Genomic DNA, 57,671 nt, shown 5'->3' with positions numbered 1-57,671 from the left:
CGTTCGTTGGTCACCGGCGGCGCCGGCTTCGTGGGGTCGCACCTGTGCGAGGCGCTGGTCGCGCGCGGCGACGACGTCGTGTGCGTCGACAACTTCTACACGGGACGACGCGCGAACGTCGCCGCTGTGGCCGACGCCCCGAACTTCGAGCTGATCGAGCACGACGTGAACACGCCCCTCGCGCTCGAGGTCGACCGCGTCTTTCACCTCGCGTGCCCGGCGTCGCCGGTGCACTACCAGCGCGATCGGATCTGGACGCTCCGGACCGCGGTGCTCGGGACGATGAACGTCCTCGAGCTGGCGCGGACGGCCAAGGCCCGCGTGCTCATCGCCTCGACCAGCGAGGTCTACGGCGACCCGCTGGTCCACCCGCAGGTCGAGACCTACTGGGGCAACGTCAACCCGATCGGGCCGCGCGCCTGCTACGACGAGGGCAAGCGCTGCGCCGAGACGTTGACCGTCGGGTACGCCGATCAGCACCAGGTCCAGACCAGGATCGCAAGGATCTTCAACACCTACGGTCCACGGATGGACCTCGACGACGGTCGGGTCGTGTCCAACTTCATCGTCCAGGCGCTCCGCGGCGAGGCGCTGACGCTCTACGGCGACGGGCGCCAGACTCGCTCGTTCTGCTTCGTCACCGACCTCGTGGCCGCGCTGATCGCGCTGATCGAGACCCCGTCGGATCCCGGGCCCGTGAACCTCGGCAACCCCGCCGAGATCACGATGGTCGAGCTCGCCGCCGCGGTCCTGGCGCTGACCGGCGCGACCTCGGGGACGCGCCACCAGGCCGCCCCGATCGACGATCCCGCGCGCCGCCGGCCCGACATCACCAAGGCCCAGCGGATCCTCGGGTGGACGCCGCAGGTCGAGCTCGCCGACGGGCTCCGCGCGACGATCGCCGACCTCGGCGCCCGGCTGGACCCCACGTCGAGCGCGTGACCCTGGCCCATCGTGGTGAGCCGCGCGCGGTCCGGCGGCGCCAGCCAGTCCGTCAGTGCTTGTGCGACGGATCGGTGCAGTGCCCCGTCCCGCCGCCCTGGCACATCTTGGCGGCGACCGAGTCGGCGTGTTGCTCGAGGCTCTCGCGCTGGCCGGCGTCGCCGCCGAGGCCCGTCAGGCCTGCCGACAGGCCCTGCTTCTGCTGCGCGACGTGCGTCAGCTCGTGCATCAACGTGAACTGTCCGTCGGGCGTCTCGAGGTTGACGTCGCTGCCCAGGACGACCTTGGGCCGCCCGGCGTCCTCGGTCGTGAACGCGAGCGCGTTGATCGGCCGGGTCGCCGCGTCGCCGTTGGTGATGACCTGCACGTCCCCCATCGGCACACCGAGGTGCGACTCCGCGTGCCGCTGGAGCGGCGCGGGCAGGGGGTCGCCCCCGCTCGGCACGGTGATCGCCTCGCCCTCTTGCTCGAGGGAGCGCGCGTCGTACTTGCCCGCCGCGGCCTTGGCCTCGAGATCCTTCTGGATGAACTCCATCGGGTTCACGGCCTGACCGGACTCGCGCCGCTGCAGCGCGCGGAGCTGCAAGAGGCGGGCGTTGCCCATCGAGCGCTGGAGCTGCATGACCGCGCTCGGCGCCGGCCGGCGCGCCGGCGCGGGGGCCTCGAGCGCCTCGTGCTCTTGCTCGAGATCGCGACGACTCATGGCGCTTTCTCCGACCCGGCCGCGAACGCTTGGGCCTTTGCGAGCGCCTGTCCGAGCGTCCGATGATCGACGAACTGCCGCATCAGCGTGGCGAGCACCGGCTCGAACGTCGCCGGCGCGCCCGGCGCCCAGAGGTGCATGTAGAGGTTCAAGGCCTCGAGGAACTGGACGTGCGTGGTGGTCGCGACGCCGGTGTCGCGCCGCGCCAGGGCGGCCTTGGTGATGACCTCGGTGTTGTCCCGGATCTCATCCTTGCTGGCGCCCCCGACCAGGTAGATGCTGAGGGTCGACGGCGTCCCCTCGACGTCGAGCTGGAAGTGTACGACCGGCCAGTCGGCCAGCGCGTCGGCCGTGCCCACGACGACCGGGTAGCCCAGCGTGATCAGCCGCTGGGTGAACAAGGGCATGAGGAAGCCCAGATCGATCACGTCGTGGGCTCGTCGACTTCGAAGGTCGCGGTGCCGCAGTTGGCCGAGCCCGCGCGCTCAACGCCCGCGCCGGACATCGCCGCGCCCATCGCCCCGCCCCACGAGACCGGGTTCCACCAGCTCGTGTCGACCTCGTACGACATCGAGAAGTTGCAGACGATGTCGGCCATGTACTGCTCGCGCATGACGTTGCCCGAGTGACCGCCAGCCGCCGAGCCTGAGGTCGCCGAGGTGCTCGACACCGAGGTCGTCGTCGACGAGCTGTACCCGGCGCCGACGCTCGCGCCCATCGTCGTGCTCTGCCCGGCACCGACGCCGACGCCCGAGGCGCTCGCCCCCACCGACGCGCCCGCGCTCGAGGTGACGCCGGCGCCGCCGTTGACGCCCCAGCCGCTGGTGTTGGCTGAACCCGAGCCGCCGGTCGTGCCGGTCCCACCGCCGTAGCCGTGGCCGCCGGCGCCTGCCCCGGAGGAGCGGGCCTGCATGTTGTGCACCTCGAGCGTGCCCGCGATGGTCCACGTGCAGTTGATCCCGCGCGTCGACTGGGCGGTGAAGCTGAAGCCCGCGGAGCCATTCTGGCCGAGCGCCTGGACCTGCGTCATGATGTTGCTCGAGACGAGTGACATCATGTTGTCGGGGGCGCCATTGCCCGCTCGGAGCATCCCGTTGGCGTGGCCGGTCATCGCCGACGCGAGCGCGCCGGCCTGGACCGAGATGTTCTTGTTGAGCGCGTTGGTCGGGATCGTGCCGCTACGCCCGTTCCAGATCCCCTTCCGCTGCAGCGCCGCCATGCGCGCCTGGATGATCTTGCGATCATCGTTCTCGAGCTTGCTGCCGCGCTCGATCTTGCGCTGGACGGTCTTCTCATCGGGAGACATCTTGTCGCGAAAAAACATGGTCGTTCCCCCCCCGGGATGGGTGTAGCGGTGCGTGACTCTGGCCGCATCATACTACGTACTGACGCCCGATCAGCTTCCCTCCGCCGCGATCGGAATCGCGCGGCGGATCAGCGATTGGTCCGAGTATTGCCGCGCCGCCGCGCGACGATCTCCATGCACGCGACGTAGCGCTGGCTGATCGCGTAGTGGATCGCCTCGAAGCCGTGCGTGGCGAGCAGATCACAGAGTCGCTGTCGCCCAAACGCATGAAAATGCTCGATCTCACCCCAGTACGGGTGCGCGTCGTTCGCCAGCATCCGGAAGGCGAATGCGTCGACGTTGGGGGTCGACACGAACAGCAGCCCGCCTGGCGTCACCACGCGCGCCGCCTCGGCGAGCAGCGCCCCCGGCCGCGGCACGTGCTCGATCACATCGGCGAGCACGACCACGTCGAACGGCTCCGCGAAGGTCGCGGCCTCGAGCGCCGCGCACCGCGCGTCGTAACCCCAGGCGCGCATGCGCTCGACGACATCGGCGCGCAGGTCGAGGCCGACGACCTCGTTGCCGAACTCATCGGCGGTCGTCATTAGCGCACCATTGCCAAATCCGACGTCTAGCCAGCGCCCGGGGCGCGGCGCGCCGAGATCGTGGAGCCGCTCGACGACGGGCGCCCACACCTGGCGATCGTGCTCGACGTCGCCGTCCCCAGGCATCTGGCCGGGATGGGGACCGGCGAAGATGCGCGCGAGCGCCGTCTCCGGCCAGTGCCCCTCGGTGTAGATGTGCCCACACGCGACGCAGCGCCGCCAGCGCTGCGTCGGCTCCATCCCGGGCAAGAACAGCGGGTGGGTCGTGACCTCCCAGGTCAGCGCCAGGTCGGCGCTGGCCGTGTCGCACAGCGGACACCCGTCAAACGGAATGCGATCGATGCGCGGGACGGCGGGAGTTTCGGGCATGGCAGCGCTCACGCCTGAAACAGCGACACCCACTTCTCGGCGACGACGCTCCAGTCGAGCGGCCGCGGCACCTGCCGCCGCCGCGCCGCCGCCGCCCGGAGCTCGTAGACGGCCTGGCGCGCGAGCCGCTGGGTCGGCGGCCACCGCTCCGGCAAGGCCCCGATCGGTGGGATCACAGGGACGCACCCGTGGGCCATGGCCTCGTCCATCGCCATGCAGTACGTCTCCTGGTAGGTGCACGGATAGAAGAACACGCTGGCGGTGGCGAGCTCGCGCCACAGCTCGGGCTGCGCCAGCCCGCCGCGCATCTGGACCCCGTCGGTGGCCCGCAGCCGCCCGAACAGCTCGGCGAAGTGCGCGTCCTCGGCGGGCGTGCCCCAGGTGGCCATCGAGCTGCACACCGTCAGCGTCGCCGTCGGCTCCTCGCGCCGGATCTGCGCGAACAGGTCCGGGACGAGCTCGAGGCCGCGGTGCGGGACGCTGCAGTAGATCAGCCGCGTCGGATCCTTGTCGGCCGCGACGATCTCGTCGTGCCAGAGCCCGTACCCGATCACGACCGACTCCATGCCCAGGTTGCGCTGGAAGTCGCGCTGGTGGAACAGCGACAGCACCACGACGTCGTCGGCGTGGCGCCGGGCGTGCTTCGCCTGCTCGATGATGAACGGCCGATCGGTGAACTGGTGGCACCACCAGATGCGGCGCGCGCGGGCGTTGAACCGCGCGAACACCTCGGCGTGCTGCGTCAGGACCACGTCGGCCCAGTCGCCGTCGACCTCGGCCAGCTCGGCCCACGTGGTCGCCCAGCGCACCTCGTGACCGAGGCGCGCGAGGGCCTCGCCGAGGAAGATCGTCGACCGCTCCGTGCCGCCGGTGGGGCGGTTCCGCACCGTCTGGGCGTCGTACGGGGCGGCGTGCGGGATGAAGAACTGGACCTTCATGGCGCCTGCTCCTCCTCGGGCACCTCGCCGCCGGGCTCGACGTAGCCGTCGGGGTGGGGCGACACCGCGAGCGTCACGTCGAAGCGCTCGAAGCGCTGCCGGTCGCCGCAGCCGTCCTCCCACGAGTACGCGTACCGACCGACGTGCCAGAGGCGCAGGGTGGTGTCGAGCATCATCTTGTAGCCGCACTCCTTGGCGCGGTGGCAGAACGAGTAGTCCTCGGCGAGGTACCAGTGGCCGTCGCCGTACGGCACGACCTGCGGCAGGAAGTAGGGCGTGAACGCCATCCCGAACGCGGCGTTGCAGACCGGCAGCGCCTCACGCTCGCGCACGGCGTCGTAGACCTCGCGCCGCGTGTACAGGAACCCGGTCGCGGCGTAGTAGACCTCGATCAGGCCGCCGCCGTCGCCGAACCGGATCTTGGGTCGATAGCTGTGGAACGAGTAGGCCGCGGTCGCCTTCTTGGGATAGCCGCCACAGACGATCGGCAGATCGTGATCCCGGAGCCGATCGAGCGCGTCGCCGTCGAACGACACGTCCGAGTCGATCCACATCAGCTCGTCGTAGCCGTCGGCGAGCGCCTGCGTGGCCATGACCGAGCGACCGAGATCGATCGCCGCGCCGGCCTGGACCCGCCGGACGCGGTAGCCGCGGTCCTCGAGCTTGGTCAGCGCGCTCTCGCACTCTGGCTCGACGCGATCATAGATAGGGACCAGGACGATGCAGCGCGAACGGTCAAGCATGGGGTCGGCTCCGGGTCGTGAACAGCTCGAGCCCGCAGCGCCGGTACCGACTGGCGCGCAGGGCATGCACGCGCCAGCCCTGGTCGAGCAGCAGGCCCTCCAGCGCGGCGCGGGTGAACAGGTGCAGGTACTCGAGTTCGGCCCAGTGGCCGTTGACGCCGCGGGCGTCGGCGACGCGCCACGCGAACGACGCGCGGACCACCGCCGTCACCACCAGGACGCCGGCGGCGGCGACCAGCGGCGTGAGGTCGGCGATGACCAGCCGGGGCCACGGCGCGCGCGCCAGCACGTCATCGAGGATCACCACCTCCCAGCGGCCCAGGCTCGCCGGGTCGACGTCGTCCGCGGCGAGCGCCGTGAAGCCGTGGTCCCGCAGCTCGGCGACGACCGCCGGCCGGTCGTCGATCGCCAGGACCTCGTGGCCGTGCTCGGCCGCGACCGCGACCAGGCCGCCGGCGCGCGCGGAGGCGCCGACCACGAGCACCCGCTGTGGCCCCGGGCGGAGCGCGGCCAGCGTCGCGAGCGTCGGCGCCGCCCACGCCCGGGCGTCGGGCCAGCACTCGACCAGCGACGCCCCGGTCCGGGGCAGCGCCCGGAGCGCCTGACGGCCCGCCGCGGTCCACCAGCCGTCGGCGAAGACGTGCGCGCAGCGGTCGCAGGCCAGCCAGGTGCGCGTCTCCGGCTGCCCCGGCCGCCACTGCTCGTGGATCCGGAGATCGGCCTCGCCCAGGTCGGCCGCGCTGGTGCCGTCGCACAACGGGCAGGTGGCGTACGGCATCACCACGGCGACCACGTTCTTGTTGTCGAGTGATCCTCAGGTCCGCGTCAAGGCGTGGCGACCACATGATAGCGTTCGGTGATGCGCGACCAGGCGGACGAAGCCGCGTTCGTGACCGAGCCGCTGCCGACGAACCAGCGCGCCGCCGACCCGCTGTTCGGACGGCTGTTCGGCTTGATGCGCCAGGGCCTCGTCGCGGGCGGCTCCGAGATGGGGCTCGGGCTCACGCTGTTCTCGCTCTGCACGAGCATCCGCGCGGTGACCGTGGTCGAGGTCGGCCGCTTCAAGGGCTTCTCGACGCTCTGCCTCGCGGCCGGCCTCCGCTTCCTCGACGACGGCTGGGACGAGCCGGCGCAGCACAAGCAGCGGCCGGACCTCGACTACGCGACGATCGAGCGCCCGACGCCGCGGACGCTCTTGTCGATCGATCCGTTCCCGACGCCCGAGGCCCGGGCGCTGATCGAGGAGGCCGGCCTCAGCGCCTACGTGGAGTTCCTGGACGCGCGGTCCGACGAGGTCGAGCTCACCGGCCAGGCCGACCTGCTCTTCATCGATGGCGATCACTCGTACGCGGGCTGTCGCGCGGACGTCGAGCGCTTCGTGCCCCGCCACGTCCGCCCCGGCGGCTACTTCGTGCTGCACGACTACTTCGGCTGGTTCGACGCCGCCGGCCGCAACGGCTCGCCGATCAAGCAGGTCGCCGACGAGCTGGTCGCGCAGGCGCGCTACCAGCACCTGCTGATCGACACCTGCTACCAGTCGTTCGTCGTCTTCCGGGTGCCCGACGACGGCGAGTGACCCGCGCGGGCCCCGGCTTGTCACTCGCGTGGCGCGCGTGCGAGAGTCGGGACGGTGAGCACGACACCGTCCGCGATGCCCAGCGTGCTGGTGTCTCCAGACGGGCGCTACATGGTCGTGCGGATCCCCACCGGGGTCGCCATCTCGAGCTTGCCTCCGGCCCACACGGTGACGATCGAGGCGCCCGGGGCCGGCGCGTTCGCGATCGTCCACGACGAGCTGTGGCTCGACGCCGCGGGCACGCTCCGCCGCTACGGGCTGCGCGGGCGCGCGCTGGTCGGCGCCGAGCTGCCGGCGCGGGACGGGCGGCTGATCGTCCCCGAGGGCGGATCGCGGACGGCGCTGTGGCGCGACGACGCGCGGGCGGTCCTGTTGACCGCGCCCGGCGACGTCGTGGTCGCCGAGCCGTTCGAGGTCCGCCTGACGACCGAGGACGTGCTGATCGCGCTCGGCGGCCGCCAGCTCGCGGTCTGCCGCGCCGACGCGATCCGGATCGTCGACGTCCGCCGCGGTGAGATCGGCCAGTTCCGGTTGCGCGGCGACGGGCGACTCCTGTCGGGGCACACCGCGTTCGGCGGGCGCTGGCTCGTGCTCCACCTCCGGAACGAGGCCGGCACCGACCGGCTCGCCGTGGTCAACCGCGGCGCGGTGGTCCACGAGATCGACATCCCGCCGACCCACCACGTCGCGGTGGCCGGCACGCGCGGCCTCGCCCTGACGGTCGGCGAAGGCGGCGAGATCGCCGCCTACGACCTGCGGACCCGGGCGCGGATCGGGACGCGCCAGACGCCGTTCGCGGTCCGCGACATCGCGATCACGCCGTCCGGCACCGACTTCATCGTCGTCGACGAGGACGCCGCCGATCACCCGGCCGTCTGGGTGTCGTTCGTGGACGCGTTCGGCGTCACGCTGGCGGAGGCCGCGACCGCCGCCCGCCTCAGCACCGACGCGGACGAGGACGCGCGCGCGGACGACGAGGTGGTCCCCGCGGACCTGGGCGCCGTCGAGGCCGCCCCGCGCCCGCCACCAGCCGCGCCGCCGCCGGACGCCGTCGAGGCCGCGCCCCCGCGCCCGCGCCCCGCGCCCCGCGCCCCGCGCCCGCGCCCGGATCAGGCGGCGGAGCACGTGGCGGCCCAGCGCGTCCTCGAGATCGCGATGTGCCACGCGGCGCTGCTGTTCGAGCGCCTGTTCTTCCTGTGTCGCAACGTGGGCCTGTTGCCGCGCACCACGTCGGCCGACGATCCGCTCGCGCCGATCGTGATCAGCGACGCGGACGTCAACACGATCTTGTCCGGGCTCGAGCGGATCAAGCAGGCGCCGTCGGGCCAGCGCCAGGCGCCGCCGGATCCGTTCGCCCCGCGGATCGAGGCCTCGCGCGCGGTCCTGGCGGCGGCGTTCGCCGACCCGTCCGTCGAGCGATGCGGGCTGGTCCGGCTGATCCGCGCGTTCGAGCTCGACGACGTGTTGACCGATCTGTTCCTGCTGGCGCTCGCCTCGGACTGGGACCTGCGCCTCACGCGGCTGAGCGGCTTCCTCAACAACGACGCCTCGGCGCTGCGGGTCAAGATGGGCCACCTGGCGATGGCCGCCCAGGTCGGGCCACCGTCGATCGGGACCGACGTGCTCGACCGGATCGAGCGCGGCCTGTTCGCGCCGGGCCTGCTGGTGCGCGAGGCCACGGCCGACGCGCCGCTCGTCGGCCAGGTCGTGCGGTGCCCGGACTTCATCGTCGAGCTCAGCACCTCGCTGCTCGACGAGGATCACGCCGTCGACGCGGTGCCGTGGGCGCAGCTGCGCTGGGCGGCGGACGAGAAGAACCACCTCCGCGGCATCCTCCGGCGCGAGCTGACCCGGACCGGCGCGGGCCGCCTGGTGGTGATCGAAGGCCCGCCCGGCTCGGGACGTCAGGCGAGCGCCCTGGCCGCGGGGCTCGAGGATGGGCGGGAGGTCGAGGTCTGCGACCTGGCCCAGCGCTCCAAGCAAGAGACGCCGCGGATCGAACAGGCGCTGTCGCGCTGCGTCTACCGCGCCCACGCGCGGCGCGGCATCCTGGTGGTGCGCTCCGACGGCATCCTGCGGGCCCACGCCCGCCTGTGGGACCACCTGTGGTCCCTGGTCAGCCGCTTCGGCGTGCGGTGCCTGGTGCTGGTGCGCACCGGCGAGCTCGAGAGCATCCCGACGTCGGTGCGGTTCGTCCGGCACGGCACGCCCCACCTGCGCCCCGAGGATCGGCGAGAGCTGTGGGACCTGGCCCTGGCCGAGCGCGGCATCCCCATCGCCCCGGCGGTCCTGGACGACGTCGCCGCGCGCTACGCGGTCACGCCCGGCCGCCTCCTCGAGGTCGCCGATGAGCTCAACGTCGGGCGCGCCGAGCGCGGCGACGCCCCGCTCGAGGTCAACGACATCCGCGAGACGCTGCGCGCGATCACGGTCCAGCGCCTGAGCAACCTCGCGACCCGCTACGACTCGTCGATCACGCTCGACGATCTGATCTACCCCGAGTCGGTGGTGCAGCGGCTCCAGGAGCTGGTCCACCGCGTGAAGTACCGCCACCGCGTGCTCTCGGGCTGGCAGTTCGCCGACAAGGCCCACGAGAGCTACGGCGTCTCGGCGCTGTTCCTGGGCCCGCCCGGCACCGGCAAGACCGCGGGCGCGGCCGCGCTGGCGAACGCGCTCGAGATCGACCTGTACATCGTGGATTTCTCGTCGGTGATGAGCAAGTGGGTGGGCGAGACCGAGCAGAACCTCGCCAAGGTCTTCGACGAGTCCGAGGCCTCGAGCGTCGGGCTGCTGTTCGACGAGGCCGACGCCTTGTTCGGCAAGCGCAGCTCGAACCAGGACAGCTCGTCCGACCGCTACGCCAACTTGACCGTGAACTACCTCATCCAGCGGATGGAGTCGTTCAGCGGGCTCGCGATCCTCACGACCAACCTCGAGACCGCGATGGACGACGCGTTCCAGCGCCGCATCACGGCGCGGATCCGCTTCCCGCCCTCCGAGGAGCGGCAGCGGCAGAGCCTGTGGAAGCACCTGCTGCCCGGGGGCGTGCGCTACGCGCCCGACGTCGATCTAGGCGCCCTGGCGTCGATGTACAAGATGGAGGGGGCGTACATCAGGCGCGCGCTCACGCGCGCGGCGTTTCGCGCGGCCAGCAGCGGACGCGCCGAGCCGATCCTGACGCAGCGCGACCTCCTGTGGGCGGCGCTCGCCGAGTACGAAGACATGGGCCGCGTGGCCCACCTCAACAGCGGGGCCGAGCGCACCGACGGTGGCCCGGCGTGAGCCGCGGCTAGCTCGACGCCCCGGCCGCGCGCCCCGGCCGCGCGGCCTAGCTCGGCCCGCCGGCCGCGCGGCGCCCGAGCCCGTAGTAGTCGAAGCCCGCCGCGCGCATCGCCGCCGGACTCCAGGCGTTGCGCCCATCGAACACGAGCGGGGTCCGCATGATCGCCCGCAGGCGCTCGAGATCCGGCGCCAGGAACTCGCGCCACTCGGTCACGAGCGCGAGCGCGTCGGCCCCCGTCGCCGCCAGGTAGGGATCCGTGACGAGCTCGAGCGGCGGCGCCAGCTCGGCGCACGGCCGCGCGGACACGACCGGATCGTAGGCGACGACGACCGCCCCGGCCGCCTGGAGCTGCGCGATCGTCGCCAGCGCCGGCGCTTCGCGGATGTCGTCGGTCTCGGGCTTGAACGCGAGCCCCCAGAGCGCGACGCGCGCGCCCGCGACGCGCGGCCCGAGCCGAGCGAGGATCTGGTCGCCCAACCAGCGCTGCTGGCGCTGGTTCGCCCGCTCGGCGGCATCGACGACCCGCAGCTCGACGTCGACCTGCGTCGCCAGGTGGCGCAGCGCGCGCAGATCCTTGGGCAGGCAGCTGCCGCCGAACCCGACGCCGGCCGCGAGGAACGACGCGCCGATGCGCGGATCGGCGCCGACCACGGCGCGCACGTGATCGATGTCAGCGTCGATCGCCTCGCACAACCGCGCCAGCTCGTTCATGAACGACACGCGCGTCGCGAGCATGCTGTTGGCGGCGTACTTGGCGAGCTCGGCCGACCGGAGGTCCATCACCTGGATGCGGTCGGCGGTCCCGAGCACCCCGCGGTACAGCTCGACCAACGTGTCGACGGCGCGCCGATCGTCCGCGCCGATGACGACGCGGGCTGGGCGCAGGAAGTCCTCGATGGCGTCACCCTCGCGCAGGAACTCGGGGTTGGCGGCGATCACGAACGGGTGCGCCGTGGCGTTCGCCACCAGCGCGCGGACGGCTTCGGCCGTGCCCGGCGGCACGGTGCTCTTGGTGACGATCACCGCGAAGCCGGTCAGCGCGGCGCCGATCTGCGTCGCGGCCGCGTGGACGAACTGCAGCTCGGGCCCGCCGTCGCCGGTCGACGGCGTCCCGACGGCGATGAACACGACCTCCGCCCCCGCGACCGCCGTGGCGATCTCGGTCGTGAAGCGCAGGCGCCCGCGCGCGACGTTGCGGCGGATCATGTCCTGGAGGCCGGGCTCGTAGAACGGTGCGTCGCCGCGCTCCAGCGTCGCCACCAGCGCGTGGTCCACGTCGACGCAGGTCACGTCGTGGCCGAACTCGGCGAAGCCGGTCCCGGTGACCAGCCCGACGTAGCGGGCGCCGATGACCGCGATCTGCATCGGTAGATCTAACCTCCTCTGCGCCGCTGGGTGGGTCGATCTCGACCTCGTTCTCCGGCCGGCGCCGAAAAAAGCACGAGGGCGACTCGATGAGAGTCGCCCTCGTAAAAAAGTGGCCCCAGGCACCCACTAGTTCCGCTACCGTTGCTTCCTTCCGGACCTGGCGGGGTTCACAGACGTCGCGTCACCCGGGACCATAAAACGTCAGCTCGATCGTCGTCGTATCGGTGTCGTGGCGGAGAGGGAGGGATTCGAACCCTCGGTACCTTGCGATACACACGATTTCCAATCGTGCACCTTCGGCCGCTCGGTCACCTCTCCAGACAAGATTCGCCCGGCGAAATGCGAGGGCCACCGGACCCGAGCACCAAGCACGGCCTCCAGGGAACGAACTCCGGGCGGCGCGGTTCACGTCACGGGGTCGGTACCCGGGTAGGAACGTCCCGGGCTCGCGCAGCACGCACCGGGTGCAGGGAAAGAAACCGCTCACGTCCCGGGGTCTCGGTACCCCGTCCGGTAGGAACGTCCCGGGCTCGCGCAGCACGCACCGGGTGCAGGGAAAGAAGTCGCTCACGTCCCGGGGTCACGGCACCCCGTCCGGTAGGAACGTCCCGGGCTCGCGCAGCACGTACCGGGTGCAGGGAAACAACACGCGGAGGGGGGGAGATTCGAACTCCCGAGGCTTTCGCCTACCTGATTTCGAATCAGGCACCTTCGACCACTCGGACACCCCTCCAAGAAACTCAAGCGGGCCAAGAAACTCAAGCGGCTCAGCGCTGACCCTGGGCCCGGAGCGCCTCGAAGAAGCGCCGCAGCTCGGCGGCACACTCGGCGGCGCGGACCCCGGCGGTGACCTCGAGCCGATGGTTCAGCCGGGGGTCGCTGCAGATCTGATAGAGGCTCGCGACCGCCCCCGCCTTGGGGTTGTCGCAGCCGTAGACGAGGCGCTTGACGCGGGCGTTGACCAGGGCACCGGCGCACATGGGGCACGGCTCCTGGGTCACCACCAAGGTCGCCTCGACCCGCCAGTGACCGAGGCGAGTCGCGGCGTCGCGCAGCGCCTCGACCTCGGCGTGGGCCGTGGGATCGCCACGGACCTCGCGTCGGTTGCGGCCCTTGCCGATGACGGCGTAGACGCCGTCGCGCAGCGCCGCGATGATCGCGCCGACCGGGACATCACCATCACGACCTGCTGCGCGCGCCTCTTCGAGGGCGAGCAGCATCAGGTCGTCATCGGTGACGGGGTCGATGCTCATCAGCGGATCCGAGAGGGGTCGAACCTCTAACCCCCGGTTCCGTAGACCGGTGCTCTATCCATTGAGCTACGGATCCAGACTACAAAGCTAGTCCTAGATATACGAACAGCGAGTGGGGTACGGAGCCCACCCGGTGGCCAAGTTAGCGGAGAGAGAGGGATTCGAACCCTCGGTACAGGGAATCCCCCATACGTCGGTTTAGCAAACCGGTGCCTTCAGCCACTCGGCCATCTCTCCATCGACCCTCCAGCGTGAGCCGTCGGGTCGAACGAGAAAGAACGACGATCGAGCTATTCGGTTGTCAGCCTGGCGGAGGAGGAGGGATTCGAACCCCCGGAGCTTTCGCTCTGCGGTTTTCAAGACCGCTGCCTTCGACCGCTCGGCCACTCCTCCAGAGAACCCAGAGGCGACGCGCAGTATATGGAGGGACCTTCGCTTGTAAAGGATCTAGTGACGCGATTTTGGGGGGCTGCCGGGCCCCGCTGGACGGGCGCCAGGGACGATCGTGTGGCCCCGACCGACTGGGCAGCGAGCCCGCGCCTACGCCGCCGTGATGCGCTCGACGCCGCCGACGTAGGGCCGCAGCGCCGGCGGGACGATCACCGAGCCGTCGGCCTGCTGGTACTGCTCGAGGATCGCCACCAGCGTGCGGCCGATCGCGACGCCCGAGCCGTTGATCGTGTGGCACGGCCGGGCCTTGTCACCGACGGCGGGCCGGTACCGGATCTTGGCGCGGCGGGCCTGGAACGCCTCGAAGTTCGAGCACGACGAGATCTCGCGGTACGCGCCCTGGCCGGGCAGCCACACCTCGAGGTCGTAGGTCTTGGCGGCGCCGAAGCCGAGGTCGCCGGTGCACAGCGTGACGATCCGGTAGTGCAGGCCGAGGCCCTGGAGCACCGCCTCGGCCTGGGCGCGCAGGCTGTCGAGCTCGGCGTAGCTGTCCTCGGGCGAGGTGAACTTGACCAGCTCGACCTTGTCGAACTGGTGCTGCCGGATGAGGCCCCGGGTGTCCTTGCCGTAGGCGCCGGCCTCGGCCCGGAAGCACGGCGCGTACGCGCAGAAGCGCTTGGGCAGCTCGCCGGCCTCGAAGATGTGGTCGGCGTAGAGGTTGGTGACCTGGACCTCGGCGGTCGGCGACAGGAACAGATCGTGGTCGCGATCGCTGGCGGCGTCGTCCTCGACCAGCGCGCCCTTGATCGCGAACAGGTCGGCCTCGAACTTGGGCAGCTGGCCGGTGCCGCGCAGCGCCGAACGCCGCACCATCGCCGGCGGCCACACCTCGGCGTAGCCGGCCGCGGTGTGCAGGTCGATCATGTAGTTCATCAGCGCGCGGGTCAGGCGCGCGCCCCAGCCGCGCAGCACGGTGAAGCGCGCGCCGCTGATCTTGCCGCCGGCCTCGAAGTCGAAGATGCCGAGCCCGAGGCCGAGGTCGTGGTGCTCCTTGGGGGCGAAGTCGAGCACGGGCTGCTCGCCCCAGGTGCCGTCGACGCGGTTGTCGTGCTCGCCCGCGCCGTCGGGCACCGACGCGTGCGGCGCGTTGGGGATGCCGAGCAGCAGGTCCTCGCACCGGGCCTCGAGCTCGCCGAAGCGGCCCTCGCGGCCCTTGATGTCCTGCGACAGCGCCTTGAGGCGGTCCCGGGCCTCGGTGAACTCGACCGATTTCTTGTCGAGCTTGGCCATGCGATCATTCGCGGCATTCCGCTCGGCCCGCAGCCCATCGAGCTCGGCCTGCACCGCGCGCCGCTCGCGATCGACCTCGCTCCACGAGGCGACCAGGGCGGCGCCGTTCGGGCGGCGGCGGACGTCTTCGATGCGGGCGACTTCGATCATGGCGCGGGCCTTTCTGCTGCCAACTCCCGGACCGCCGGCGAAACGCGAGCGATCGAGGGCACTTGGCGGCCTACCCTACTGCCGCTTAACGTGTGGCGCAAGCCGTGGGTCCAACCCTCATGGAGCTGTCGCTGTCCCTCGCCTGGCCCCACCCCGAGGCGAGCGTGACCGACGCGCCGATCGACCTGGACGCCGCGCTGGTCGCGCGGGCCCAGCGCGGCGACGGCGCCGCGTTCGAGCAGCTGGTGCGCCGGCACCAGCGCGGGCTGTGGCGCCTGGCCCGACGCTACGTCCGGTCCGACGCCGACGCCGCCGACGTGACCCAGCAGGCGTTCGTGCGCGCGTACCAGGCGCTCGGCAACTTCCGCGGCGACGCCAGCGTGCGCAGCTGGCTGTACCGGATCGCGATCAACCTGGCGCTCAACACCGTGCGCGACCGCGGGCGCGAGCAGCCGAGCGAGATCGCCGACGACGCGCTGACCGTGGCCGCGACCGGCGCCGACCGCCTCGAGCGCGGGCAGCGGGCCGCGGCCCTGCGCGCCGCGATCGCGCAGCTCCCGCCCAAGCAGAAGCTGGTGCTCGAGCTGCGCGTGTTCGACGAGCTGGCGTTCCGCGAGGTGGCGGCCTTGGCCGACTGCACCGAGAACGCCGCCAAGGTAAGCTTCCACTTCGCGGTCAAGCGCCTGCGCGCGCTGCTCGGCGACGAGGTCCTGCCATGACGCCCGACGCGCCCGACGCGATCGCCACCGAGCAGCTGCTCGCGGCCTACGCCGACGACCCTCGGGCGCTGTCGCTCGACGAGCGCGCGGCGGTCGAGGCGTGGCTGGCGGCGAGCGGCGACGACGCGCTGGTCGAGCTGCGCGCGACCGTGGCCGAGGTCCGCGGCCTGCCCGAGCCCGGCGCGGCGCCCGACTGGCCGACGCTCGAGCGCCGCATCCTCGCCGCGACCACCCGGGCGCCGCGGGCGCGCTGGCCGTGGTTCGCCGGCGGCGCGGCGCTCGCCCTGGCGGCGGCCGCGGCGCTGTGGCTGCGGCCCGGCGCCCAGGCCCACGCCCCGCTGCCGTTCGTGACGCTGGCGCCGCCGGCGCCCGTCGAGGTCGCGCCGGCGCCGACCCCGGACGACGAGCTGGCGCCGCCCGCCGTCGACGAGCTCCTCGACGGCGATGACCTCCTCGCCGCCGACGACGACGCCAGCGACCTCGACGGCCTCGGCCCGGTCGACGACGCGCTGCTCGACGAGGTGATCGCGCTCGAGGATGACGACGATCGCGGCGACGACGACCTGCCCGCGCTCGGCGCCACCTGGACCGGCTGGATCGGTGAGTTCTCGGAGGCCGAGCTCGATCGAGCGCTGGCCTGGCTCGACGCGCAGGAGGCTGGCTGATGTCCCGCACGCTGACCGACACGCTGTCCCACACGCCGGATCACACGCCGGATCACACGCCGGCTTGCACACAGGCTGCACGATGAACCGCACCCCGCCCCACCCGCTGGCCCGCACGCCGGCGCGCCCGCTGGCGCGCACGCTGGCCCACCCGCTGGCCCGCACGCTGGCCCACCCGCTGGCCCGCACGCTGGCCCACCCGCTGGCCCGCACGCTGGCCCGCCTCGTCGTGGTCGTCGTCGCGCTCGCGCTCGGCACCGGCGTCGCCCAGGCCCGGCCGGATCGACCCCGCCGCGGCCCGATGGTGGCTGACAAGACCGCCGACCGCGCCGCCAAGCGCGAGCGGGTCAAGCAGCGCATCCGGATGATGCGGGCGCTGGTGCTGACCGAGCAGCTCGGGCTCGACGAGGCCACCGCCGGCAAGATGATCCCGGTGCTCGGCAAGTACGACGACGAGCTGGCGCGCCTGCTCGGCGAGCGGGCGACGTTGCGCGCCAAGCTCGACGGCGCGCGCACCAGCGGCAAGGCCGCCGACATCTCGACGTTGCTCGATGGGCTCGTCGCCAACCAGCGCGCGCGCTGGACCGCCGAGGAGCGGCGCTTCGCCGAGCTGCGCGCGCTGCTCACCCCCGCGCAGGCCGCGACGTTGCTCGACCTGTTGCCCGAGGTCGATCGCAAGATCCTGCGGGCGCTGCGCGGCGCGGTCGCGCCCGACCCCGAAGGCGACGGCCGGCGGCGGCCGCGGCGCCGCCAGGGGGACACCCTCGAAAACCCCTTCGATACCCGCAAGTAGGCGCGAGATCGCGCGCGGGCGGCGCGGCCGGAGTACAATTTACGCAGATGAAGGAAGTGGCATGCGCCGTGTGTGGCGCGATGTACCGCTTCCCCGCGGCCGACATTCCGCCAGCGGGCAAGACGGTGACGTGCGCCAAGTGCAAGGCGCGGATCGTTGTGCCCGGCGATGTCGCGGGCGGCCCCGGCGATGTGATCGACCTCGCCGATCTGCCCGCGCCGCGACGGCCGGCCGCGACCAGCGTCCCTGGTCGCTCGGTCGAGTCGGTCGATCTGCCGGCGCCGAAAGGTCCGACGCCGTCGGCGATCATCGATCTGCCCGCGCCCAAGGCCGCGCCGCGACCGCGCGAGCCCGAGCCGTTCACCCTCGATGGCGTCGATCTCGTCGCGCCGGTGGGCCCGTCACCGCGCGGCGCGCCGGCCGAGCCGCCGCGACCGACCACGACCGCGCTGGGGCCGCACACCGACCTGCCCGCGCCCAGGTTCCCGATCGCCGATCTGCCCGCGCCCAAGGGCCCGCCCGCGATCGCTGATCTGCCCGCACCCAAGGGCCCGCCGCCGATCGCCGACCTCCCTGCGCCCAAGCGCCCCGGCGACATCACCGATCTACCGACACCCAAGGCCAAGAGCGGCAACGACCTGTTCGACGATCTGCCCGTGCCCAAGGGCCCATCGCTCGGCGACCTGCCCGCGCCCAAGCGCCCGGCGACGCCGCCGGCGATGCCGACGCCCAAGAGCACGGTCGCCGGGATGCCCCCGACGGTGCCACCGGCCAGGCCGGGCGCCTCGTCGTCGGTGCCGCTGCCCGCGCCCAAGGGCTTCTTCGACGACCTGCCCGGCCCCGCCCAGACCAAGGGAGCGAGCGACCTGCCCGCGCCCAAGGGCTTCTTCGACGACCTGCCCGGCCCCGCGCAGACCAAGGGGGCGAGCGACCTGCCCGCGCCCAAGGGCTTCTTCGACGACCTGCCCGGCCCCGCCCAGACCAAGGGAGCGAGCGACCTGCCCGCGCCCAAGGGCTTCTTCGACGACCTGCCCGGCCCCGCCCAGACCAAGGGAGCGAGCGACCTGCCCGCGCCCAAGGGCTTCTTCGACGGCTTGCCCGGCCCCGCCCAGACCAAGGGCCCCGGGCTGCCCGCCCCCAAGGGCTTCTTCGACGACCTGCCTGGCCCCGCCCACGCCAAGGGCCCTGAGCTGCCCGCGCCCAAGGGCTTCTTCGACGACCTGCCCCAGGCGGGCGCGTCGCAGCCGGCGATCGGCCTGTTCGACGACCTGCCGCCGCCGAGCGTGCCGCGCGTCGACCGCTTCCCGGCGCCGACCGCGCCCGCGCACGTGGGATCAGCCGGCCCGATCGAGGGCATCGATCTGCCGATCTCGCTCGGCAACAGCGGGCTGATCGAGCTCGAGCCCGCCAACGCCAGCGCGCGCACGGTCGCGCCGCGGTCCCACGCGCCGTCGGAGCCGCCGCCCGCGCTCGAGCTCGGCGACGGCGATCCGCTCGGGCTCGATCTGCCGGCGATGCCGACCAACGCCGGGCGCGCTGGCAGCGTCGTGTCGTTCAAGGGCGGCGGGGGCGGCGAGCGCGGTGGCGACGTCCGCCTCGGCGGCTCGGCGCCGGCCGGCGACCTCGACCTGGCGACGGTGCCGCGGCGCGAGGGCGCACCGGTCGCGAAGCAGCGCGCGGCCACCGCCGACAAGATCAGCGACAAGCCCAAGCTGTCGCCGCGGGCGACCAAGATCGTCCTGGCCGCGGCGCTGGGCCTGGCCGCGGTCGGGGCCGGCGGCTTCGTCATGTACCGACGCTGGGACGCGCAGAAGACCCGCGCCGCCGACATCGATCGCGGCCTGGGGAACGCGCGCAAGGCGCTGGTCGGCAACGAGCCCAACCACTGGCGCCGCGCCACGCGCGCCGCTGGGGACGTGCTCGCGCTCAACAAGCAGCACGCCGAGGCGCTCGGCATCGCCGCGCAGGGCGCGCTGGCGGCGTACCTCGACGAGGGCACCGAGGTCGAGGCCCGCACGACCTCCGGCCGTCGGTTCCTCGACACCGCCGCGACCAGCGGCGCGCACCACCCGGCGATCGACAAGGCCGGCGCGCTGCGCGACACGATCGACGGCGATCCCGCGGCCGCGATCAAGGCGCTGACGCCCCTGGCGGCGCGCGGCGACGCCGACGCGCAGCTCTACCTCGGCTGGGCGCAGAGCGCCGCGCAGGACTGGGCCGCCGCGACGACCGCGTTCACCGCCGCCGTCGCCGCCCGCCCCGTGGCCGCGACCTACGGCCTGGCCCAGGCCCAGGCCGCCGCCGGCGACCTCGCCGCCGCGCACGCCAGCTACCTCAAGGTCATCGAGCTCGATCCCGAGCACGTCGGCGCGCTGGTCGGCGAGGTCGTGACCGCGCCCGTGACCGATCTCGGCAAGCGCGAGGCCTCGCTCCTGGCGATCCTGCAGCGCAAGGACATCGAGCAGGCCGATCCGCGCGCGGTCGTGCGCGCGTGGACCGGCGCCGGTGACGAGGCCCGCCGCGGCGGTCGCCTCGACGCCGCGCGCGATCGGTACCGCAAGGCGCTGGCGATCCTGCCCAACGATCGCGGCGCGCTGGCGTCGCTCGCGGCGACCGAGCTGGCCGACGGCAAGCTGGCCGAGGCCGCCGACGCCGCCGCCAAGGCGCTCGCGCTCGCGCCCGACGACGTCGACGCCAACCTGACCGCCGCCGAGATCGATCTCCGGCGCGACAACATCGCCGAGGCCGCGACCCGGCTGGCGGCGCTGCGCGGCCGCACGCCGCCGATCACCGCGCCGGCGCAGCTCGGCCGGCTCGACATGATCGACGGCCTCCGGCTCGAGGCCGAGAAGAACCCCGACGCGGCCCTGGCCGCCTACGAGCGCGCCGCCGCCGCGGTCGGCAACAGCGACGTCGGCCCGACGATCGCCGCCGCGACGATGCTGGGGCGCATGGCGACGGCGGCCGCGACCCCGGAGCGCGCCGCCGAGCTGCGGGCCAAGGCCGAGGCCAAGCTGGCGCAGGTCGCCGCCGCCGCCGAGCAGGATCCGGCGCTGGCGATCACGCTCGGCGTGGCCTACCTGAACGCGGGCGGGCCGGCCCAGGCCGAGCGCTGGCTGCGCAGCGCGATCGAGAAGCGGCCGGCCGAGGTCGAGGCCCACTTCCAGCTGGCCGAGGCGCTGCGCCGCCAGGGCAAGCAGGACGAGGCGGTCGCGACGCTGGTCAAGGCGTTCGAGCTCGATCCGACGCGCATCGACCTGGGCGTCGAGCTGGCCCGCGGCTTCGAGGCCGCGCACCGCGACGCCGACGCCGCCGAGCTCTACAAGAAGCTGCTCGCGCTCAAGGACGTGACGGTCGAGACCCAGGTGCGCGCCGGGCGCTTCTTCGCGCGCACGGGCGACATCACGACCGCGCGCGGCCTCGGCGACGCGCTGCTCGCGGTCACGCCCGATCACCCCACCGGCCAGTTCCTCAAGGCCGAGGGCCTGCTCGTCGATGGCCGCTACAGCGAGGCGCGGCGGCTGATGCAGGAGGCGACGTCCCGGTCCGCGGACGCGCAGTTCCTCGACGGGCTCGGCCGGGTCAGCGAGGCGTTCTCGGGGCAGACCGGCGACACGGCGATCCGCGACGAGGCGCTGCGCGCGTACGACCAGGCGACCAGGCTCGACCCGAGCATCGTCAACGCCTGGGCCGGCGCCGGACGCATCCGCCTGGCCCGCGGCGAGTTCGACAAGGCGCTGACCGCCTACGAGGCCGCGCTCAAGCTCGACCCGACCAACCCCGATCTGCCCTACGGCATCGGCATGGCCTACGTCCAGCTCGAGGAGCGCGGCCGCGCGATCGAGTGGCTGTCGCGCGCGGTCAACGCCCGCCCCCGCGCCGACGCGTACTACCAGCTCGGCACGCTCTACTACGAGGCCAACCGCGCCGGGCCGGCCGCGAGCGCGCTCGACCGCGCGACCGCGCTGGCCACCAAGGACGAGCGCGATCACGGCACGACCGTGCCGTGGCTGACCGACGCGCTGTGGCTGCTCGGCACGGTCCAGCAGGTGCTGCGCAACGACGGCGCGACGATCCGGGCGTGGGAGGCCTACCTGGCGCGCGCGCCCAGCAACCCGGCCCAGGCCGAAGAGGTCCGCCGCTTCCTGGTCGCGCGCGGTCGGTAGTACGCTGCCGCGGTGGCCCCCCTCCTCGAACGCCTCCGCGCGCGCGCGTCCGACGCCCGCTTCGCCCTCGACGTGCTCCGCAAGACCGGGATCGTGCGGGCCCTGCGGCCGGCGGCGCTGCCCGGCTTCGTCGCCGCCGCCCGCCTGACCCGCCCCGGCCCGCACCTCGCGACGATGCTGCACGCGCGCATGCACCCCGACAAGGAGTGCGTCGTCGACGGCGACCGCCGCTACACCTGGCGCACGTTCGACGAGGCCGTCAACCGCCTCGCCCACGCGGTCGTCGCGCGCGGCGGCGCCGCGGCCCCGGTCGCGTGCATGCTCGGCAACGGCGCCGACTACCTGATCGCGCAGCAGGCCCTGGCCCGGGTCGGCGCGGTGGTCGTGCAGATCGGCTACCGCTCGAAGCCGGCCGAGGTCGCGTACATCCTCGGCAACTCCGAGCCGGCCGTGGCGATCGTCGGCGCGCCCTACGTCGAGACCTTCGCCGAGGCGATGCGCCAGGCCGACGCGCGGTGCGAGGTGATCGTCGCCGGCGCCACCGCCGCGCCGGTGATCGGCGCGCGCTGGGACGAGGCCACCGCGGCCCAGCCCGGCGATCGGCCGCCCGTGGCGCGCGGCGGCGACGGCGGCGGCGTGATCGTCTACACGTCGGGCACGACCGGCAAGCCCAAGGGCGCGTCCCGGAGCTGGAAGCAGACCGGCTTCGACGCGGTCGCCGACATGATCGGCCAGGTCGGGATGACCCACGGCGATCGCCACCTGGTCGTGTGTCCGCTCTACCACTCGGCGGCGCCGGCGTTCGTCGCGATCACGATGTCGCTGGGCGCGTCGACGGTGCTGATGAACCACTTCGAGCCCGAGCAGTGCCTGGCGCTGATCGAGCGCGAGCGCATCACCTCGACGTTGATGGTGCCGACCATGCTGGTGCGGCTCAACAGCCTGCCGCCCGAGGTCCACCGACGCTACGACACGTCGTCCCTGCGCTGGGTGATGAGCGGCGCGGCGCCGCTGGCGACCGACACCGCGCGCCGGTTCGAGGCGCGGTTCGGGCCGATCCTGTGGAACTTCTACGGCTCGACCGAGACCGGGCTGGTGACGCTGGCGGGGCCCGGCGAGCACACCGCGCGGCCCGGCACCGTCGGCCGGGCGCTGCGCGGCAACGAGGTGCGCCTGCTCGACGACGGCGGCGCGCCGGTCGGCCCCGGCGCGATCGGCGAGGTCTACGTGCGCAACTCGATGCTGATCGGCGGCTACCACAAGAACCGCGACGCCACCGACCGCTCGATCCGGGACGGGTTCTTCTCGGTCGGCGACCTGGCCCGGATCGACGGCGACGGCTTCTACTACATGGAGTCGCGCAAGCACGACATGGTGATCTCGGGCGGCGTGAACATCTACCCGCGCGAGATCGAGGACCACCTGCACACCCACCCGGCGATCCTCGACGTCGCGGTCGTGGGCGTGCCCGACCCCGAGTGGGGCGAGACCCTGCGCGCGTACGTGGTCGTCCGCGCGGGCCACGCGATCACCGCCGACGAGGTCGCCGACTACTGTCGGCGCGAGCTCGCCGACTTCAAGCGGCCGCGGCAGGTGGTGTTCCTCGACGAGCTGCCGCGCAACCCCACCGGCAAGGTGCTCAAGCGCGAGCTGCGCGATCGTCCGGCCTCGTGACCGCGCGTGACCGCGCGGCCGTTCGTCGGCGGCGCCGCCGGCCGCGTCGTTCGCGGGGAGCCGGCGTCGTGACCGCGCTGCCGTTCGTCGTCGGCACCGCCGGCCACATCGATCACGGCAAGACCGCGCTGGTGCACGCGCTGACCGGCATCGACACCGACCGGCTCGCGGTCGAGAAGGCGCGCGGCATCACCACCGAGCTCGGCTTCGCCCACCTCGACCTGCCCAGCGGCGCCCGGGTCGCGGTGGTCGACGTGCCCGGCCACGAGCGCTTCATCCGCGCGATGGTGGCCGGCGCCACCGGCCTGGATCTGGTCGTGCTGGTGATCGCCGCCGACGAGGGCGTCATGCCCCAGACCCGCGAGCACCTCGACGTGTGCCAGCTGCTGGGCGTGCGCCGCGGCCTGGTGGCGATCACCAAGCGCGATCTGGTCGACGACGACTGGCTGGCGATGCTCGACGACGAGCTGGCCGCCGCGTTCGCCGGGACCTTCCTGGCCGACGCGCCGCGGCTGCCGGTGTCGGCGCGCACGGGCGCGGGGCTGCCGGCGCTGATCGCGGCGATCGAGCACGCGCTGGCGAGCCTGCCGCCGCGGCCGACGACGGGCCTGCTGCGCGTGCCGATCGACCGGGTGTTCACGCTGCGCGGGTTCGGCACGGTCGTGACCGGCACGATCGCCAGCGGCCAGGTCGCGCTGGGCGACGAGGTCGCGGTCTACCCGCGCGGCCTCGCGACGCGCGTGCGCGGCCTGCACGTCCACGGCGTCGCGGTCGAGCGCGCGACCGCGGGCCAGCGCTGCGCGCTCAACCTCCACGGCGTCGCGACCGACGATCTGGCCCGCGGCGACGTCGTCGGGCACGTCGGCGCGCTGGCCCCGAGCCACCTGCTCGACGTGACCGTGCGCCACGTCGCGGCCGCGACCGCGCCGCTGCCGGTGCGCAGCAAGGTGCTGGTCCATCACGGCGCCGCGCAGGTGCAGGCGACGCTGGTGCTGGCCGGCGCGCCGCTGCCGCCCGGCGGCGAGGGCGTGGCGCAGCTGCGGATCGATCGCACGACGCCGCTGGTGGCGCTGCCCGGCGATCACTTCCTCGTGCGCGGCTTCACGCCGCTGGCCAACCACGGCACGACGCTGGCCGGCGGCACGATCGTGCGGGTCCACGCACCCAAGCTGCGCTCGACCGCGGCCCGGGCCGCCGAGCACGCCGCGGTGGTCGCGCGGTTCGCGGACGCCCGCGCCGCCGACCGGGTCGCGCTCGAGCTGCGCGCGCTCGCCGCCGCGGTGCCCGACCGCGCGACCCTGGGCCAGCGCCTCGGCCTGGCCGGGCCCGAGCTGGCGACCACGCTCGCCGAGCTGGTCGCGCGCGGCGACGTGCTCGGCGCCGGCGACGACCTGCTCCACGTCGAGACGGTCGCGGCGCTCGAGCGCGCGATCAGCGCGCGGCTCGCGGCCGCGCCCGACGGCGCGGTGCCGCGCGAGGAGCTGCGCCAGCGCCTGCCCGCGGCGCTGAGCGTGCGCGGCTTCGAGCTGGTGATCGCCGAGCTGGTGCGGCGCGGGGTGATCGAGGTCGACGCCGAGCTGGTCCGCCGCGCCAGCGCGCCGCGCCCGCGGCTGACGCCCGCCGACGACGCCTTGCACGCGCGCTTCCGCGGCTGGGGGCTCGAGGCGCCGCGCCCCAAGGACATCGCCGAGACGCTGCGCCAGACCGAGGCCCAGCTCAAGCCCGCGCTCGATCGCCTCGTCGGCGCGCGCCTGATCGTCAAGGTCAAGCCCGACTACTACGCCGACGCCGAGGCGATCGCGACGCTCAGGGCCCGGCTGCTCGCGTACCTCGCGGCCAACCGCGAGATCGCGCCCCAGGCGTGGAAGGAGGTGTGCGGCACCAGCCGCAAGTACTCCATCCCGCTCGCCGAGCACTTCGACGCCGAGAAGGTCACGCTGCGCATCGGCGATCTGCGCCGGAAGCGCTGAGCCGCGGCTCGGAAGGCGCGCGGCCCTTGGCTCGTACCAAGCCGCGGCGCACAACCGGCGATCTGCGCCGGAGGCGCCAAGCCGCGGGAAGCCGCGCGGCCCTTGGCTCGTACCAAGCCGCGGCGCACAACCGGCGATCTGCGCCGGAGGCGCCAAGCCGCGGCTCGGAAGGCGCGCGGCCCCTGGCGCGTACCAAGCACCGGCGCGCAACCGGCGATCTGCGCCGGAGCGCGAACCTTCGGCTCGTGCGTTACTGTTCCGACATGACCCGCGCACCGTCGCTCGCCGTCGCGGCCGCACTCATCGCCGCCACCACCACCGCCGCGTGCAAGTCCAAGGCGACGTCGCCGCCGCCGCCGCCGACCGGCGGTGACGCCGGCACCGCGCTCGCCCTCGGTCCGGACGCCGACCTGCCCGAGCTCGCCGTCCCCGACGAGGACGCGCTGCGCGCTGGCAAGCGCACCGGCCTCGGCGCCCCTGATGAGCTGCCCGAGGTCGCGACCGAGGACTTCGTGGCCGCGCTCATCGACGGGCGCCAGCCGTGGCGCCGCGTCGTCGACACCGGCGCTGGCGTGGTCGAGCTGCGTACGCTCGACGGCGACAGCAAGGCCGTCGCCGCGACGATGGGGCGTCGGTGCGGCGCCGAGCTGACGACCGCCCTCGACCGCCTGACCAAGGCCGCCACCTCTGCGCTCGGCGACGCCGCGCTCGGCTACCACCTCGCCTGCGACAACAGCGGCCTCACCACCACCGACGGCGTCCCTGTCGCGACGTGCTCGATCGACGCCGACGCCGACGGCGCCTTCGCCTTCGACCTGCTGTTCGCCCCCGATCCCACCCTCGGCCTCCGGCTCATCGGCATCACGCTCCTCGACGCCACGCCCCCCGCCATCGACATCGCCGACGCCTTCGACGTCGAACTCGGCCGCCCGACCCGCTGCTAGGGGACAGGCTCCTGGGTCTCAACTCATTAGAATTGATGGTCTATTTTGACCTACCGCGGCCGAAAAGGGGACAGGATCTACCCCCTTAAGTCGCTGTGATCGCTAGCGTTTTTGGGCTACCGCGTTGAGCCTGATTCGGAATACCGCCTCGGTCGCTTGGAGATTGCCCCGCCAAGAAGGGACAGGCTCTACCCCTTCAAGCCACTGTGATCGCTAGCGTTTTCGGGGCCACCGCGTTGAGCGTGATTCGGAATGCCGCCTCGGTCGCTCCGAGACTGCCCACCGGTCGCTCCGCCCGATCCCATGCTCAAGCCACCAGAATTGATGACGAATCCAGGATCTGAGCCCGGTTCGGAGAAATCTGACGCGGTAGCGCAGAATTCCCTAACGATCACAGGCACCTGGGACCCAGGAGCCTGTCCCCAAGATCGCCGAAATTGAAGGGAGCCTGTCCCCAAGATCGCCCTGCCCGATGCCATGCTCAAGCCACCAGAATTGATGACGAATCCAGGATCTGAGCCCGGTTCGGAGAAATCTGACGCGGTAGCGCAGAATTCCCTAACGATCACAGGCACCTGGGACCCAGGAGCCTGTCCCCAAGATCAGAAGTAGTAGCCGGCGGTGATGCCGAAGAACGGGAGCGTGCGGAGGCCGCCCTCGACGTTGATGAAGATCTCTTCGGTGGGGCGGATCTGGACGCCGACGATGGCGTTGACGACCAGCATCACGGGCGGCAGATCGTAGGGTGCCTTGATGTTGGTCGCGGTGGGGCTCTCGGCGCAGTTGTCGGGGTTGGTGTCGACGCACCGGTAGTCGGTGCGCAGCACGTCGCCGGTCAGCACGCCGATGCCGGCGCCGCCGCCGTAGCGCACCGACAGCTGCGGGATGATCTCGGTGTGATAGAGGAACGACAGCTCGGCGGTCACCCAGCCGAAGTTGTCGAACTGGACGTAGTCGACCTCGTCCATCGGGATCGAGTCGCCGTTCTCCATCCAGATGCCGGTGTCGACGGTGATCTTCTCGTACTCGAGGCCGAGCTGGACCTCGAACTGGCCGCGGCGCCGCGACACCTCGAGCCCGAAGCCGACGTCCGACGAGCCGCCCGGCGCGCGCTGGACGAAGATCTCGAGCAGGCCCTTGGGGATGCGGACGTTCCGCAGGCGGAAGCCGACGCCGATGTTGGTCTTCTCGGCGAGCGGCGTCGCCGTCGTCGCCGTCGTCGGCGATCCGCCGTCATCGTCATCGAGCGCCGCCTGGGCGTGCGCGGCGACGACGCCGGTGCAGAGCGCCAGCGTCGCCGCGGCGGCGGTCACGAAACGTCGGGCTAGATGAACTCGCATGGTGTCCTCCGGCAAGCGCTGGCATTATATAGGTGTCGTGAGCGCCCGCGGTGGCGCCGCCCACCAAACATGGCTCCTGCCCCCACCTTTCGCCGTCCGCCTGCGGGTCCGCCTTGGTGGATCGGGTGGGTCGTCATGTGCGTGGTGGCGTCGCTGGGCTGCGGCGGGGGCGGCGCGGCCGTGGGCGAGAGCTGTGCGACGGTAGCCGATTGCCAGGAACGTCTACAGTGCCTTGATCACATCTGTCGCCCAAGCTGCCTCGCCAACATCGATTGCGGCGACGGGCGCGTCTGCGAGGATCGCGCATGCCGCCTCGTCGAGAGTGAGATCGGCGCCTACTGCGCCAGCGAGGCCGCCTGCGGGCCGGCCCAGACCTGCCGCCTGCCGGTCGACGCCTTCGTCGCCAACGGCGGCACCTGCCAGCCCGAGCCGACCTCGGGCGCGATCATCGGCGAGCGCTGCGTGGCCGACGACGACTGTCGGATCGGCACCTGCGCCCTCGGGCGGTGCACCGAGCTGTGCATCGACGACAACCAGTGCCTGCGCGGGTTCCTGTGCACCGGCATCCCGCGCGTGTCGGCCGACGCCAGCACGTTCCGCGGCAGCTACCTCGGGTGCCTGCCCAGCGGGGCCACCCTCACCTTCGACGTGCCGCTCAAGCCGCTGGCGACCCAGTCGATCGTCATCCCGATCGTCCGCACCGCGACGTCGATGGTGGTCGTCGCCGAGGCCGCGCTGCCGACCGACCGGATCGGCGTCACCAAGGTCATCGATCCCGACAACGCGCTGGTCTTCACCAGCCCGACCACCGAGGAGCAGTACTTCGCCGCCGCGCTGCGCCACAAGCCGCTGCCCGGCGTCGCGGTCCTGCAGATCCCATCGACGACCGCGGTCCCGCTCCAGGCGGGCGTCTACACCATCGACGTGACCAGCTCGGCCGACGTCGGGCCGGTCTCGCTCGACGGTCGCCGGGTCCGGATCGTCGAGAAGCTCGGCCGCGGAGCCACCCTCGACCTGCACTTCCACTTCGCGGATCTGACCGATCACCCGTGCCTGAGCGCCGAGCAAGTGCTCGACGCCGACCACGCGCCGACCGATCCCGACTTCCAGAACGTCTACCTCGCCCAGCTGCGCGAGATCTTCGCCCCCGCCAACATCACGATCGGCGCGATCACCTACGAGCCGACCAACGCCCCGATCGAGCTGGCCGGGCTGGTCGAGCGCCGCGCCGGCGAGCTGTTCGCGACGTCCTCGTACCCCACCGGCGTCTCGGTGTTCTTCGTCCGCACCCTGTCGCCGGCCGGGCTCGAGGCCACCGTCGGCGGCACGCCGGGCGCGCCGCTGCCCGCGACCCGGGCGTCGGGGATCGCGGTCGCCGCGACGGCGCTGTGCAACAACCCCGACTGGGAGCACCTCGCGCGGATCACCGCCCACGCGCTCGCGCGCCACATGGGCCTGTACCGCAACCGCGAGCCCGAGCCCGAGGGCGCCGTCGATCCGCTGGTCGACAGCCCGACCTCCGACGAGAACCTGATGTACTGGGGCGAGGACGGCGGCACCGTGCTGTCGCTCGAGCAGCGCGAGATCCTCCGCCGGAGCCCGGTGCTGCGATGAGCCGCCACCTCGCCCTGGCGGCGCTGGCGCTGCTGGTCACCGCGCCGGCCGCGCGCAGCAACGTGCTGGCGCGGACCCGCGTCGAGCAGATGCTCTCGGGCTTCGACTACCTGCCGAGCCGCGCCACGCTCGACACCGCGCTCGGCGGCGACCTCACCGGCCTGGTCTTGCTGGCCACGAGCCAGACCAACCCCGACGTGTCGCCGGGCATGCGGGTCCGGGCCTACCGCGCGCTCGGGCAGTTCGACTCCGACCTCGCGCGCGCGGCGCTGGCCAACGCCATCGTCGCCTACCGCGACTCCGACGACCCGATGGCGCGCATGTACCTGCTCGCGGCCGTCGAGGGCCTCGGCGACAACGGCGGCGCCGCCGAGGTCGAGGTCCTGGCCAGCGCGCTGGGCAACGAGCTGCTCGACGTCCGCGCCGCCGCGGCCCTGGCCCTGGCCGAGACCAGCTCGGCCGCCGCGTGCCAGTACCTCCGCGGCCAGAACACCCACGAGACCAACGCCCAGGTCAAGGCGGCGCTCCAGACCGCGCTCGGGCTCATCGACCCCCTCTGCATCACCGGTGGCCCGTAAGGGCCTGGGAATGGTCAAGTCGATCGTGCTCGCGGCCGATGCAACCCCGCTGGCGGCGTTGCCGGCTCCGGTCCTCAGGTTACGTCCGACGAGGACGCGCCCTTCCGGTCCTCGCCGGCGCCTTGCCATCGGGGCGCCTCGACCACGATCATCGACCACCTTGACCATTCCCAGGCCGTAACTAGCCGTTGCCCCGGCCGATGGGCACCCGTAGAATACGGGTGAGGCCAGGTGCGCACGTCGCACTCGACCCTGCATGTCGGCATCGCGCGAACCCCCGTCTCGCACTCCGTCGTCCATCGGCGCACGGTCGCGATCCGGCCCGGACCCGACCGAGTCGCTGGCGCCGCCGCCCGACGAAGACGGCTGGGACGCGCCGTCGGAGCTGCCGATCGGCACCCGCGACGAGCGCGCGCGCTCGGTCAACACCCGCATCGACAGCCCGTCGGCGAAGGTGCGCACGCCGGCCACGCGCCCGCCGCCGGTGCCGCGCGCGGGCGATCGCAGCGACGAGCGCGTCGGCCAGGTGCTGGGCGCCTACCGACTGCTCGAGCTGATCGGCAAGGGCGGCATGGGCTTCGTCTACCGCGCCGAGCACGTCCGGCTCGGCCGCGAGGTCGCGCTCAAGCTCCTGCGCACCGACTACGCCAAGCGCCGCGACGCCGTGAGCCGGTTTTTCCAGGAGGCGCGCACGGTCAACCGCGTCCGCCACCGCAACATCGTCGACGTCACCGACTTCATCGAGCTCGAGGACGGCACGACCTTCATCATCATGGAGCTGCTGCGCGGCAAGAGCCTCGGCGGGTGGTCGCGCGGCGGGTTCGAGCTGCCCCGGGCGCTGGCCGCGCTGATCCAGATCTGCGACGGGCTGTCGGCCGCGCACGCGGTCGGCGTGATCCACCGCGACCTCAAGCCCGACAACATCGTGCTGGTGCCGACGCCCGACGGCGCCGAGCTGGTGAAGCTGCTCGACTTCGGCGTCGCCAAGCTGCTCAACCGCGACGATGAGGACGTCGGCCTCGAGACCGCGGCCGGCTCGGTGATCGGCACGCCCGCGTACATGTCGCCCGAGCAGGCCGGCGGCCTCGCCGTCGACCACCGCGCCGACATCTACTCGCTCGGCGCGATCATGTACGAGCTGTTCTGCGGGCAGCCGCTGTTCCGCGGCCGCTCGTTCGGCGAGTACGTGCGCAAGCACCTCAACGAGCAGCCGGTGCCGCCGCGCGACACCCCGGGCGGCGCCACGCTCGATCCGCGGCTCGAGGGCGTGCTGCTGCGGTGCCTCGCGAAGGATCCCGAGGCCCGCTACGCCAGCGCCGAGGCCCTGCGCGACGACCTCTTGCACCTGCTCGCGGCGATCGAGACCCGGCCGCACGAGCTGGTCGGGCTCGGCGACAGCGGCATGCGCTCGGGCCTGCGGTCGACCGGCGAGAGCACGCGCACGCCGCCGCCGGGCGTCACCTACCCGACCATGATGGCGCCGGGCTCGGGCGTGGTCGACCGCGCGACCCCGTACCCGGGCCACGGCTCGTGGGTCGCGCCGCCGCGTCGGTCGAAGTGGCTGTGGGCCGCGGCGGCCGCCGCGGTGGTCGGCGTCGCCGTCGCCGGCGGCCTGGTCGCGGCGTCACGCTCGAGCGATCCCACGACCCCCGCGGCGGCGCCGCCGAGCCCGGTGGCCTCGACGCCGGCGGTCACGCCGATGACCGCCGGGCCGGGCCCCGCGCCGAGGGTGCGCGTCAAGGTCGTGGCGCCGGCCGGCGCCCGGGTCGAGGCGCTCGGCGCGGCCGTGTCGCTGTGCTCGACGCCGTGCCTGCTCGAGATCGATCCCGCCGACGGCGGCTCGACGACGCGCCGCGACTTCGTCGTGCGCAAGGACGGCTTCACCGACGCGCCGTTCTCGGTCGACCTCGGCCACCCGGCGCCGACGGTCGAGGTCGCGCTCAACGCCGCGGTCCTCGCCGAGGACATCGAGCTGCTGCCCTCGCCTACGCCCACGCCCACGAGCGGCCGCCGCGACCGCGACCGGCGCGACCCGGTGGTGAAGGCGCCGCCGCCGCCCGATCCGGTCGTGATCAAGCCCGAGCCCGTCGTCGAGCGGCCCGGCGCCGGCTCGGGCACCGGCAAGAAGCCCCGCGACACCAAGGTCGATCCCACGGTCACCATCGACCCGTTCGCGGGTGGGTGATGCGGGGCCGCGCGCTCGTCCTGGGCCTGATCGCGCTCGTGGCGCTGGTCGCCGGACCAGGCCGCGCCCGCGCCGAGGACGAGGCCACGCGCTCGGCCAAGAAGCACTACGCCAAGGGCGACAAGCTGTTCGCGCTCGGCAAGTTCGACCAGGCGCTGGTCGAGTTCGAGGCCGCGTACGAGGCCAAGCCGCTGCCGAAGCTGCTGTTCAACATCGGCCAGGCCCACCGCAACCTCGACCACTACGACCAGGCCATCTTCTCGTTCCGCAAGTACCTGCGCGAGGTGCCCGACGCCGACAACCGCGAGGCCGTCGAGAAGCTGATCGACGACCTCGAGGCCAAGCAGGCCGACGCCGAGACCCGCGAGCGCGAGCGGCAGGCGGTGCTCGACCGTGAGCGCGAGCGCGAGCTGGCCCGGCAGCGGGCCGAGCACCCGCCCGACAAACCGATCTACACTCGCTGGTGGTTCTGGGGCGGCATCGCCGCCGTCGCCGGCGCCTCCGCCGGCGGCTACTTCCTCCTGCGGGACGACGGCGTCCCGTCGACCGATCTCGGCAACGTCGTGTTCGACTAGCTGGCCTCGTCTATCGTGTCCCTCGCACGCTCGCTCCTGCGCTCCTCGTCGGGCCCGACCGCGGTCGTGGCCGCCGCGCTCCTGTGCGCGTGCGGCGGGGACGAGCAGATCGTGGTCGTGCACCTGCAGGCGCGCCCGGCGGTCACCGGCGTCACCCAGCTCTCGGTCGTGCTCGCCAACGCCAGCTCGACCCAGACCGAGAGCTTCGCGGTGTCGGGCCGCTCGTTCCCGCTGTCGTTCAGCGTCCAGACCCCGGGGCGCACCGGCGACCTGACGATCGACGTGGTCGCCGAGGACGGCGCCGGCCTGGCCCGCGGCGTCGGCGGGGCGGTCATCCCGATCGGCGACGCCCGCGTCGACGCCGACGTCATGCTCGAGGCCAACGACTTCGTCGTCAACACGACCTACGTCGGCAGCCAGGACCTGGCGTTCCGGATCGACGGCGGCGGCCGCCAGCTCAGCGTCGCGCCCGACGGCGTGTTCACGATCGGCTGGTCGGACACCTGCCAGATCGTCGGACGCTGCGACGTCTTCGGGCGGCGGTTCGCGCCGACCGGCGTGCCGGTCGACTCGGTGATCGCCGCCGGCGACGGCCAGTTCAACATCAACCAGACCGACGGCGAGACCGGCTACGAGCCGTCGCTCGCGAGCGACCGCACCGGCAACACGGTCGCGGCGTGGACCACCTTCGGCGAGCTGTACGCGGTCGTGCTCAGCGCCGACGGCGATCACGTCACCGGCACCGAGACCGCGATCACCACGATGACCTCGCCCGGCACCCCGGCGGTCGCGGCGCTCCCCGACGGCCGGTTCGTGGTGGCGTGGACCGACGACGGGATGACCGCGGGCCAGACCGTGGTCAAGGCCCGCGTCCTGGGCGCCAACGGGCTGCCCGTGAACAACCCGGTCACCAACACCACCGACGCGTTCGTCGTGTCGACGACGATCCGGACCACCGACGAGACCCCGGCGGTGGTCGCGCTCGGCACCGGCTCGGCGCTGGCGTTCGCGTGGCGCGACGGCGCCAGCCTCCGCGGGCGCTTCTACGGCGTCGGCGGCACGCCGACCGGCGGCACCGATCTGCTCCTGGCGATGCACACCGGCGACGTCGTCAACGCGCCGCAGCTCGCGACCCTGGCCGGCGACGCGGTGCTGCTGTACCGCCACGCGACCGCCAGCAGCAGCCAGCTGATCCTGCGCCGCTACACCGCCGCCGGGGCCGGGGTCGGGACGCCGGTGATCGTCACCGACGACGTCGAGACCGGGCCGCCGGCGCTGGCGATCGCAGGCGCCGACGTCGGCGTCGGCTGGTCGGCGTGCACGACCGCGTCCGACGGCGACGGCTGCGGCGTGTGGTTCCGCCACTACGACGCCAACCTGGCGCCGCTCACCGACGCGCTGCCGGTCAACACGACCACCGTCGGCGATCAGGAGGAGCCGTCGATCGGCTGGCTGCCCGATCGCTCGGTCGCGGTGACCTGGAGCGACGGCAGCGCGACCGCGCCCGACCGCGACGCCAGCGCCGTGCGCGCGCGGATCATCTACCCCGTCGCGCCGTGAGGTCCCGCGCCCGGCACCGCGGCGCGCGCGGCCGCGCCCGCCGCGCGCGCCGCGACCGGCAGCGCGGCCTCGCCTCGGGCTACGGCCGCGAGGTCTACTGGGCGCTGCGCGCGGCCGAGGCCACGCGCGCGGCCGCGCCCGCCGCGCGCGCCGCGATCCGCGCCGACAGCGACTTCCCCGCCGCGCCGATCTGGGCCCGGCTCGCGGCGCGCGCCACGCCATCCGCGCCTTGACTCCGTCGCCGGTCCGGGCCCTGATCGTCGACATGGCGGCGCGGTCACCGACGGAGCCCGAGGCGCACCCGCCGGCGAGCGACGACCTCGACGACCTCGACACCCTGGCCCAGGCGCCCGGCGCCGATCTCGACCGCCTGAGCCTGCCGACCGTCGACGCGCGCCGGCCGGTCGCGCGCAGGGCCGCGCCCCCGGCGCCCGGGGTGGTGCCCGACGTGGCGCCCGAGGCGGCGCCGCTGCCCGACGCGCCGTCGACGCCGTCGACCGCCGCGCTCCAGGACGACGTCGCGGCCGTCCTGCACGGCGAGGAGGTCGCCCGGGCCCGAGGCTGGGCCGCGATGCTGCTGGTGATGGCCGCGTCGACGCTGGCGTTCACGCCGACCTTGCCGGGCGACGTCGCCGCCAAGGCGCCGTTCGTCGCGACCGTGGCCGGGCTGTCGGCGCTGTCGCTGTGGGTGATCTATCGGTGCCGCCGCCCGCTGCGCTACACGCCGACGGTCTTCCGGGTCTACGCGTTCGCCACCGCGCTCGGGTCGATCGAGATCATCCACTTCCTGGGGCCGTTCTCGCCGACGCCGCTGGTCGTCACGCTCGGCATCAGCTTCTTCGGCCTCGGCCGCGATCGCCTGGGCGCGCTGATCGCGCCGCTGGTCGCGATCACCGGCTACCTCGCGGTCGCCGTCCTGACCTTGACCGGCGTGCTCGTCGATCACGGCGCGCTGACCGCGACCAGCGGCACCGCCGCCGGCCGCGTGATGTTCACCGCGATGGTGCCGGTCGTGCTGCTGGTCGCGCTGTGGATGGCGCGGCTGGCCCGGTCGACCCTCGAGCACGCGCTGACCCGCGCCCACGAGGCGGCGCTGCTCGCCAACCAGCGCGAGGCCCAGCTGGTCGAGGTCAAGCGCGACCTCGACCAGGTCCTCGACGGCGGCGCCGGCGCCAAGGGCCGCCTGACCGGCACCGCGGCCGGGCCCTGGGCCCTGGCCGAGATCATCGGCCGCGGCGCGATGGGCGAGGTCTACGCCGCGCGCCACCGCGACGACGCGCGCGCGGCCGCGGTCAAGGTGCTGCGCGAGCTCGGCCCCGAGGAGGCGCGCCTGCGCGAGCGGTTCGTGCGCGAGGGCGAGGTCGTCGCGACCCTGCGCTCACCCCACATCGTGCGGGTGTTCGACACCGGCGTCGTCGCCGCGATGCCGTACATCGCGATGGAGCGGCTCGACGGCGAGGACCTGGCCCGGCGCCTGCGCCGCACGCCGCGGCTCGAGCGCGCCGCGCTGATCACGCTGGCGCGCGAGGTGGCCCGCGGCCTCGACGTCGCCCACGCCGCCGGGGTCGTGCACCGCGATCTCAAGCCGCACAACCTGTACTGGTCGCGGGCGCACGGCGCCTGGAAGATCCTCGATTTCGGCGTGGCCAGCCTGGTCGGCTCGACCGGCACGCTGACCCAGGCCGCCGTGGTCGGCACGCCTGGGTACATGGCGCCCGAGCAGGCCCGCGGCCACGCCGTCGATGGCCGCGCCGACGTGTTCGCGCTCGGCGCGGTGCTGTACCGCGCGCTGACCGGCCGCCCGGCGTTCACCGGCGTCGACACGCCCCAGCTCCTGTTCGCGGTCGTGTTCCACCACCCCGAGGCGCCGTCGGCGCTGGTGCCGAGCCTGCCGCGCGCGGTCGACGCCGTGCTCGCGGTCGCGCTGGCCAAGGCCGCGACCGATCGCTTCGCCCACGCGACCGAGTTCGCCGAGGCCCTGACCGCCGCGCTCCACGGCGCGGCCCCGGCGCCGATCGCCGCGCGCGGCGCCGCGCTGATCGCCCGCCACCCCTGGGGTCGGGCCGCGTCCGAGGCGTGAGCTCCTCGGCCTCGTCGGCGCGGTGGTCGACGCCGCGCGCGCCCAGCTCCTTGGACAGGTGCGGGCGAGCGCTGCCGACCGGCCGCGGCGCGGAGGGCGCTGCGCGGCCTCGTGCTACGCGGCCTCGTCAGCGCGGTGGTCGACGCCGAGCGCGCAGCTCCTTGGACAGGTGCGAGCGACCTCGGGCCCGACGGCGTCCGAGGCCTGCGCTGCTCGGCCTCGTCGGCGCGGTGATCGATGCCGAGCGCGCGCAGCTCCTTGGACAGGTGCGAGCGACCTCGGGCCCGACGGCGTCCGAAGCCTGCGCTGCTCGGCCTCGTCGGCGCGGTGATCGATGCCGAGCGCGCGCAGCTCCTTGGACAGGTGCGAGCGACCTCGGGCCCGACGGCGTCCGATGCCTGCGCTGCTCGGCGTCGTCGGCGCGGTGGTCGATGCCGAGCGCGCGCAGCTCCTTGGACAGGTGCGAGCGACCTCGGGCCCGACGGCGTCCGATGCCTGAGCTACTCGGCGTCGTCGGCGCGGTGGTCGATGCCGAGCGCGCGCATCTTCTTGTACAGGTGCGAGCGCTCGAGCTGCAGGTCCTTGGCGGTGTTCGAGACGTGGTGCTCGTGGGCCTCGAGCGCGGCCAGGATGATCTCGCGCTCCGACGCCGCGACCAGGTCCTTGAACGGCACGCCCTTCTCGTAGCTGCCCTTGACCGCCTGCACGCTCGGCAGCGCGTCGCGGACGTCGGCCTCGGTGACGTCGTCGGGGTCGCCCGACAGGATCACCATCCGCTCGACGACGTTCTTGAGCTCGCGCACGTTGCCGGGCCAGTCGTGCTGCATCAGCAGCGTCACCGCGCCCGGCCGCATGCGCTTGACCCGGCGGTCGTCGCGGGCGCAGCACAGCTCGAGGAAGTGATCGATCAGCGCCGGCACGTCGTCCTTGCGCGCGCGCAGCGGCGGCATCTCGATCGGCACCACCGCCAGGCGGTAGTACAGGTCCTCGCGGAAGCGCCCGGCCGCGATCTCGGCCTGCAGGTCCTTGTTGGTCGCCGCGACCACGCGGACGTCGACCTTGATCGTCTCGCTGCCGCCGACGCGCTCGAGCTCGTCCTCCTGCAGCACCCGCAGCACCTTGGCCTGCGCGCTCGGGTTCATGTCGCCGATCTCGTCGAGGAACAGCGTGCCGCCGTCGGCCTGCTCGAACTTGCCGCGCCGGTCCTTGGTCGCGCCGGTGAACGCGCCCTTCTCGTGGCCGAACAGCTCGCTCTCGATCAGCTCCGACGGGATCGCCGCGCAGTTGACCTTCACGAACGGGCCCTTGGCGCGCTTCGAGCGGTCGTGGATCGCGCGGGCGACCAGCTCCTTGCCGGTGCCGTTCTCGCCGGTGATCAGCACCCGGCCCGACGACGGCGCGGTCTTGGCCAGCTTGTCGAAGATCGCGCGCATGACCGCGCTCTTGCCGATCATCGAGTGCTCGGCCGCGGCCCGGGCCTTCCAGCGCGCGTTCTCGCGGGTCAGCCGCCCGAACTCGAGCGCGTTCTGGACCGTCAGCAGGAGCTTGTCGCCCGACAGCGGCTTCTCGATGAAGTCGTGGGCGCCGAGCTTGGTGGCCGTGACCGCGGTCTCGACCGTGGCGTTGCCCGACATCATCACGACCATCACGTCGGGGTGGGCCGCCCGGATCTTCGGCAGCACGTCGAGCCCGCTCTCGCCCGGCATCATCACGTCGAGGAGCACCAGATCGACGTCGCGCTCGCCCAGCTTGCCCAGCCCGACCGCGCCGCTGCCCGCCACCTCGACCGCGAACCCCTCGATCTCGAGCGATCGCTTGACCGTGGTCAGGATGTTGGGCTCGTCGTCGATGACCAGGATCGTGGACCGCGCCATGGCCGGGCCAGGCTAGCACCATCGCCGGACCGCCTCCGGATGATCGCGATAGATTTGACTCGGCGCGTCCACGCCCGTAGCTTCCACCCATGCGCCTCGTCGGTGGAGCTCGGTTTACGTTGGCCGTCCTGGCCGTGTCGTTCCTGATCGTCGCTGGCGTCGCCGCGTGCGGCAAGAAGAAGCCCAAGAACCCGACGTGCGACAGCACCGAGGACTGCAAGAACGGCCTGGTGTGCGTCAACAAGCAGTGCGTCGCCTGCGCGGTCGACGACGACTGCGGCGACGGCCAGCGCTGCGACTCGGGCGCGTGCGTCGCCAAGCCCGAGTGCGCCAAGGACACCGACTGCCCCGACGGCAAGGTGTGCCAGGCCGGCACCTGCCGCGCCTGCGCCAAGGACAACGAGTGCGGCCCCGGCGGCAAGTGCATGGCGGGCGCGTGCCAGCGGCCGACCGCGTGCACGACCGACGAGCAGTGCGCCGACGACGAGGACTGCGTCGACGGCTACTGTCAGAAGCCCTGGCTGGGCGGCGGCGGCGACAACGCCTGCACCCTGGCCACCATCTACTTCGGCTACGACGACTCGTCGATCGCCCCGAGCGAGCGCGACCGGCTCGACGCCAACAGCGCGTGCATGAACAAGAGCGCCGCGCGCGCCGTCTACGTGATGGGCCACACCGACGGCTCGGGCACCGACGAGTACAACATCGCCCTGTCCGAGCGCCGGGCCCAGACCGTCGCCGACTACCTGGCGCGCCTGGGCGTCGATCCCGCCAAGATGCAGGTGGTGCCCAAGGGCGAGACCGAGCCCACCGGCCAAGGCGAGGACAAGGATCGCCGCGTCGAGTTCCAGTGGCGCTGACGCCGAGGAGGAGGTTCCCGATCATGAAGTCCATCTCGATCGCCGCCGTGCTGGCCGCCACCCTCGGCGCCTCCGGCTGCTTCTGGGTCACGACCAAGAGCGAGGGCGCGTCGCTGCGCACCGACGTCAAGGACCTCGACGTCCGCCTGACCACCAAGGAGGGCGAGATCGACACCCAGGTCGGCGAGCTCCAGAAGGTGCTCGACGAGGCCACCAAGGTGCTCAAGCGCAACAGCGCCGATCTCGGCGCCGACGTCGACGCGCTGCGCAACGACATCCGCGTGTCGACCGGCCTGGTCTCCGCCGCGAAGAACATGATGGATGACCTCGCGGCCCAGGTGGAGCGCTACAAGACCTCCAACGACGAGCGCCTCGGCGTGCTCGAGGCTCGGCTCGCCGCGCTCGAGGGCGGCCGCGGTGGCGCCGTCGTCGCGGGCGGCACCACCACCGCGGTCGCCGGCATGAACCCCGACGACCTGTGGACCCAGGGCACCGAGGCGTTCAAGGCCAGCAAGTGGGACGACGCCCGCGACGCTTACAAGAAGCTGGCCGTCGGCTTCCCCAGCCACGCCCGCGCCGACGACGCTCAGTACTTCCGCGGCGAGTCGTACTTCCAGCAGCAGGACTGGGACTCGGCCATCCGGGAGTTCCAGAAGGTCTACGACAAGTTCGCCACCAGCGACCTCGCCGACGACGCGCTGTTCCGGGCCGCCGAGGCCGCCACCAAGTTGAAGAACTGCTCCGAGGCGCGCGCGTACCTGTCGCTGATGAAGCAGAAGTACGCGTCGTCGAGCCTGCTCAAGAAGGCCGCCACGATGGACAAGGACCTCAAGGCCTCGGCCAAGACCAAGTCCAAGTGCACGTCGTGACGGCGCGGCGGTAGATCGACCCGGCGAGCCTGCTCGAGGAGGCCGCCGCGACTCCGGCGATCGCGACCGCCCGCGCGGACAGATCGACGCGGCCCGCGCCCCCGGCGGCCGCCCGCGCGGATAGATCGACGTGGGGCGCGATGCGTCGCTAGCACCATGCAGCTCCGCTCGCTCCTGGCCGTGGCCTGCCTCGGGCTCGCCGTCGCCGCCGCGCCGCGCCCCGCGGCCGCCTGCTCCAAGCGCCACGAGTCGATCTTCGAGCTGTTCGACGGCGCCGTCGACGTCGCGGTCGTGAAGGTCGGGGCCGTGCCGGGTCGGCGCTACGCCGGGCGCGTGGCGCTGCGGGTCAAGCAGGGCCTCAAGGGCGCGCGCCGCGGCACCATCACCGCACGCGAGACCAACTCCTCGTGCTCGACCGGGTTCCGCAGCGGCCGCACCGCGCTGGTGTTCATCGCCAAGGATCGCTGGCCGGCTGGCTCGTTCGAGGGCTACATCGAGAAGCCGAGCCCGGCGCTGGTGGCCACCCTGACCGCCTGGGCCCAGCCCCAGAGCGACGTCGATCGGGCCGGCCTGCTGGTGGCCGCGATCGCCAGCCCCGAGCGCGCGCTCCGGCGCGACGCCGCCTGGCACCTGGTCAATCACCCCGAGCTGATCGCCGCGCTCACCGCCGATCAGACCGCGGCGCTGGTGGCCGCACGCGGCACCGACGGCACCGGGCGGATGGTCGCGATGATCCTGGCGCGCCAGCACGGCCAGGCCTGGCGCGACCTCGTCGCCGCCGGCGGCCTGCCGCCGCGGACGCCGGCGCTGACCGTGCTCGCGGCCCAGGACTTCGAGCGGGTCACCGACGTCGGCGTGCTCGCCGACGTGATCGCGCGGACCCCGGGCGAACGGGCGCCCGAGCGCATCGCCGCGCTCGAGCGCTGCGAGCGCGTCCACGGCGCGCAGCTCGAGGCGTTCACCAGCTACAGCGGCGGCCACGCCGAGCCCTGGTGGCTCAAGCTGGCCGAGGCGTGCCGCACCGGCGCGCCCGTGGCCTGGTGAGCGCGGCCGCGACCCGGTGAGCCCAGACGCCGAACGGTCAGCCCGCGACCCGGTGAGCCCAGACGCCGAACGGTCAGCCCGCGACCCGGTGAGCCCAGACGCCGAACGGTCAGCCCGCGACCCGGTGAGCCCAGACGCCGAACGGTCAGCCCGCGACCCGGTGAGCCCAGACGCCGAACGGTCAGCCCGCGACCCGGTGAGCGCGGCGACCTGGTGAGCGCGGCCGCCGAACGGTGAGCCCGCGAACTGGCCGCCGAACGATGCTCCCGCGACCTGGTGAGCGCGGCCGAACGCGGCCTTCGAGCTCAGCCCGCGATCACTTCACGCCGAACTTCTGCAGCTTCTCGAGCGCGTCCTTCTTCTTCGGGTAGTCGCCGCCGACCTTCGAGTGACAGCTCGCGCAGGTGATGCTGGAGTCCTTCTTCTTCCAGTTCTTCATCTCCTTCTTCATCACGTCCTTCGCCGCCTTCTGGCCGCCGGCCTTGCAGGCGTCCTCGAGGAACTTGGTCTCGAACTTCTTGGTCTTGCACGGCGCCGCAGCGTCGGCCGTGCTGGCGCCGGTGACGGCGACGATCGAGAGCGTGGCGACGATGGTGGCGGTGAGAGCGGCGAGCGCGAGCTTGACCATTGGAGATACCTCTGCGGAGTGAGACGGGGGCCCAGGTGCAAAATTCAAGGCCCGCGAGCGGAGTACCGTAGCACGGCGACCGTGAATTCCCGGGTCATTCCAGGGGCGTGCGCCATCGCACGGCGAGCGCTTGGGCGGCGGCCGCGCGATCCGGGGCACCGTTGACCGCGGCGATCGCGCAGGCCGCGGCGGCCCCAGCGGCGTGCAGGGCCGGGCCGGCGTCGGGTGTCACCCCACCGATGGCCACCACCGGCACCCGGCCGGCGCGGGCGCAGGCGGCGGCCAGGCCGTCGACCCCGACCACCGGATCGGGGTTGGCCTTCGTCGAGGTCGCGAACACCGGCCCGAACCCGAGGTAGTCGGCGCCACCCGCGACCGCGAGGCCGACCTGATCGAGATCGTGGGTCGAGATGCCGATCAGCAGGTGATCGCGCGCCGCGCCGAGCGCGCGCACCGCCGCGGCCAGCGGCAGATCGTCCTGGCCCAGGTGCACGCCGTCGGCGCCGACCGCGAGCGCGACGTCGAGGCGATCGTTGACGATCAACAGCGCGCCGGCCGCGGTCGTCACCCGCCGCGCCATCGTCGCCGCCGCCACCAGCGCGCGGGTCGACGCGCCCTTGAGCCGCACCTGCAGCACCGACGCGGCGCACCCGTGCGGATCGACCAGCGCGGTCGCGAGCGCGTGATCGTCGACGTCGAGGATCGCGTAGAACCCGCGGATGGCCGCCGCGCGCTGGGCCCGGGGACCCGGCGGTGGAGCGGCGAGGACGTCGTGGCCGGCGTGGTCGCTCATCGTCGCGGGATGGTAGCGCTAGTGCGCGCCAGTGCGCGCCGCGGTGAGCGTCAGCGGCGGTCGGCGCGCCGCCGGGTCACCAGCGCCGCGAACGCCAGGCCGGCCAGCACCAGCACGCCGGGCGCGCCGCCGCCGGTCGAGCAGCCGCCCGACTCGTCGCCGGGCGCGTCGCAGGTCAGCGAGCACGCGCCCCAGGTGCCCGCAGCGCAGGTCTGCATCCCCGTGTCGCAGCACACGCGCACCAGGCCGTCGTCGCTGGCGCCGTCGCAGTCGCGATCGATCCCGTCGCAGTCCTCGATCGCGCCGGGGTGGGTCGCCGGGTCGTTGTCGTCGCAGTCCTGGCTTGGGCCGACCCCGTCGCCGTCGACGTCGACGCTCGGCTGCGCGACCACGGTCACCTCGACCCAGACGATCTCGCCGAAGCCGGCGCCGTCGTGGGTCATGCGCCAGCGCGAGCGCTGCAGGCCCGCGCCGGTCGCGGTCAGGGTCGCGGTCAGGTCGACCTCGGCGCCGGGCGCCGCCGCCGCCGGGATCGCGGTCGCGTCGAGGGCCGGACCGTCGAGGTGCACGAGCGCGTAGCCGGCGCCCCAGGTCGAGGTGCCGGTGTTGCGCAGCCGCCAGGTCTTGATGAACGGCACGCCCGCGACCACCTCGGTGCCGTCGGGGACGGTCACGTCGGCGACGAAGGCCGCGTCGTCGGTGAGCGTCGAGCCGCTGGCGCAGGTCGCGGTCGGCGCGCCGCCGTTCTGGTTGGTCCAGGCGCTGACCGCGACGCTGCACGCGCCCGCGTACGGGTCCTCGGCCTGGCCCGAGTAGTACGAGCCGGTCTCGCTGACGCCGATCCGGGTCTCGAAGTGCAGGTGCGGCCCGCTCGAGTTGCCGGACGTGCCCGAGCGGCCGAGCGGCCCCGCGCACGCGATCGTCGCGCCCAGCGCCGGGATGCCGGTGCCCGCGGTCATGTGGCCGTAGATCGTCTCCTCGCCGGCGCCGTGGAACAGCGCGACCATGTTGCCGAAGCCGCCGCCGTCGGTCGAGCCGATGAAGCCGTCGCCGAAGCCGTCGGTGCGCTGCTTGACCCAGCCGTCGGCGGCCGCGACCACGGCGGTGTTGCGGCCGACGCCGATGTCGGTGCCGCGGTGGCCGCTGTACGTGTTGTTGCCGCACTGGTAGTCGGTCAGGTTGCCGTGATCGAGGTGGGCGTTGACCCCGGCCGGCACCGTCGGCCAGCGGTACGGCCCGGCCGCGGCGGTGGCCGTGGTCGCGAGCACGGCGACGATCGCCACGCGCGCCACGCGGGTCAGGCGGGTCATACGCGTCACGCACGGCTCAGCCGTCACGCGCGCCATGCGCGCCACGCCCGCCACGCCGGTCGCGCCCGTCATGCGCGCCACGCCCGTCACGCCCGCCACGCCGGTCACGGCGTCACCTCCAGCGCCGCGATCACCTCGGTCGCGGTCAGCGTCCGGACCGCGCCGTCGACGATCACCTCGACGCCGCCCGCGGTCGCGCGCGGCCGCCGCCCCGGCCCCAGATCGATCGCCGCGCCCAGCTCGAGATCGAGCGCCCACAGCCGCGCGACGCCGCCGTAGGTCGCGGTGAAGATCGCGCGGCGCCCGTCGAGCCACGCCAGCTCGCGGCCCGGCACCGGCACGAACCCGGCGTCGACGGTGCGGTGCCCGACGTTGGTGAGCTGCCGCGGCGGCTGCCCCGGCGTCGCGAGGTAGAGCGCCGCGAGCCCGGTGCGCGCCGACACGTACAGCACCTGCTCGCCGCCCGGCACCGGGAACGGCGACGACGCCAGCGGATCGTCGGTGACCAGCCAGCGGGCGCCACGATCCAGATCGAGCGCGACCAGCGTGCCCGGCGCAGCGCCCGGGCCGCCGCCGGGCACGTACTGCGTGAACGCCAGCACCCGGCGATCGCTGGCCACCCGCGGGTCGCGCACATCGCGCGCGATCACCTGCTCGCCGTCGTCCGAGCGCACCCGCAGCTCGCCCGCGCTCGTCAGCAGCACCAGCCGCCGGGCGTCGAGGCGCAGCGCCGCCAGCAGATCGGTGCGGCCGAGCGGCGCGCGCGCGCCGTCGGGCGCGATCACCACCGCGTCGCAGCGCGGGGCCGCCGCGTCGGTGCCGACGTCCACCGGCTCGCAGCGCAGCGCGACATCATCGGCCACCGCCGCGATGGTCGGGTCGGCGGCCAGCGCCGCCCAGGTCGACGCGCTGACGATCGCGCGCGCGCCGCCGCTGGCGCGATCGGCAGGATCGGTGGTCGGCGGGGTCGCGCACGCGACCAGGCCCGCGACCAGGGCCATCGAGATCCCTCGGGACATCCCGCGACTGTACGCGTGTCACCGACGGCTGTCCGGACCTCCCCGCAGCGCGCCCGGCGGCTGGTGAACCGCCACCGCCCGACCGACGCAACGCCACGGATCTCCGCGGTCCGGCCACTGGCACGGGCCTCGCAATGTCACCGGGCGTGTCCCACCTCGCCCGCATCCTCCTCGTCGCCGCACTCCTCGCGCCGTCCCTGGCCCGCGCCGACGAGGCCCTGACGCCGTCGACCCCCGCCGCGGCCGACGTCACCATCGCCGCGACCGCCGGGCTCTCGGCCGACGCCTTTGTCGCGGCCACGGTCGGCCTCGAGGTCGGCCGCCGCATCGACGGCGACTGGTGGGGCCACGGGGCGCTGCGGCTGGGCGCCGGCGGTGACGCCGAAGGCAGCGGTGACCATCTCGAGGTCCGCGCCGGCGTCGATCGCGTGCGGTGCGCGCGCGACCGCGTCGTGTGCGGCGTCGTCGGCCTCGATCTCGGCTACGTGACCAGCTCGTGGGAGGGCGACGACCGCATGACCGAGTCGCACAGCGGCCCGCTGGTGGCGCCGCGGGTCGGCGTCGAGTTCGGCGGCGCGCACCTCCGGGCCCGGTTCATGGCCGAGGCCCGCGGCTACTACCACAGCGCGTCGACCCCGTCGGGCGACACCACGCGCTTCGAGCCGGGCGTGGGCTTCGGCGCCTCGCTGGGGTACCAGCTGTGACCGCCGCGCGACCCGGTCTGCTCCTGCTGCTCGCCACTTGCGCCGCGCCGACCGGCCCGCCGACGGATCTGACGACGACGCCCGCGTCGCTGTACCTGATGGTCGGCCCAGGGCTGACCACCGATCACGCCGCACCGTTCGTGGGGTTCGCGATCGACGGCGGCGTCCACGTCGCCGGCAGCTGGTGGGGCCACGCCGCGGCCCGGTTCGGCTCGCTGTCCGTATCCGACGACCTCGGGCACGTCGAGTTCCGTGCCGGGACCCAGGCGCGGAGCTGCTCGCCCAGCGGCGGGCGGTGCGCGACCGCCGGCATCGATCTGGGGTTCCAGCAGACCACGGTCAAGGACGTCACCTACTCCGATGCGCTGCTGGTCCCGCACTTCGCCGGCGACGTCGGCGACGAGCACCTGCGCCTGCGCGTCCAGGTCGAGCTCCGCGGCTTCACCGGCACCCGGACCGATGCCCAGGGCGACCGCGCCACGCAGGGCATCGGGGTGGGCTTCGGCGCCGCCCTCGGCTACCAGTGGTGATCGCCGGCCGCGCGGATCCCTGACAGGCCGCTGTCAGGTTCGGCGCTAGACTGCGCCCGTGCCCGCTCCGTCGCCTGGTCATCGTCCGTTCGTCCTGCGCGCGCCGTACCAGCCGGCCGGCGATCAGCCCAAGGCCATCGTCGATCTGGTGGCCGGGCTCGAGCGCGGCGACGAGGGCCCAGGTGCTGCTCGGCATCACCGGCTCGGGCAAGACCTTCACGATGGCCAACGTCATCGCCGCCACCCAGCGGCCGACGCTGATCATGGTCCACAACAAGATCCTGGCGGCGCAGCTGTACGGCGAGCTCAAGGAGCTGTTCCCCGACAACGCCGTCCACTACTTCGTCAGCTACTACGACTACTACCAGCCCGAGGCCTACGTCCCGACCACCGACACGTTCATCGAGAAGGACTCGATCGTCAACGAGGAGATCGACCGGATGCGCCACGCGGCCACGTTCGCGCTCCTGTCGCGGCGCGACGTGATCATCGTCGCCTCGGTGTCGTGCATCTACGGCATCGGCGCGCGCGAGTCGTACGCGGCGATGACGCTCGAGCTGACCGTCGGCGGCTCGACCCCGCGCGACGTGCTGCTGCGGCGGCTGGTCGAGCTGCAGTACGACCGCAACGACCTCGACTTCCACCGCGGCACGTTCCGCGTGCGCGGCGACGTGCTCGAGATCTTCCCCGCGTACGAGGCCGACACCGCGATCCGGGTCGAGCTGTGGGGCGACGAGATCGAGGCCATCCACGAGATCGACGCGCTGCGCAGCGTGTCGCGCCAGAAGATCGACACGGTCACGATCTTCCCGGCCTCGCACTACGCGACCCCGGCCGACCAGCTCAAGCGCGCGATCGGCGACATCCGGGTCGAGCTGCGCGGCCGGCTCGAGGAGCTCCAGGCCGAGGGCAAGCTGCTCGAGCGCCAGCGGCTCGAGCAGCGCTGCATGTACGACCTCGAGGCGCTCGAGCAGATGGGCTTCTGCTCGGGCATCGAGAACTACTCGCGCCACCTGGCCGGGCGCGCCGCCGGCGAGCCGCCGACGACGCTGATCGACTACTTCCCCGACGACTTCCTGGTGTTCGTCGACGAGTCCCACCAGAGCATCCCCCAGATCGGCGGCATGTACGCCGGCGATCGCGCGCGCAAGGAGACGCTGGTCAACTTCGGCTTCCGGCTGCCCAGCGCGCTCGACAACCGACCGCTGCGCTTCGACGAGTGGCGCGGCCGGGTCAAGCAGGCGATCTACACCTCGGCCACGCCCGCCGACTGGGAGCTGGCCCAGGCCCAGGGCGTCGTCATCGAGCAGATCATCCGGCCCACCGGCCTGATCGATCCCGAGATCGAGCTGCGCCCGGTCGGCCACCAGGTCGACCACCTGCTCGGCGAGATCCGCGAGCGGGCCAAGGCCGGCGAGCGGGTGCTGGTCACGACCTTGACCAAGCGCATGGCCGAGGACCTGACCGAGTACTACGCCGAGGTCGGCGTGCGCGTGCGGTACCTGCACTCCGACATCGACACGCTCGAGCGCATCCAGATCATCCGCGACCTGCGCCGCGGCGAGTTCGACGTGCTGGTCGGCATCAACCTCCTGCGCGAGGGCCTCGACATCCCCGAGGTGTCGCTGGTCGCGATCCTCGACGCCGACAAGGAGGGCTTCCTGCGCTCGACCCGGTCGCTGATCCAGACCATCGGCCGCGCCGCCCGCAACGTCCGCGGCAAGGTGATCCTCTACGCCGACAAGCGCACCGACTCGATCGAGCACGCGGTCAGCGAGACCGCCCGCCGCCGCGCGCTGCAGCTGGCCCACAACGCCAAGCACGGCATCACGCCGCGCACGACCACGCGCTCGATCCTCGACGTGACCCCCGCCGACCCCATGCCCAAGCGCGGCAAGAGCGCCAAGGCCATGGCCAGCGCCGTTGGCGTCGCCGGGTTGCCGAAGATCGACGACCTCGGCTCGCTGCGCACCGCGATCGACAAGCTGCGCGGCGCGATGAAGTCCGCCGCCGACGATCTCGACTTCGAGCTGGCCGCCGCCCTGCGCGATCAGGCCCGCGAGCTCGAGCGCATGGAGCTGCAGATGCGGTAGCGCGCGGTCGACGGACTCGACCTCGCGCGCCGCGGCCCGCGCGATCGGCCGGCGCGCTCGAGCGTATGGAGCTACAGATGCGGTAGCGCGCGGTCGTCGTGGGCGCCGATGTCGCACACCGCGACGACATCGGCGCGATCTATCTCCGCGAGATCCTGTCCGCGTCGTTCGCCGCGCTGGCACGCGCGCGCGATCGGCGCCGCGACATCGCGTGCGCGCATTCGCCGCGCCGGCACGCGCGGTCGCGGCGTGATACATCTGATGGCGATGGCGGACGCCGATCCACGGATCGGTAGTGTGCTCGAGGGCCGCTACCGGATCATCGAGCGGATCGCACGCGGTGGGATGGGCGTGGTCTACCGGGCCGAGCGGATCCCGGTCGGCCGACCGGTGGCGGTGAAGTTCCTGCACGCGATGTTCGCGGACGATCCCGACTCCCGGGCGCGCTTCGAGCGCGAGACCCGGGCGCTGGCGCGGCTCGCCCACTCGCACTGCGTCTCGATCATCGACTTCGGCGTGGCCGGCAGCCCGTACCTGGTCATGGAGCACGTCGCCGGCGTGACGCTGCGCGATCTGCTCGACGAGGGCGCGCTGCCGCTCGAGGAGGCGCTGACGCTGGGCCGCCAGCTGCTGGCCGGCCTGGCCCACGCGCACGCCCAGGGCATCGTCCACCGCGACGTCAAGCCAGCCAACATCATGGTCACCGACGAGATCGGCACCGGCCGCCACGTCCGCATCCTCGACTTCGGCCTCGCCCGGCTACGCGACACCACGTCGAGCCAGCTGACCCAGGCCCAGATCGCCGTCGGCACGCCCAGCTACATGGCGCCCGAGCAGACCCTCGGCGGCGCGATCGACGCGCGCACCGACGTCTACGCCGCCGGCGTGGTGCTGTTCGAGATGCTGACCGGCGAGCGCCCCTTCTCCGCCGACGACACCGCCACGCTGCTCGAGCTGCACCGCTCGGCGCCCGCGCCGCGCCTCGCGACCGTCGATCCGATCACCGCGTGGCCGCCCGGCCTCGACCTGGCCCTCGCCCGCGCCCTCGCCAAGGCGCCCGGCGATCGCTGGCCCTCCGCCGTCGAGTTCGCCGACGCGCTCGACGTCATCGCCCGCGGCGTCCGCGCCTCCACCGCGCCGCCGCCCGGCCTCGATCCCGCCGCCCGTCGCCCGCGCCGCACCCGCACCGCCCTCCTCGCCCTCGCCCTCGCCGGCGGCGCCGCCGCCTTCGCTGTGGTCGAGCTCCGCCCGCGGTCACACCCAAGCGCCGCGCCCGCCACCACCGCGACCATCGCAACGCGGGCAGGCAGCGCCGCTGATCCCCAGCCATCGGGCTCGCCGCCGCGCCCGGCTCCGCGGCCACCGATCTGACCGCGCCGCCGCTCGCCGACGCCCAGGCGTTCGCGCCCGACGACCTCGACGCCGACGATGAGCTCGCCGCCGTGGACATCGCGGTCACCGACGCCGACGGTGGCGCCGCCCCGACCGCGATCAGCGCCGACCTGACCGGCGACGCTGGCGCGCTCGCCGCTGGGGCCCCCGGCGGTCCCGTCGGCGAGGCCGCGCTTCCCGCTGGCCCGCCGGCGCCCGCGGCCGAGGTGGCGCTCGACCTCGACGACATCGAGCTGACCACCAACGCGCCCGTGCCGTCCGCCGACCCCGAGTCCGAGCCCGCCCAGACCCAGGACGACGACGACCCCACCGACGAGCCCGTCGACGCCGGCGTCGCGCCCAGCGCCGCTCCGCCCGCCGCCCAGGTGACCCCCGCGCGCACCGTCAAGGAAGCCCTCGCCCAGATCAAGCTCGGCCAGCGCGACGCCGCCCTCACCGGCTTGCGCGCGCTCTGGAAGCAGAACCCCAAGAGCGCCACCATCCCGTATCTACTTGGAAATCTGTACCACGACCGCCGCTGGTGGACCGTCTCGATGGAGCACTACCAGGCCGCCATCAAGCGCGACCGCTCCTACCGCAGCAACGCCACCCTCAACCGCAACGTCATCGACGCCCTCACCAGCCCCAAGACCCGCGGCAAGGCCTCCTGGTTCCTCCGCACCATCATCGGCGCCCCCGCCCGCCGCTACCTCAAGCCCGCCGCCCGCAGCCACAAGAGCGCCTCGGTCCGGCGGGCGGCGGCGTACTTGCTCAAGAAGATCTGACCCGGCTGTCGGCGGCGATGACCGACGGCTGACGCCGCTGACACCGCCCGGCGCACGCGATGGCGCACACGTTGGAATCGTTTTCTATCAGCATCGCGATCCACAAGGTCTTGCACGGCGACAGGCCGCTGCTCCGCGCCGAGGTCAGCAAGATCGCGGATAACGCTGGATTTAGCGGCGGCGGCGGAGGTCAACGCATCAAGCTTTGCCGCCGTCGGTTTCGACGATCCGCCGCTACTGTCTCACTCGCGAACGCTCGCGCACCGTCGCGGCCACCCGCTGTGCTACCGCGTGGCACACCGTCCGCCGACGCGCTGGCCGACCTGGTCGTCGCCCTGGTGGCGCGGACCATCGAGGCAACGGCGCGAGCGCGCCGTGGAGCGACCCGTCCGGCTCGCGCCTGGCTTTGCTGAGCACGCGGCCCGATCCGTCGTTGGCAAGATGACCGCGAGGGCGGCCGGAGATCAAGACGAGCAAGCGGCGTGCGAAGGATCTCCGGCCCGCCGGGCTCGGCCGCGTCGCACGATTTCTGGCTGAACGATCTCCCAAGGCCGTCCGCGTCCGCGTCGACATCAGCCCCGGGCGATCGGCACCCGCGGACGGAGGCGTTGGGAGATCTCGCCTGGGGGAGCTCTTCCTGGTGTGCCGTTGGTGGGCTCGCTAGGGTGGAGCCATCCTCCCTCCTCCATCCCCACAAAAGGCCCATCCCCGTGCACACGACCATCGACGTGACGATGCACCGCGCTGGTCTCGGCGTTAGCCCGACCGCCGAGGTGCCGCTGATCCTGCGGCGACTCTCGCAGGCGCCGGATCCGCTCACTGCCGAGGTCCGGCTCCTGTACACCGATGTCACGATCGCGAGCACGGCATGCAACATCGCGGTCGACCTGGACGCCGACCAGGTGGAAACGCTCCTGCGCGCCAAGGCAAGCGAGCTCGTCATCGAGCCGTGGCGTGCCGCCGATCACGCCCTGGACGTTCGCTCCTCGATGTGGCGGTGCCAGGTTCGTCGTGGCCGCAACGCGCTGTCCCTCCGCGTCGACACCGCGCGGGACCTCTGCGAGCGCGGGGCGGGGTGGGGCGGTCTGAATCACCGTGGCTGCGCGCGGCGCTGCTGGTGTAGCCGGTGTAGCCAGGTCCCGGACGCGCGCGGTCGGCGAGGCGCGCGAAAGCCGCCGACGCGCACAGTCGTCATGCACCGACGGTGTGCCTGGCAGCGAACGAAACTGGTCTGTCGGCGTGGATCAAGCCCATCTCGCGGTACGATGACGCGACGTGGGAGATCGTGACGCCCTTCGCGGCGGCAACACGTACGAGGATCATGTGGTTGCGTACCGCGCGGCGCGCATGCTCGCGGACGCACTTGCGGGGGTGGATGGAGTTTGCGAGCTTCGGCGCGAAGACAAGCGGTTTCCGGGCTTCGACGACGTCTCGGAGACCTCGCATCGAGGCGGTAGACCGTGGATCCAGTCCTGGCAGATCAAGAGCGGCGCACTGGATGCGAAGCAGCTCACCGCCTGCCTCAGGCAGGCGTCGACGGCTGCCTGCGATGAACCGACGCTTGGCTTCGGCGAATGGTTTGAGGTTGATGGTCACAATCTCCGTCGCTTCGGCGCGTTGTGCCGAAGAACCCGTGCAGGCATCGTCGACACGGAACAGCTCTGGTCGACTTCATCAAGACTGGATCGAGCCTGGCTTGACTGGGTCGCGACCGAGCTCGCCATGCCTCGCGTTGAAGTCGTTGCGTTGCTCGGCAGGCTCTCCGTCGAGCGCTTGGGCAACCTCGACGAGGTTGACGATCTCGCTCGCGATTCTCTCGCGCGCCAGTTGCCACAGACGGACGTTGTGAACGTCCACAACGCGCTCATCGACGTCGTTGCCCGCCTGCGGAAGCAGGACGTCGTGACGCCAGACGGGCTTGCTCGCCTGCTGGAGAGTCGCTGTTCGTCGTTTGCGCCACTTGGTGGTGACGGCGGAGTGCGAGCGAAGTACCTATCGAGCGTTGCGCGCCGATGGAGAGCGCATCAGCCACTCGATTCGTTAGACGGCGCCGGCACATGGACGTCGAGCGTGCGGTCAGCGAGCGTGTTCGTCCCTGCCCATGTGATCGACGAGGCGCGTCGCCGCTTGGCTCGACCTGAGAAGAACGACGGCGGACGGGCTCCTGACGGCAGCGATGGCGACCTGGAGATCGAGGCGGTTCTCTCAAGACTCTCGCGGGAGCGCTGTGTCGCTCTCGTGGGGGACGTCGGAACGGGCAAGTCGACACTGCTCGCATGGTGCGCTCATCATCTCGGTGAAAGGGCCGTGCGTGACGTTGCCGCGCCGATGCCGTTGCTCGTCCACGCTAGGGAGCTGCGGCGGTACGGTTGGCCTGAGGTTGTCTCTTCCGGAACCCCAAGCTTGCGTCTCTCTGACTATTCTGCATCGTGGGTTCTGCTCGTGGACGGGGTCGACGAGGTCGGTTCGTCGGTGTGGCAACAACTCGACATCATTCGCGGCGACGAGCTTCGCTTGGCACCCGGACGTCGCGGTGCACGTCTTGCGGGATTGTTGCGGCAACAAGGCCATCGACGCTTCCCGGTGGTGCAGATGGTTTTGCAACACTGCAGCTATCGCCGTGGACGGCAACCGACGTCCGCCGGTACCTGGCGTCGTGGCGAGACATGGGCGAGGAGTATCGAGCCGCTGTGACACGCGTGCTGGAGAGCCTCGGTTCCGAAGATCATGACCTGCTCCGCGTTCCCCTCACTGCAACGGCCGCGCTCCTGATCGCGCTGAATCGACAAGTGGTACCTCGTCACCGCGCGGCTCTCTTTGCGCAGACGGTGCATCTGATGTTCGACGCGTGGCGCGCGCGGCGAGGAGCGCCACGCGTCTCGTTTGATTCGGTGCGCCCGATGCTCTGCGAGCTCGCGCGCGAAGCGCTCTTGGGTCCGATCTCACTGCAGCGTTTTGAGCGCGCCTGCATGGCAAACGGCATTGAGGTAGCCGACACCATCCACGACGAAGTCGAGCGGCATCTTGGCGTGCTCGTGCGCGAGGGCGACACAGTTTCCTTTGCGCTTCGGTCTGTCGCAGAGTCTCTCTACGCACACGAACTACGAGGGAAGTCGTCCGAGGTCGTGCTCGCGGCCGCTCGTGAGCATGCCGGCATGGAGCCGGTCCGGCACGCGATTGGTCTCGATGCGGCCGAAGGAGCCGTGCAGCTGGCGAACGAAAGAATCGCTAGTCTTCTGCGGCGTGCCGAAGAGGCAACCGTCAACACGTCAACGCTTCGTCAAGTGGTGACAGCTGTCCGTTCGGCGGCGGACATTGAGCAGGCACAGTCGAATGCCTTGAACTCGTCTACAGTCGACGCTGTTGTGGGGGCTGTCGCCGACGGGCTGTTAGATGAGACGTCAGTGTGGGTTGGCGACCTGATGATCGAACCAGCTCGTCGAATAGCGCGAGCTGGCGGAGCCGCATGGACCGGTCTTCGAGACGCGCTACGCCCCACGTTCGAACTCCCCGCGGATCCCGTGCACTGGTTCATCGAACGAGAGCTGAGTCTTGGCGACGTTGTGCAGACTCTGTGGCACCGCGACGCTTCCGTGCGCGCAGCGGCGATCGATGCAATGGCTCGACACTCCGCGGAAGAAGATGTCCGCGAGTTGTTAGCAGTGATGATCGGTGATGATGGCCACGACCACTTCGGTGCCCCGCCGGCAGTTTGTGCGGGCCTGGCGCTCCGCAGCCTGCCGCGCGGACCGGAGGCTGAACCCACTCTCAAAAGACTGGCCTCGATTGCACGGATGACGGGGCAACTGATGCCGGGCGCCGCAGCGTTGGCACTTCATCCAGGTGAGTGTGATGCGCGCGTACTTGTGAAGGCGCTGAAGTGGCTCTCGGACGCGTACAAGCCAGGGCCGGAAGTCGTCGAAGAGATCGCGAGCACCGACGAAGGTCGCGATGCGCTGGCTGCGGACTGGCCAGATTGGCGTGCGCACGTAGGTGATAGCAGGCAACATGGTCGTTATCAGCCGCTGGCGCCTGATGCGATCCGGCCTCCAAGCGGCGAGGTGCGTACGCGCGTGGTTCGCGCCATTGGCCCGAAGTTGCCCGAAATGCCGCCAGAGGAACTCGGCCGCTTCACTTCAAGAGTACGCGCTGCTTATGTCGCCGAGCTTGTTAGTGCGGGCAGGATCGATAAGCTCCTGACCGTCAATCTCGGCGATGCGGTCTTGGGCACTTGGGGCGAATTCGGGGAACTCGTCGCCGAATCTGAAGTGCTCGCTACGCACTTGCTGAACGCATGGGAGACCTGGGATCGTCGACGGCCGTTTCCCGGAGCCGCACTCGAGCGGCTGATAGGCCGCGGATCGGACGCCGCCGCCGCCGTCTACGCCAGTGGCTACCGATGTCGCTCTATGCGACTGGTATGAAGGTGTCATCCCCAGTCCACGCGGCGCTTCAGCACGAGACGGTGCGCCCCGTGGCCATCGAGATCGCGAACAACGCTGTTCAGTGGTGCGTGGAACCCGACGCGGACGGGATGCGCCTTTTCGCCCCGTCTGGTGGAACTGTCGTCTCGCTCCTTCGCGGCGCATTCCGCGAGTCAGAGGAGTTGGTGCGCTTGGCATGGCGTCTACTTCACGCAGACGAGCGTAGCGGCCTGCGAGGTCTCCTGGTCGGGGTTGATGACGTGGTGTTGTCTGACGACCGTGTTGATGAGTTGGTGTCCATCTTCGAAAGGCGACTCGGAGAAGCAGTCGATGAAACGGGCCACGTCCTCCGGGACCAGTATTTCGATATCGAGCAAGACTTGGGATGGGTCGATAGGCGCGAGCTCGCGCCCCGCCTCGACGGCGCATTGCAACGGCTGTCGAACGTCGACAGCGTCCTCGGCTGGCACGCAATCGCTGTCCGTTGGAAAGCGCTAACGACCATCGAGCGCGAGACCGCGTCGAAGCGGATCGCCCGGGCCTCGATTCACGAAATCGCCGAAACGCTCCTCTTTAGGTACCTAGCGCGCTTGGTCGCCGTTGCGCCGGATGTGTGGTGCGCGTCGTTGCAAGATGCACTCAACCGCGGTGCTCGTCTGGAAGCCAGCGTGGCCGCCGAGGTGTTCGCGTTGTTGCCGCGGTTGCAGCAGCGTGCCGTGGCAGACCAGCTCGCGACGTCCGATCTTGCGCAACTCGAACTACCGTGGCACCGGCGCGGTGGCGGCCGATTGGATTGCGCCCGGCCTGCCGACATTGTTCGAAGGACGCTGTATGAGTTGGGTCTCTGATCTGAGGCTGCGACAGGATCGGAGCCCAGACTCCCGTTTTCGACGGTCTGCTAGTATCGTCTCCCGCAGCAGAAACGAAAGCGCTCACCGCTGCCACAGGGACATGGGCCATATGCAGCCGGCACGGCGCCAAGTCGCTGAACAATGCGCTGCACTCGTCTCTTCGCATGGTGAGCGCGCTGGCGATCCAGCGTCGGTCCCGCGCGCTTGCATCGTCGAGCGTACCCCATAGCGCCCGGAGTCGGCGCCGCGCGCACCGAAAGGCCCGCAGGCGTAGGCGCCAAGTAGGAGAATCGCAAACTGTTCGCGAACCTCAACGCCCGCGCATCGACGCCCACTAATGCAGAGGCCTTTCCGACAAACTGATCTGCCATGGAGGCATCTTCGTTCCACGAAGGTGCGTAGCACTCCCAAAACCAATCCCGAAATCCTTGCGCCTCGGGAGAGGCGACTAGCGCCATGCAGGCATCGATACCCAACGCCTCAATAGTGCTCGCGATGTCTGGTAACTCGTTCGCGTACATTGCGGCCTCGAGGCCGCCCACAGCATCAAACGACCGCAAGAAGGTCGAACGTTGCATCTTCATCGTGGCAATTCCCGAAATCTCCTCTCGTGCTCTACAACGTCGAGCGAATAGTGATACGCAGCGGTCGAGATCCAGGTTCCAGATGGAGCAGCCGGTTCACCAGTTCTCGATCCCACACCGCAAACGCTGTGTCGCCACCAAGGCCGAGCGATTTTCTAATGCTTTTCGTCGAGAGATCCGCTACAACGTCTTCAATGGTTCGGGTCGACACATTTTCTGGAACCAATTCCACAGCTCGAGCAAGCACCCTTGCCAGTCCGGTGATTCGCAGGCTCTTCTCAATCGAGCCACACCAACGCTTCACGGCTTCCCCCCCACTGAGAACGGAGTGTGAGGCCTGTCCGAGTTTACCACGGACTCCGTTCTCGCTCTCTGTGACCCCCACTTCCGCGACAGGGTACATTAAGCGCAACCTGCGGCGCTCGATCAATGCTGCAACATGCGTCAGTCCGAGCGCCGATACCAAATCAGCGGCAAACTGCATCGGGAGCCAGACCTCTTCGTACAATAGCAGCGCCGACACAAACTTGTGAATTCCCCTATCGATCGGGTCTATGTCGGCGAACTCCCATCCGGTCCCGAGATGAAGCGCGCCAGGACCTCCGTCTGTAGCGCTTTCCTTGAACTGTACCGTCATAGGACCGGAAAGCCTTGTGGCCATCAAGGAAGACAACAACACTCGACGTCTATGGCGATGAAATTGCAGCCTTCCTCCGAGCGCGTCCAGTTCATCGCCCATCATTCTTGCAAGTTCCTCGAGTCCCACAACCGTCCCAAACTGATGCGCGGGTCGAAATGAACAGGAGACGGTGTCTTGACTAGTCCAGTCAGCTGAACGCACGTCGACTTCTGTGCGTAGTTCGCGGGCAGTACGGACTCGGAGGCTGTTCGACGGTTTGGACCAAAGGACCACGAGCATCGGCGTTGCGGTCGGGTCGGTCCAAAGCGCGAGATGACGCGTATCAATGTCGACGGCGGTCGGAGCGCTAGTGAACGCGCCACTTGTGCTCTTCGCTTGGAGCAGGAACGTTTGCGGAGAAATTCGTCTTTCGACTCCTACGAGCGTCACTATTTGCACCTGCGCATCTCGCCCGAAGTCGTCTCCCTCCGTGGCCCTCGAACATCACCAGCCGCATGAAGACCCACATCCCGACCGTCGCCCCAGCCATCGCCAGGATGATCCCGATGACCCGCGACGATGGCACCGGCCCGCCGGAGCGTACGACCACCGCGTCGATCGCCGCCGCGACGCGTACCAGCAGCGCCGCCAGCAAGCCGAGCGGCCCGGTGAGCGTCAGGGTCATGGCCAGCGCCGCCGCGACGACGAGCCACGCCAGACCGCGCCAGACCCGTGCGCGCAGCGCGTGGCCGGCGCCCGGGACGACCAGCGACAGCGCCGCCACCGCGAGCTTCATCTCCCCAGTGATTCCAGACGCTCCGCCTTGTTGCCCCACCGCGGCATGATAGCTCGCTCCCGTGCCAGGCGGCCCGCGCGCGGCCCCCAAGCGATCAGGCGGCCATCGCGCGGCCCCATCGCGCTGGTCGCATCGTCGCGCCAACGCGCTCGCCTACGGCTGGGCCTCGCAGCGTGCCTCGACCAGCGCGTCGACCGGCGCCGGTCCCGCCCAGTCGACGGTGAGCCGCCAGGCGTTGGGGACGTCGCCGCACGCGGCCGGATCGGACACGATCCGCCAGCACACCTCGGGAACGCCGACGCACTCGGGCAGCACGACCGGATCGGTGCGCACGCCGCCGACCATCGTGTAGTGCGTGACCTCGCAGCGCACCTGCACGCCCGGCTGGTCAGGGCGTTGGTCGAGCAGGGGCTGATGGATGCACGGGTCGCCCTGCGCGCGCCGCACCTGCTCGGCGGTCGCCGCCAGCGCGGCGTCGTACGAGCCGTCGCAGATCGACGAGCGCGAGGTGTGACCCAAGACGCTGTCGAGGAACGTCGCGAGGCGAAACCCGGGATACGCCGACCCATGAGCGCCCTGGCACGATGGCACCACCGCCGGGCGCGTCGGATCGTCCGGGTCTGCCGCGACCACCGCGGTGCGCTGCGCGTCGACGGCGCCGATGATCCCACCAACCACCAGGTCGCTCGCGTTGGGCTTGAGCGTGCGCAGGAAGTCGACGTAGCGCGTCGCCGACTGGACGTACGGCGAGCCGGC

At 72.1% G+C, this 57,671-nt stretch carries 46 protein-coding genes, 5 tRNA genes, 1 other RNA gene and 1 pseudogene (2 of these 53 only partly in view); 28 read left to right on the top strand and 25 right to left on the bottom strand.

The features are described 5' to 3' along the window. A protein-coding gene (locus IPL61_28640) for an SDR family oxidoreductase (GenBank protein MBK9035182.1) crosses the window boundary here: on the top strand, positions 1-942 show its 3' portion. 3 nt of this gene lie to the left of the window's left edge; only the last 942 of its 945 coding nucleotides appear in the window; its start codon lies beyond the left edge, outside the window; it ends in the stop codon at positions 940-942. Positions 943-994: 52 nt separating this feature from the next. Here the strand turns inward: IPL61_28640 and IPL61_28635 are convergent, their stop codons facing one another. From IPL61_28635 to IPL61_28605, 7 genes are all read right to left on the bottom strand, one after another. Next, positions 995-1,645, bottom strand: coding sequence for a DUF4157 domain-containing protein (locus tag IPL61_28635; GenBank protein MBK9035181.1), 651 nt, complete (start codon positions 1,643-1,645; stop codon positions 995-997). Continuing rightward, entirely contained in the window at positions 1,642-2,073 is a 432-nt protein-coding gene (locus tag IPL61_28630; GenBank protein MBK9035180.1) for a hypothetical protein, read from the bottom strand. The genes IPL61_28635 and IPL61_28630 overlap by 4 nt, the downstream gene beginning before the upstream one ends. Then, positions 2,070-2,951, bottom strand: coding sequence for a hypothetical protein (locus tag IPL61_28625; GenBank protein MBK9035179.1), 882 nt, complete (start codon positions 2,949-2,951; stop codon positions 2,070-2,072). Before IPL61_28625 ends, IPL61_28630 begins: the two co-directional genes overlap by 4 nt. 128 nt (positions 2,952-3,079) lie before the next feature. Continuing rightward, a complete protein-coding gene (locus IPL61_28620; protein MBK9035178.1) occupies positions 3,080-3,919 on the bottom strand; it encodes a class I SAM-dependent methyltransferase in 840 nt (279 codons plus the stop codon). Beyond that, positions 3,916-4,845: a glycosyltransferase family 4 protein gene (locus tag IPL61_28615; protein ID MBK9035177.1), complete on the bottom strand. Its 930-nt coding sequence runs from the start codon at positions 4,843-4,845 to the stop codon at positions 3,916-3,918. The genes IPL61_28620 and IPL61_28615 overlap by 4 nt, the downstream gene beginning before the upstream one ends. Further along, positions 4,842-5,588, bottom strand: coding sequence for a hypothetical protein (locus IPL61_28610; GenBank protein MBK9035176.1), 747 nt, complete (start codon positions 5,586-5,588; stop codon positions 4,842-4,844). The genes IPL61_28615 and IPL61_28610 overlap by 4 nt, the downstream gene beginning before the upstream one ends. Next, entirely contained in the window at positions 5,581-6,381 is an 801-nt protein-coding gene (locus IPL61_28605; GenBank protein MBK9035175.1) for a hypothetical protein, read from the bottom strand. The genes IPL61_28610 and IPL61_28605 overlap by 8 nt, the downstream gene beginning before the upstream one ends. Positions 6,382-6,447: 66 nt before the next feature. Between IPL61_28605 and IPL61_28600 the strand changes: the two genes are divergently transcribed. Together IPL61_28600 and IPL61_28595 are read left to right on the top strand one after the other, a co-directional pair. Continuing rightward, positions 6,448-7,164: a class I SAM-dependent methyltransferase gene (locus tag IPL61_28600; protein MBK9035174.1), complete on the top strand. Its 717-nt coding sequence runs from the start codon at positions 6,448-6,450 to the stop codon at positions 7,162-7,164. Positions 7,165-7,218: 54 nt separating this feature from the next. After that, a complete protein-coding gene (locus IPL61_28595; protein MBK9035173.1) occupies positions 7,219-10,446 on the top strand; it encodes an ATP-binding protein in 3,228 nt (1,075 codons plus the stop codon). A 46-nt stretch (positions 10,447-10,492) separates the two neighbouring features. On the opposite strand, the gene IPL61_28590 is transcribed toward IPL61_28595, so the two are convergent. From IPL61_28590 to serS, 9 genes are all read right to left on the bottom strand, one after another. Beyond that, positions 10,493-11,812 carry a UDP-glucose/GDP-mannose dehydrogenase family protein gene (locus IPL61_28590; protein ID MBK9035172.1) on the bottom strand — a complete coding sequence of 440 codons (1,320 nt, stop codon included), beginning with the start codon at positions 11,810-11,812 and terminating at the stop codon, positions 10,493-10,495. A 106-nt stretch (positions 11,813-11,918) separates the two neighbouring features. Beyond that, positions 11,919-12,013, bottom strand: an RNA gene (gene ffs / locus IPL61_28585) — signal recognition particle sRNA small type. A gap of 32 nt (positions 12,014-12,045) precedes the next feature. Continuing rightward, positions 12,046-12,133: transfer RNA gene (locus IPL61_28580), tRNA-Ser, on the bottom strand. A 332-nt stretch (positions 12,134-12,465) separates the two neighbouring features. After that, a tRNA-Ser gene (locus IPL61_28575) sits at positions 12,466-12,548 on the bottom strand. 34 nt (positions 12,549-12,582) lie between these two features. Continuing rightward, a complete protein-coding gene (locus tag IPL61_28570) occupies positions 12,583-13,035 on the bottom strand; it encodes a nucleoside deaminase (protein MBK9035171.1) in 453 nt (150 codons plus the stop codon). Positions 13,036-13,071: 36 nt separating this feature from the next. Beyond that, positions 13,072-13,144: transfer RNA gene (locus tag IPL61_28565), tRNA-Arg, on the bottom strand. 70 nt (positions 13,145-13,214) lie between these two features. After that, a tRNA-Ser gene (locus IPL61_28560) sits at positions 13,215-13,305 on the bottom strand. Between the two features lie 70 nt (positions 13,306-13,375). After that, positions 13,376-13,461, bottom strand: a tRNA-Ser gene (locus tag IPL61_28555). A 147-nt stretch (positions 13,462-13,608) separates the two neighbouring features. Then, positions 13,609-14,898, bottom strand: coding sequence for a serine--tRNA ligase (gene serS / locus IPL61_28550; GenBank protein MBK9035170.1), 1,290 nt, complete (start codon positions 14,896-14,898; stop codon positions 13,609-13,611). Positions 14,899-15,002: 104 nt separating this feature from the next. Between serS and IPL61_28545 the strand changes: the two genes are divergently transcribed. The 7 genes from IPL61_28545 (at position 15,003) to IPL61_28515 (ending at position 25,829) form a co-directional block, all read left to right on the top strand. Further along, a complete protein-coding gene (locus tag IPL61_28545; protein MBK9035169.1) occupies positions 15,003-15,617 on the top strand; it encodes a sigma-70 family RNA polymerase sigma factor in 615 nt (204 codons plus the stop codon). Next, positions 15,614-16,282 carry a hypothetical protein gene (locus IPL61_28540; GenBank protein MBK9035168.1) on the top strand — a complete coding sequence of 223 codons (669 nt, stop codon included), beginning with the start codon at positions 15,614-15,616 and terminating at the stop codon, positions 16,280-16,282. Before IPL61_28545 ends, IPL61_28540 begins: the two co-directional genes overlap by 4 nt. A gap of 82 nt (positions 16,283-16,364) precedes the next feature. After that, the gene (locus tag IPL61_28535; protein ID MBK9035167.1) at positions 16,365-17,075 is read left to right on the top strand and encodes a hypothetical protein; all 711 of its coding nucleotides are present in this window, start codon (positions 16,365-16,367) and stop codon (positions 17,073-17,075) included. Between the two features lie 47 nt (positions 17,076-17,122). After that, positions 17,123-21,241 carry a tetratricopeptide repeat protein gene (locus tag IPL61_28530; protein MBK9035166.1) on the top strand — a complete coding sequence of 1,373 codons (4,119 nt, stop codon included), beginning with the start codon at positions 17,123-17,125 and terminating at the stop codon, positions 21,239-21,241. A gap of 12 nt (positions 21,242-21,253) precedes the next feature. Next, positions 21,254-22,915, top strand: a complete 1,662-nt coding sequence (locus tag IPL61_28525) for an AMP-binding protein (protein MBK9035165.1) — start codon at positions 21,254-21,256, stop codon at positions 22,913-22,915. A 68-nt stretch (positions 22,916-22,983) separates the two neighbouring features. Further along, complete coding sequence (gene selB, locus IPL61_28520; protein ID MBK9035164.1) at positions 22,984-24,885, top strand: selenocysteine-specific translation elongation factor; 1,902 nt, start codon at positions 22,984-22,986, stop codon at positions 24,883-24,885. A gap of 263 nt (positions 24,886-25,148) precedes the next feature. Next, complete coding sequence (locus tag IPL61_28515; protein ID MBK9035163.1) at positions 25,149-25,829, top strand: hypothetical protein; 681 nt, start codon at positions 25,149-25,151, stop codon at positions 25,827-25,829. Positions 25,830-26,431: 602 nt separating this feature from the next. Here IPL61_28515 and IPL61_28510 read toward each other — a convergent pair. Next, positions 26,432-27,142, bottom strand: coding sequence for a hypothetical protein (locus tag IPL61_28510; protein ID MBK9035162.1), 711 nt, complete (start codon positions 27,140-27,142; stop codon positions 26,432-26,434). A gap of 162 nt (positions 27,143-27,304) precedes the next feature. Here IPL61_28510 and IPL61_28505 point away from each other — a divergent pair, with 162 nt between their 5' ends. From IPL61_28505 to IPL61_28475, 7 genes are all read left to right on the top strand, one after another. Continuing rightward, positions 27,305-28,783: a hypothetical protein gene (locus IPL61_28505; GenBank protein MBK9035161.1), complete on the top strand. Its 1,479-nt coding sequence runs from the start codon at positions 27,305-27,307 to the stop codon at positions 28,781-28,783. Continuing rightward, positions 28,780-29,361, top strand: coding sequence for a HEAT repeat domain-containing protein (locus IPL61_28500; GenBank protein MBK9035160.1), 582 nt, complete (start codon positions 28,780-28,782; stop codon positions 29,359-29,361). Before IPL61_28505 ends, IPL61_28500 begins: the two co-directional genes overlap by 4 nt. A gap of 256 nt (positions 29,362-29,617) precedes the next feature. Continuing rightward, a complete protein-coding gene (locus IPL61_28495) occupies positions 29,618-31,546 on the top strand; it encodes a serine/threonine protein kinase (GenBank protein MBK9035159.1) in 1,929 nt (642 codons plus the stop codon). Next, positions 31,546-32,121, top strand: a complete 576-nt coding sequence (locus IPL61_28490; protein MBK9035158.1) for a tetratricopeptide repeat protein — start codon at positions 31,546-31,548, stop codon at positions 32,119-32,121. The genes IPL61_28495 and IPL61_28490 overlap by 1 nt, the downstream gene beginning before the upstream one ends. Positions 32,122-32,136: 15 nt before the next feature. Continuing rightward, positions 32,137-33,681 carry a hypothetical protein gene (locus tag IPL61_28485; GenBank protein ID MBK9035157.1) on the top strand — a complete coding sequence of 515 codons (1,545 nt, stop codon included), beginning with the start codon at positions 32,137-32,139 and terminating at the stop codon, positions 33,679-33,681. Beyond that, positions 33,678-33,914 (top strand): hypothetical protein, encoded by a 237-nt coding sequence (locus tag IPL61_28480; GenBank protein MBK9035156.1) that lies wholly within the window; start codon positions 33,678-33,680, stop codon positions 33,912-33,914. The genes IPL61_28485 and IPL61_28480 overlap by 4 nt, the downstream gene beginning before the upstream one ends. Then, the gene (locus tag IPL61_28475) at positions 33,911-35,761 is read left to right on the top strand and encodes a serine/threonine protein kinase (protein MBK9035155.1); all 1,851 of its coding nucleotides are present in this window, start codon (positions 33,911-33,913) and stop codon (positions 35,759-35,761) included. The genes IPL61_28480 and IPL61_28475 overlap by 4 nt, the downstream gene beginning before the upstream one ends. A 500-nt stretch (positions 35,762-36,261) precedes the next feature. On the opposite strand, the gene IPL61_28470 is transcribed toward IPL61_28475, so the two are convergent. After that, complete coding sequence (locus IPL61_28470) at positions 36,262-37,635, bottom strand: sigma-54-dependent Fis family transcriptional regulator (GenBank protein ID MBK9035154.1); 1,374 nt, start codon at positions 37,633-37,635, stop codon at positions 36,262-36,264. 134 nt (positions 37,636-37,769) lie between these two features. Here IPL61_28470 and IPL61_28465 point away from each other — a divergent pair, with 134 nt between their 5' ends. The 3 genes from IPL61_28465 to IPL61_28455 all read left to right on the top strand — a co-directional run bounded on the left by IPL61_28465 (position 37,770) and on the right by IPL61_28455 (position 40,408). After that, positions 37,770-38,495 carry an OmpA family protein gene (locus IPL61_28465; GenBank protein ID MBK9035153.1) on the top strand — a complete coding sequence of 242 codons (726 nt, stop codon included), beginning with the start codon at positions 37,770-37,772 and terminating at the stop codon, positions 38,493-38,495. A 23-nt stretch (positions 38,496-38,518) separates the two neighbouring features. After that, positions 38,519-39,364, top strand: coding sequence for a tetratricopeptide repeat protein (locus IPL61_28460; GenBank protein ID MBK9035152.1), 846 nt, complete (start codon positions 38,519-38,521; stop codon positions 39,362-39,364). 156 nt (positions 39,365-39,520) lie between these two features. Continuing rightward, positions 39,521-40,408 (top strand): hypothetical protein, encoded by an 888-nt coding sequence (locus IPL61_28455; protein MBK9035151.1) that lies wholly within the window; start codon positions 39,521-39,523, stop codon positions 40,406-40,408. A gap of 316 nt (positions 40,409-40,724) precedes the next feature. Here the strand turns inward: IPL61_28455 and IPL61_28450 are convergent, their stop codons facing one another. From IPL61_28450 to IPL61_28435, 4 genes are all read right to left on the bottom strand, one after another. Then, entirely contained in the window at positions 40,725-41,036 is a 312-nt protein-coding gene (locus IPL61_28450; GenBank protein MBK9035150.1) for a hypothetical protein, read from the bottom strand. Between the two features lie 94 nt (positions 41,037-41,130). Continuing rightward, positions 41,131-41,829 (bottom strand): thiamine phosphate synthase, encoded by a 699-nt coding sequence (gene thiE, locus IPL61_28445; GenBank protein MBK9035149.1) that lies wholly within the window; start codon positions 41,827-41,829, stop codon positions 41,131-41,133. 50 nt (positions 41,830-41,879) lie between these two features. Next, positions 41,880-43,247 carry a peptidoglycan DD-metalloendopeptidase family protein gene (locus IPL61_28440; protein MBK9035148.1) on the bottom strand — a complete coding sequence of 456 codons (1,368 nt, stop codon included), beginning with the start codon at positions 43,245-43,247 and terminating at the stop codon, positions 41,880-41,882. Next, positions 43,244-44,158: a hypothetical protein gene (locus tag IPL61_28435; GenBank protein ID MBK9035147.1), complete on the bottom strand. Its 915-nt coding sequence runs from the start codon at positions 44,156-44,158 to the stop codon at positions 43,244-43,246. The genes IPL61_28440 and IPL61_28435 overlap by 4 nt, the downstream gene beginning before the upstream one ends. Positions 44,159-44,304: 146 nt before the next feature. On the opposite strand from IPL61_28435, the gene IPL61_28430 reads away from it, so the two are divergent. The 8 genes and pseudogenes from IPL61_28430 (at position 44,305) to IPL61_28395 (ending at position 54,913) form a co-directional block, all read left to right on the top strand. Continuing rightward, positions 44,305-44,862, top strand: a complete 558-nt coding sequence (locus IPL61_28430) for a hypothetical protein (protein ID MBK9035146.1) — start codon at positions 44,305-44,307, stop codon at positions 44,860-44,862. Then, the gene (locus IPL61_28425) at positions 44,859-45,392 is read left to right on the top strand and encodes a hypothetical protein (protein MBK9035145.1); all 534 of its coding nucleotides are present in this window, start codon (positions 44,859-44,861) and stop codon (positions 45,390-45,392) included. The genes IPL61_28430 and IPL61_28425 overlap by 4 nt, the downstream gene beginning before the upstream one ends. 58 nt (positions 45,393-45,450) lie before the next feature. Then, positions 45,451-47,485, top strand: a pseudogene (gene uvrB, locus IPL61_28420) (excinuclease ABC subunit UvrB). A 108-nt stretch (positions 47,486-47,593) separates the two neighbouring features. Next, on the top strand, positions 47,594-48,856 hold the full coding sequence (locus tag IPL61_28415; GenBank protein ID MBK9035144.1) for a serine/threonine protein kinase: 1,263 nt from the start codon (positions 47,594-47,596) through the stop codon (positions 48,854-48,856). A gap of 71 nt (positions 48,857-48,927) precedes the next feature. Continuing rightward, positions 48,928-49,641, top strand: a complete 714-nt coding sequence (locus IPL61_28410) for a hypothetical protein (protein MBK9035143.1) — start codon at positions 48,928-48,930, stop codon at positions 49,639-49,641. Between the two features lie 1,275 nt (positions 49,642-50,916). After that, positions 50,917-52,335 (top strand): hypothetical protein, encoded by a 1,419-nt coding sequence (locus tag IPL61_28405; protein ID MBK9035142.1) that lies wholly within the window; start codon positions 50,917-50,919, stop codon positions 52,333-52,335. Next, on the top strand, positions 52,332-54,065 hold the full coding sequence (locus IPL61_28400) for a hypothetical protein (protein ID MBK9035141.1): 1,734 nt from the start codon (positions 52,332-52,334) through the stop codon (positions 54,063-54,065). The genes IPL61_28405 and IPL61_28400 overlap by 4 nt, the downstream gene beginning before the upstream one ends. A gap of 50 nt (positions 54,066-54,115) precedes the next feature. Then, entirely contained in the window at positions 54,116-54,913 is a 798-nt protein-coding gene (locus IPL61_28395; GenBank protein ID MBK9035140.1) for a hypothetical protein, read from the top strand. Between the two features lie 618 nt (positions 54,914-55,531). Here the strand turns inward: IPL61_28395 and IPL61_28390 are convergent. The 3 genes from IPL61_28390 to IPL61_28380 form a co-directional block, all read right to left on the bottom strand. After that, the gene (locus IPL61_28390; protein MBK9035139.1) at positions 55,532-56,578 is read right to left on the bottom strand and encodes a hypothetical protein; all 1,047 of its coding nucleotides are present in this window, start codon (positions 56,576-56,578) and stop codon (positions 55,532-55,534) included. Then, entirely contained in the window at positions 56,487-56,915 is a 429-nt protein-coding gene (locus IPL61_28385) for a hypothetical protein (protein ID MBK9035138.1), read from the bottom strand. The genes IPL61_28390 and IPL61_28385 overlap by 92 nt, the downstream gene beginning before the upstream one ends. 153 nt (positions 56,916-57,068) lie before the next feature. Continuing rightward, positions 57,069-57,671: the 3' portion of a hypothetical protein gene (locus IPL61_28380; protein MBK9035137.1), read on the bottom strand. 792 nt of this gene lie beyond the right edge of the window; only the last 603 of its 1,395 coding nucleotides appear in the window; its start codon lies beyond the right edge, outside the window; the stop codon is at positions 57,069-57,071.

Source organism: Myxococcales bacterium (assembly GCA_016717005.1).
Classification (GTDB): Bacteria; Myxococcota_A; Polyangia; order Haliangiales; family Haliangiaceae; genus UBA2376.
The sequence above is the reverse complement of the archived record's forward strand: the minus strand, read 5'-3'. Positions and strand labels throughout refer to the sequence as shown.

Excerpts from the sequence above, each read along its gene's own strand:
- IPL61_28500 (MBK9035160.1), top strand. The coding sequence starts at position 28,780 with ATGAGCCGCCACCTCGCCCTGGCGGCGCTGGCGCTGCTGGTCACCGCG.
- IPL61_28455 (MBK9035151.1), top strand. The coding sequence starts at position 39,521 with ATGCAGCTCCGCTCGCTCCTGGCCGTGGCCTGCCTCGGGCTCGCCGTC.
- IPL61_28515 (MBK9035163.1), top strand. The coding sequence starts at position 25,149 with ATGACCCGCGCACCGTCGCTCGCCGTCGCGGCCGCACTCATCGCCGCC.
- IPL61_28530 (MBK9035166.1), top strand. The coding sequence starts at position 17,123 with ATGAAGGAAGTGGCATGCGCCGTGTGTGGCGCGATGTACCGCTTCCCC.
- IPL61_28590 (MBK9035172.1), bottom strand. The coding sequence starts at position 11,812 with ATGCAGATCGCGGTCATCGGCGCCCGCTACGTCGGGCTGGTCACCGGG.
- IPL61_28490 (MBK9035158.1), top strand. The coding sequence starts at position 31,546 with ATGCGGGGCCGCGCGCTCGTCCTGGGCCTGATCGCGCTCGTGGCGCTG.
- IPL61_28635 (MBK9035181.1), bottom strand. The coding sequence starts at position 1,645 with ATGAGTCGTCGCGATCTCGAGCAAGAGCACGAGGCGCTCGAGGCCCCC.
- IPL61_28535 (MBK9035167.1), top strand. The coding sequence starts at position 16,365 with ATGAACCGCACCCCGCCCCACCCGCTGGCCCGCACGCCGGCGCGCCCG.
- IPL61_28625 (MBK9035179.1), bottom strand. The coding sequence starts at position 2,951 with ATGTCTCCCGATGAGAAGACCGTCCAGCGCAAGATCGAGCGCGGCAGC.
- IPL61_28460 (MBK9035152.1), top strand. The coding sequence starts at position 38,519 with ATGAAGTCCATCTCGATCGCCGCCGTGCTGGCCGCCACCCTCGGCGCC.
- IPL61_28470 (MBK9035154.1), bottom strand. The coding sequence starts at position 37,635 with ATGGCGCGGTCCACGATCCTGGTCATCGACGACGAGCCCAACATCCTG.
- IPL61_28450 (MBK9035150.1), bottom strand. The coding sequence starts at position 41,036 with ATGGTCAAGCTCGCGCTCGCCGCTCTCACCGCCACCATCGTCGCCACG.
- serS (MBK9035170.1), bottom strand. The coding sequence starts at position 14,898 with ATGATCGAAGTCGCCCGCATCGAAGACGTCCGCCGCCGCCCGAACGGC.
- IPL61_28610 (MBK9035176.1), bottom strand. The coding sequence starts at position 5,588 with ATGCTTGACCGTTCGCGCTGCATCGTCCTGGTCCCTATCTATGATCGC.
- IPL61_28495 (MBK9035159.1), top strand. The coding sequence starts at position 29,618 with ATGTCGGCATCGCGCGAACCCCCGTCTCGCACTCCGTCGTCCATCGGC.
- IPL61_28615 (MBK9035177.1), bottom strand. The coding sequence starts at position 4,845 with ATGAAGGTCCAGTTCTTCATCCCGCACGCCGCCCCGTACGACGCCCAG.
- IPL61_28505 (MBK9035161.1), top strand. The coding sequence starts at position 27,305 with ATGTGCGTGGTGGCGTCGCTGGGCTGCGGCGGGGGCGGCGCGGCCGTG.
- IPL61_28385 (MBK9035138.1), bottom strand. The coding sequence starts at position 56,915 with ATGAAGCTCGCGGTGGCGGCGCTGTCGCTGGTCGTCCCGGGCGCCGGC.
- IPL61_28570 (MBK9035171.1), bottom strand. The coding sequence starts at position 13,035 with ATGCTGCTCGCCCTCGAAGAGGCGCGCGCAGCAGGTCGTGATGGTGAT.
- IPL61_28600 (MBK9035174.1), top strand. The coding sequence starts at position 6,448 with ATGCGCGACCAGGCGGACGAAGCCGCGTTCGTGACCGAGCCGCTGCCG.
- IPL61_28435 (MBK9035147.1), bottom strand. The coding sequence starts at position 44,158 with ATGTCCCGAGGGATCTCGATGGCCCTGGTCGCGGGCCTGGTCGCGTGC.
- IPL61_28415 (MBK9035144.1), top strand. The coding sequence starts at position 47,594 with ATGTCGCACACCGCGACGACATCGGCGCGATCTATCTCCGCGAGATCC.
- thiE (MBK9035149.1), bottom strand. The coding sequence starts at position 41,829 with ATGAGCGACCACGCCGGCCACGACGTCCTCGCCGCTCCACCGCCGGGT.
- IPL61_28540 (MBK9035168.1), top strand. The coding sequence starts at position 15,614 with ATGACGCCCGACGCGCCCGACGCGATCGCCACCGAGCAGCTGCTCGCG.